Genomic DNA, 47,374 nt, shown 5'->3' with positions numbered 1-47,374 from the left:
GGGCCCTGCACAATTCCTGTGGGAGCGGGCGTGCCCGCGAAGGGCTGCAAGGCAGCCCCATTCAATTTCAAGCCTTGTTCAAGGCTTGGGCGGCCGCCAATACGGCATCCACATGCCCGGGCACCTTCACGCCACGCCATTCCTGGCGCAGCACCCCGTCCTTGTCGATCAGGAAGGTGCTGCGGTCAACGCCCATGTACTCCTTGCCATACAGCTTCTTCAGCTTGATCACGTCGAACAGCTGGCACAGCGCCTCGTCCTTGTCGCTGATCAGCTCGAACGGGAAGCCTTGCTTGGCCTTGAAGTTCTCGTGCGACTTGATGCCATCACGCGACACACCGAATACCACGGTGTTGGCCGCGGCGAAGGCGTCATGCTGGTCGCGGAAGCCCTGGCCCTCGGTGGTGCAGCCTGGGGTGCTGTCCTTGGGGTAGAAGTACACCACCACCTGCTGGCCCTTGAGTTCGGCAAGGCTGACGGTTTGCCCGCTGGTGGCCTGGGCCTGGAAGTCGGCGACAGGTTGGTCGAGTGCTACAGCCATGATCGGTTTCCTTACATTGGGTTCTGGGGACGCCATGGCTCGATCAGTGCGTCGAGGTTCAGGGCATCGGCAAAGTCCAGGAACTGGTCGCGTAGCCAGCTGATCTGCGTGCCGGCCGGCAGAATCACGGTGAACTGGGCGTTGAGCATGCTGCTACCGGTTTGCGGCGCCAGGTAGGTGTCGCAGGTCATGGCTTCCAGCTCGACGCGGTGGTCAAGGAAGAACTGGCACAGCTCGTTGATGATGTCCGGGCGGTAGGCAGCACTGACGTAGGCTACATACGGAAGGGCCTGCGGGCGCACTTCCTGGTCCGCGCTGCGGACCACGTCGAGGGTCAGGCCGTGCTTCTTGCCCAAGCCTGGCAGGGTGGATTCGAGACGTGCCAGGGCGTCCCAGCTGCCGCCCACCTGCAGCACCAGGGCGCTGGTCTCGCCGTGGCGGCTCAGGCGCGAGGTGACCACCGCGCAGCGGTTTTCGAAGGCAGCGCGGCTGAGGACGTTGGCCAGCTCCATGGGGTTCGGGCCCAGGGCACTGATGACAAGGAATTGTTCGCGGACGGTGGGGGTGGACATGCAGCATTCCTAAAGCGATGAGCGGTCGGCACAGGACGGGCAAATGCCTCCTGTCGGCAGGGCCCGGGGCTCGCATGCGAGGTCTTGGACGCTGGCGGGGAGCAAGGTCGACGGCCCGGCGGGCCGCGCTGCACCGATCAAAGGGCCAAGGGTAGCGAAATAAGCCGCCGAGGGGAATGCTCCACCCGCCTGCTTCGCTTGTGCAAGGTCGATGCCCCCAGTACCATTACCGCTCTCTTTTTCCGGCAGGAGCAGTTACATGATTGCGGGCAGTATGGTGGCATTGGTCACACCCATGGATGCACAAGGGCGTGTTGACTGGGGCAGCCTCGACAAACTTGTAGACTTCCACCTGGAAAACGGCACCCATGCGATCGTCGCTGTCGGCACCACCGGTGAGTCGGCCACGCTGGATGTCGAAGAACACATCCTGGTCATCAAGCACGTGGTCGAGCGCGTCAAACGCAGCGCCAAACCGATTCCGGTCATCGCCGGCACCGGTGCCAACTCCACCGCCGAAGCCGTGCACCTGACCCAGAACGCCAAGAATGCTGGCGCCGACGCCTGCCTGCTGGTTGTGCCGTACTACAACAAGCCAACGCAAGAAGGCCTGTACCAGCACTTCAAGCACATTGCCGAAGCCGTCGACATCCCGCAGATCCTCTACAACGTTCCCGGCCGTACCTCCTGCGACATGCAGGCCGAGACCGTGATCCGCCTGTCGACCGTGCCGAACATCATCGGCATCAAGGAAGCCACGGGCGACCTGGCCCGCGCCAAGGCCATTCTCGATGGTGTCAGCAAGGACTTCATCGTCATGTCCGGCGACGACCCGACTGCCGTCGAGCTGATCCTGATGGGCGGCAAGGGCAACATCTCCGTCACCGCCAACGTCGCTCCGCGCGAAATGGCGGACCTGTGCGAGGCCGCCCTTGAGGGCAATGCCGAGAAGGCCCGCGCAATCAACGAAAAACTCATGCCGCTGCACAAGGACCTGTTCTGCGAGTCCAACCCGATCCCGGTGAAATGGGCGCTCGTCGAAATGGGCCTGATGCAAAAAGGTATTCGCCTGCCACTGACCTGGCTGAGCGAAGGCTGCCACGAAAAAGTCCGTACTGCCTTGCGCCAGTCCGGCGTACTGGTTTAAGAGGAAGTACACCGCATGAAGCGACTGGCTGGTCTTTCCGCCCTTGCCCTGATTATCTCCACCACCAGTGGGTGTGGCTGGCTGTGGGGCGAGGATGGCTATTTCCGCGACCGCGGCAGTGACTACCTGCAGGCGCACCCGACCGCGCCGATGCAGCTGCCGCCGGACGCCAGCAACGTCAAACGCCTTGACCCGCTGCTGCCGATTCCGCGTAACGTCGCTGACGATACCGTCAAGGGTGAGTTTGAAGTGCCTCGCCCGCAACCGTTGACGGGCGGTGCCGCCCAGGTCACCGACTACAGCCTGCAGCGCAGCGGCAGCAGCCGTTGGGTGCTGGCCCAGCATTCGCCAGCCGAAGTGTGGCCGGTAGCCCGGCAGTTCTTCGAGGATAACGGCTTCCGCATTGCTGAAGAGCGCCCGCAGACGGGTGAGTTCAACACCACCTGGCAGCGTTTCGACGAACTGTCGGCATCGCTTGGCCAGCGTCTGGCCAGCACTGCCAGCAGCGGCGACAGCGAGGTGCGTGTACGTGTGCGCATGGAGCCTGGCGTGCAGCGCAACACCTCCGAAGTGTATGTGGTCAGCGTCGAGCGCCCGGCCGGCAGCACTGCCGAGCCTGCGTTCCCGTCCAGCTCCAGCAATACCGGCACCGATGCCCTGCTGGTCGACGAAATGCTTGCCAGCATGAACCGCAGCGCCGAGAAGGGCGGTTCGGTATCGCTGCTGGCCGCGCGCGATTTCGACGCCCCAAGCCGCGTCAGCCTGAGCGAAGACGGCAGCGGCAACCCGGTGCTGTACCTGGGCTCCGACCTGGACCGCGCCTGGTCTGGCGTGGGCCGTGCGCTGGAGCAGGGTGGCGAATGGCGTGTTGAGGACATCAACCGCAGCCTGGGCCTGTACTACATCAACCTGTCCGAAAAGCCTGACGACAAGCAGAACCAGCCTGGCTTCTTCAGCCGCCTGTTCGGCAGCGAGCCGACCAAGGAAGAGCGTGAAGCCCGTGCCGAGCGTTACCAGGTTCGCCTGAGCAAGGTGGGTGAGAGCGTGCAGGTCACGGTAGAGAAAAACATCAACACCGTGGCTCCGGCCGATGTCGCCCGCCGTGTGCTGAGCGCCATTCAGGACCACCTGGGCTAAGTGCGCTTCGCGGTACTCGGAAGCGGCAGCCAAGGGAACGGCACGCTGATCGCCAGTGGTGACACGTTCATCCTGGTCGATTGCGGCTTTTCCCTGCGTGAAACCGAGCGGCGCCTGGCGCTGCTCGGGGTTTCTGCCGCTCAGCTCAGTGCAGTGCTGGTCACCCACGAACATGCCGACCACGTGCATGGGGTCGGCTTGCTGTCACGGCGCTACAATGTACCGGTCTACCTCAGCCAAGGGACCTTGCGCGGCATGCGCAAGCCGGTGGAGGTGGCCGGTTTTCTCGCGTGTGGCCAAAGCCTGCGCATCGGCAGCCTGGAAGTAACTGCGGCGCGGGTCGAGCACGACGCCTACGAGCCGTTGCAGTACGTGGTCAGCGACGGCAAGCGGCGCTTTGGCATGCTGACCGACCTGGGCTCTTACGACGCGCTGTTGCTGGAGCGTTACCAGGGCCTGGATGCACTGCTGATCGAGGCCAACCACTGCCGCGACCTGCTGGCACGTGGTCACTACCCGGCTTTTCTGAAGCAGCGGGTGGGTGGCATGCAAGGGCATTTGAACAACCACCAGGCTGCGCGCCTGGTGCACGAGTTGGGCTGGAACAACCTGCAACACCTGGTGCTGGCCCACCTCAGCAGCAAGAACAACCTGCCACACTTGGCCCGCCAGTGCTTTGTCGACACCCTTGGGTGTGACCCGGACTGGCTCCAGGTGGCGAATCAGGAACACGGGCTCGACTGGCGCGAAATCGCCTAGCCCAACACCTCAAGCAAGCGGAGCCCAATCATGGAAAAACGCGAAGAACTTTACCGCGGCAAGGCCAAATCGGTTTACAAGACCGACGACGCCGACCGCTTGATCCTGCTGTTCCGTAACGACACTTCGGCGTTCGACGGCAAGCGTATCGAACAACTCGACCGCAAAGGCATGGTGAACAACAAGTTCAACGCCTTCATCATGCAGAAACTGGAAGAAGCCGGCGTGCCGACCCAGTTCGACAAGCTGCTGGGCGACAACGAGTGCCTGGTGAAGAAGCTGGACATGATTCCGGTCGAGTGCGTGGTGCGCAACTACGCTGCTGGCAGCCTGGTCAAGCGCCTGGGCGTGGAGGAGGGCATCAAGCTGGAGCCGTCCACCTTCGAGCTGTTCCTGAAGAACGACGAGAAGGGCGACCCCTTCATCAACGAATCCCACGTTGTCGCGTTCGGCTGGGGCACCGCCGAGCAACTGGTAGAAATGAAGAAGCTGTCGTTGAAGGTCAACGAAGTGCTGAGCAAGCTGTTCGATGACGCCGGCCTGCTGCTGGTCGACTTCAAGCTGGAGTTCGGCGTATTCCACGGCCAGATCGTGCTGGGCGACGAGTTCAGCCCGGACGGCTGCCGCCTGTGGGACAAGGAAACCCGCAAGAAGATGGACAAGGACCGCTTCCGTCAGGGCCTGGGCGACGTGATCGAAGCCTACGAAGAAGTTGCCAAGCGCCTGGGCGTGCCGCTGTAAGCGGCACGTTCACGCAAGCGCCTGATACCACGCGGTTTTTTTGAAAAAAAGATTTGCGTTTTAAAAGAACGCTGGTATGATGCGCGGCATTGGAGAGATGCCGGAGTGGTCGAACGGGACGGATTCGAAATCCGTTGTACTGGCAACAGTACCTAGGGTTCAAATCCCTATCTCTCCGCCATACAAGATCAAGCCCTTGGAAGCGAAAGCTTTCGGGGGCTTTTTCGTTGCGCCTTACTTTCTCATCATCCCCAACTCAGCATCATCCAGCAGCGCCTTGGCCATCGCGCTCAGGTAATGCGAGGCCCAGATCAGTTTCTGGTCGCCGTCCATCAGTTCGGACGCCTGTTCGCGGGCGTCCTGGCAGGGGATGCCGGGTTCGATGCGGAACAGCGGGTGGGTGTTGTTTTCGCCTTGGTAGAAGCAGGTCTTGCCGACTGTGGTGGGTTCTGTTGTGTTGTCGGTGGGCATTGTTTTGTTTCCCTGGATTCTGGGTTGCCTGGGCTGGCCTCTTCGCGGGCACGCCCGCTCCCACAGGTACTGTGCAGTGCGTGACGGCTGTGGTGACTGTGGGAGCGGGCGTGCCCGCGAAGAGGCCTGACCTGCTAATGCAAGGTGTGAGGCTCTGTGGGTAAATGCGGCCGCATCTGCAACTGCATCAACGCCGACTCGACCAGCCCCTGTACCGCTTCCATTTCATGGATCACGGCCTGCATCACGATCGAGCTGTGGGCGGTGGGTTTGAGTTGCACGGATTGGCGGGCCACGGACAGGGCGCAGAGTACGTACTCTGAGGACTGGACCAGGGTGTCTTGCAGGAACTGGGTGGTATCGAGGGGTGGATCAGGGACCATCTTGCGCATAAACATCTCCAGGATCATTGGAGCTGCCGCAAGCTTGCTGTCAAACAAGAGGGTGGCAGCTGTACATGGGTTGACAGACCGAGGATCCCGGAGTAACTCGGCGCACACGAAGGTGCCCCACGTACAGCCGCCATAAACAGTGCACGTGTGCGGGAAATCGTCGGCCTGTCAAAGCCGGCCGTTGATTTTGCAACGACGAGCCGAGACTAGAGCGCGACCGAATCCGTCGCAACCGTTTGAGCGGGTTGGCAGTATGTTTGGGAAACGCCCTACAAGGAAGGGGATAATTCTGAGTAGAAGTTGTAGGACGGATTTCTACTAATCAATCAGACAGGCTTCCTGCAACATTTTGTCTTGAACTGACAATGGCACCTTGGGCTACAATGCGGCGCTCTGATACGCCACTCACGCCCAGGCCACACGCCGTAATGATTACGCGCGCTGGGCGATGAACTCTTCCTGACATGGATTCGTTGGATGCTTTGCGCCGTACTGGTCTCCCCCTGCGCCCCTCGCTGGACGGCTGAATTGTCGTCTGCGGCCAGTGCTGCACACTTTCTGAAAACCCCGCACAAACTCGAATGCTGCCGCCAACCATTGGCTGCGGTACGCGGCTGTGCGCCCCACCGAAAATGGAGTGCTCCACTTGCGTAAGAAATTCGTCGCGTCCCTTCTGGCGGTCGCCATCGCCTCTACCACGGCCTGTGCACAGCTCGGGATCAGCAAAGAGCAAGCGGGCACCGTGATCGGTGGCCTGGCCGGTGTGGCCATCGGCTCGACCATGGGCAGTGGCAACGGCAAGATCGCCGCCGCGCTGATCGCAGGTGGCATTGGCGCCTACGTGGGCAACCGCATCGGCCACATGCTCGATGAAAAGGACCAGCAAGCCCTGGCGCTGCGTACGCAGGAAGTGCTGAGCCAGCAGCAAACCACTGCCAGTGCCCAGCCAGTGACCTGGAAGTCCGACCACTCCGGCGCCACCGCGCAGATCGTGCCGGGCAAGGAATACACCAAGACCAAGCAGGTCGAGGTCAAGCGCGCGCCGAAGATCCAGGCGGTGCCGTCGATGAAGCTGATCAACGAGCCGTATGTGACCATCAGCGACAACCTCAACGTGCGTGCCGCGCCTAACCAGGCTGGTGAGAAGGTCGGCAGCCTGAAGAACCACACCGAATTTACCGCCGTGGGCTCCACCGGTGACTGGATTCTGGTCGGCCGCAAGGGTGTGACCGTGGGCTATGTGCACAAGAACTACGTCGAGCCCAAGGCGCAAGCGGTTGCCAAGCGTGTAACGCCAGCCGTCAACCTGGACGAGCTGGACGTTGCCGCCAGCAAGGAAACCCAAGGCTTCGACCTGGACTCGGTGCAGTCGCTGCCAACCCAGACAGTTGCCGCCGAAGCGGCCTGCCGCCCGGTCACCGTCAGCCTGAAATCGCAAAGCGGCCAGACCGAACAAGAGCAGAACACCTTCTGCAAACAAGCCAACGGCACCTGGGAACTGATCTGAGGAACTCCATGAAAAAGCACGCGCTCGCGCTGGCTGTGATCGGCGCTTGTGGTCTGGTACCGCAGGCGTTCGCCCACGAGCTGGCCTTTTCCAAGAAAGACAACATCAAGGTCGAAGTGCCCGGGGATGCCACCACCTGGTGCAAACCCCAGGTAGACCTGACTATCACCCGCCCGGCCTGGGATAAGCAGGAACTGCTGTCAGGCCTGCTGACCAAGCTGCCGTTCGTGTTCGCCAAGGACTGCTCGACTGCCAAGGTGAGCTGGAAGGCGGTCGATGCCAAGGGCAACCTGTACGCCAGCGGCTCGGGCAATGCCAGCAACCTGGGGCTGGTAACTCTGGCTGCTGCGCCTGCCACTGCCGCCCCGGCGCCGGCTGCAGCAGTTGCCCCCGCTCCGGCACCTGCGCAGCCAGAAGCACCGGCTGCTGCTGCACCGACACCGGCACCTGCTCCGGCCCCAGCCCCAGCCCCTGCTGCTGCTGCGGCCCCGGCAGTGGTCGAAGCCGCACCTGCGCAGGCAAAACCCGCTCCGGCCCCCGCGCCCGCGCCAGCCGTAGCCGCAGAGCCAGCCCCAACCCCCGAAGCCCCGGCCGCAGCCCCTGTTGTGCCGCCCGCTCCGGCACCTGCCACAGCAGTCGCCGCAGCCCCCACTTCGGACTTCGGTCGCTCGGTGGTCCTGGAAAACCGCAACCTGATGCAGGTAACGGACGGCACCGGCTGCAAATGGGTGCTCAGTACCTCGATCATCGGCGATGGCGACACCCTGTCGTTCGGCACCACCCCGGCCATGCCGTGCCCGGCGTCCGGCTTTGGTGAAGGCAGCTTCGACAAAATCAGCTGGAAGGCTGTGGGTACCTACCGGGGTGATAACTGGACCCGCGTCTATGCTCACCCGAGTGGTTTGATCTTCAACAAGCACCTTGAGCCTGCGGTAAAGGACAAGGCGGTTTCTTATCTCACGCCGCAAGCTGACCAGGCCGCGTTCCTGGTCGGCGAGATCCCAGGGCGGCAGATGAAGGTGTACCTGACGTTCACCCGCTCCAGCTACGGCGTGCTCCGCCCGTTCGGCAGCGACCCTTACTACGTCGCGGTTACCCCGGACGAGTCGTTTGCCCTGGACGCGACCAAGTACAAGGAAGCTGCGCTGGAAATCTTCGACCTGATCAAGACCACCTCGCCGACCACCACCGATGTAGCCAACCTGTTCATCGTCAAAGACCTGTCGGCGATCTCGAACAACATCTGGGGCAACGACGCGCAGAAAATCACCCGCAACCGCATCGGCATCAACCGCCAAGGCCTGTTCTTCGATGTGCGCGACGGTGCCAACTGGGCGGTACAGCGCGAGCAGCAGCGTGTGCGTGAGCAGCGTCAGCGTCAACAGGAGCTGGCCCGCGTGCACACCCGTGTGCTGGAGCGTTACCAGCAGTTGCAGGACGGCATGAGCGACTTCAAGGGGCGCGAAACCGAGGCGTTGGCGCAGATGGCTGGTATCAAGGTGCGCTTTGCTTCGCCACTGGAGCAGCAAAACCCTGCGACCTCGGCCAGCGTAGTGCCGATGATGGTGCACGTTACCGGCAAGAAAGGTGACTTCTACAGCATCGACTTCCCGAGCAACGGCCGCCTGGTTGCGGACGAGGAATACAGCGAAGGCTGGTACGTGACCCAGGTGGCCAACGCCACGCCGTACTACCCGCTGGACGACGGCCGCGCCGTGCCTACTTACCGTGCCTACAGCGCCGGTGAGCCGGAGGCCTGCAAACAGGACCACTGTGCCGACCGCGTGTCGTTCGGCGCCGTGCTGGCCAAGGAATTCCCCAACGCCGGTATCGATTTCAGCTGGACCCCCGAGGTCTCCCAACAGTACGTGAACGACTGGAACAACGCTTCCGCCATGGTCCAGTGAGGCAAACACCATGATCAAACAGATGAACAAGAAGCAGCTGCTGATTGGCGGTGTGGCCGCAGCGGTGCTGGTGCTCGGTGGTGGCTATGCGATGGTCGCCAGCTCGGGCAAGAAGGCCGCGCTGGCCTACTACGACGACTTCAAGGCGCGTTATTTCCTCGAGGATGTGCTGTCTGAGGGGGACATTTCCTACTCGGCGTTTTCCGGCAACCTGACGGTAGCCGACCCGGAGATCCGCGTGGCGGCGGCGCAGACCAATGGCGCCCAGCAGTTCATGCGCGGCCTGTCGGGCTTGATGGAGTCCGTACAGGGTGGTTCGGCTGAGGAAGGCCTGGCGGGCTGGGCCAAGTACCAGCTCAATGTCAGCCGCAATGTGGCCGGGGTGTACCTGAAGGCTGATGCGCTGAAGCTGGCCCATGACGGAGACAGCAAGGATGGCAGCATTCACATCCAGTTGCTGGGCATGCAGATGGGCAACCCTTACGTTGCCAGCAAGGGGGCCGAAGTCGTGCTGGTGGCGGATGTCAGCGACGAAGTCCAGCCACGTGCCGAGCTGGCCGCCAATGGTCGGGCCGCCCCGTCGAACTTCACCTGGGGCGCCAACATGGCGGTGCGCCAGCCAGTAACCGGCGCGTTTCTGGTCAGCAGCACCGGTGACTTTGGTACCACGGTCGACCTGGACTTCACCATCAAGCGCTCCAGCGATGGCGAAGGCTCGATGGCGTTCGTGGTCACCCACCGCAACGACGGCTCCAAGGTGGGGGAGATCGTGCGCAAGGCCGACTTCCAGTCGCTGCCGGAACTGGACGATGTCGAAACCCAGCTCAAGAGTGCCCTGAGCGCGATGCTGATTGGTGCGTACAGCCCGTACACCGGCCAGGCGGTGTTGGCTGAAGCGGTGAGCGGCTTTGCCCGCAAGGCCAAGGTCGAGAACTACTCGGTGAGCTACAGTGGTTTCAAATCGCTGAAAGAGGCTTTCAGCGATTACCAGCAGCAAGTCCCCAAGGCGAAGTTCGCGGCCTTCTGTCAGGAGGTTGGGCTGTCGTCGTGGAGCAGTGACTTTGGCGCCAAGGCCAAGAACCACAGCGACTCGGAGTGCGCCATCGGGCAGAAGCTGGTCGAAGACGGCACGTTCGAAGAGCAGTACACCTTCAAGGAAGGCAAGAGCCTGTTTGCAGCGTTGTTCGTGAGCAAGGCGTATCAGCTGGAAACCAATTGATTGGGTAATGGCTGAGTGAACAAGCCCCCGGGAACCCTGAGTTGCCGGGGGCTTTTTTTGCTGTCAGGTGTGCCCGGACACTGTCGGGCTTGGGATCAGCGCATCGCCGCCAGTTTGATGCCGAATCCCACCAGGCAAGCCCCCGCCAGCCGCTCGAACATATTGGCAATTCGCGGGTTGGCGCGCATGCGCTCGGCCAGTTGATGGGTCAGCACCACGGCAATCAGCCCATACAGGAAGGTCACCACCGCCACTGTCGCCGCCATGAAACCGAACGTCACCAGCCCTTGGTGCTTCACCGGGTCGACGAACAGCGGGAAAAACGCCATGTAGAACATGATCGCCTTGGGGTTGAGCAGGGTGATCATCATGGTCTGGCGCAGGTACTGGCCGTTGTCCATGCGGCAGGTGTGGGCTGCACCACCGGGTTTGCTCAGCAGCATGCGCAGGCCCAAATAGGCCAGGTATGCAGCCCCCGCCCACTGCACCATATGAAAGGCGGCAGGGTAGGTGGCCAGCAGGGTGGCGACGCCGGCTACCGCCAGCCACAGCAGCACCTGGTCACCCACGATAACGCCACAGGTCGCGGCCAGGCCTGCCTTGATACCGCCCTTGCCGGTGGCGGTGATCAGGGCGAAATTGCCCGGGCCGGGGATAGCCAGAAGAATAAGGAAGGCGATGACGAATGCGCCGTAGTCGGTGACGCCAAGCATGGTGAGTTCCTGTTGGGCATTGCGAAGGCAGTGCTCTGAACTATCGTCGCCAACGGCGCGCTTTTCAACCTGTTGTTGCACAGTTGCAAAGAACCTGTGCCAAGTGCGGCTTGGATCCAATGCCTGGAGTCTGTATGATTCCGCGGCCATCAGACGATGGTCGAAGATGATTCATTTAAAGGACTGAGTAATGAAAAAGCTGTTCAAGGCGACCGTTGCCGTTGCCGTCGTTTCGGGTGTTGCCCTGCTGTCGGGTTGCACTGGCCAAGTTTACAACCAACCGAAAAACTGCACCTACGACTACCTGTTCCACCCTTCGGTTTCCATCTCCAAGATCATCGGTGGCTGCGGCCCGATCGATAAACTGCCTCAGCAGCAGTAATCTTGGCGGTACCCTGATCGCGACGCTTGCGGCGTGATCCAAGCCCCCGGTCTTGTACATGGCCGGGGGTTTTTGTTTGTGGCCCAGTCACCAGCGTAGTGACACTGTTCCCAGCAGCGACCGCTCCTCACCCCAGTAGCAGCGCCCGGCGTTGTTGCAGCCTGCCACATACGCCTTGTCGAACAGGTTGCGAGCATTGACCTCGACCGACCAGTTTTCATCGATGTCATACCCAACCTTGGCATCCACCAACGTCACATCGCCGGTATCCAGCTTGCCGTACAGGCTCGTCGGGGTGTAAGCGAATGTGCTGTCGAAATGGCGCACGCCGCCGCCGATCTGCAGGCCCTTGAACAGCCCGTCCCGGAAGCGGTAAGTGCTCCATACCGACGCCTGGTTGCGCGGCACGCCGGTCATCTGGTGGTCTTCATACAGCGACCCCGCCACGTCTTTGGTAATGCGCGAATCGGTGTAGGTGTAGGCAGCGGTGAGATTGAGGTTTTCGCTCAGGTCGCTGTTCATTTCCAGCTCCACGCCTTTGGCTCGGCTGGCACCGATCTGGCGGTAGTCACCCACGGCGGAATCGAACAGTACATCGTCCTTTTTGCGCAGGTCGTACACCGACGCGGTGAGGGCGGTATTCCAGCCTTTTGGCTCGTACTTGATACCCACTTCGTACTGCTCGCTGGTGGTCGGGTCCAGCGGGCCGTTCCGGCTCTCGGTCTGCTGGGTCGGGGCAAAGGCGGTGGAGTAGCTGACGTACGGCGACAAGCCGTTTTCGAACTGGTACATCACCCCGGTCTGCCAGGTGAACTTGCTGTCCCAGCTGTCCATGTCGGCTTGCGCGTTAAGGGTGCCGGCCTTGTTGCGGAACTGGCTGTTGACCCGGTCCAGGCGCCCGCCCAGCAGCAGTACCCAGTTGTCGACCTTGGTTTGCAACTGGCTGTAGAGACCGTACATGGTCTGTTCGAGCAAGGCGTTCTGCACGTGCGAGGGCGTGCTCGGCTTGCCGTTCCAGACCGGATCGAACACGTTGATGGTGCCGCCGTTGCCGGCGTCCCAATCCTGGTTGAACGAGGTTCGGTCCAGGCTCGCACCGATCAGGAAGGTGTGGTCAAACGCGCCGCTGGTGAAATGGCCTTCGAACTGGTTGTCCAGCGAGTAGGCGATGGACTTGTTGTAGCGGTCGTAGGCGGTGTTGCTCAGGGCAGTGCCGAAGCCGCCATTGTTCAGGTTGCCTGGCCACATTTCCTGGCGGTCGATGCGCGACTGCATGTAGCGCGAGTTCTGGCGGAACTGCCAGGTGTCGTTGAAACGGTGGCTGAACTCGTAGCCCAGGCTCCAGGTTTCCCGTTCGAAGTTGTCCCAGTCCGGGTTGCCGGGCAACTGGTCCTTGTCGATCTTGCCGTTGGGGTTGTGCAGCAGGGTGCCGGCAGCGGGGAAACCCAGTTCCATCAGGGTACGGTCGCGCTGATAGGTGGCCAGGACGGTCAGGCTGTTGAAGTCGTCGAAGTTCAAGGTCAGCGATGGCGCGATGTAAAGTCGGTCATCGGGCTGGTGGTCGACCTGGGTGTCAGACTTGCGCCCCATCATGACCAAGCGACCAAGCACATTGCCTTCATCGGTCAGCGGGCCGGAAACGTCGACGCCCAGCTGGCGGCGGTTGTGCGAGCCGTAGCTCAGCTGCACTTCGCCACGGGCTTCGGCGGTGGGCCGCTTGCTGACCAGGTTGACTACGCCGCCGGGGGCGTTTTCGCCATACAGGATCGAGGTCGGGCCGCGGAACACTTCCACCCGCTCCAGGCCGTAGGGTTCGCTGCTGGTGTCGTAGCGGTTGCCCTGCACCCGCAAGCCATCGCGCAGCAGGCCGTAGCCGTAGTCGGTGGCGTTGAAGCCACGGATGAAGAACAGGTCCCCGGCCTGGCCATCACCACCGGCAAACGGTGGCGAGAAAATGCCTGGCACATAGCCCAGCACTTCGGTGAGGGTTTGCGATTGCTGGTCGTCCATGCGCTGGCGGGTGACCACCGACACCGAGCGTGGGGTGTCGGCCAGGGCGCTGCTGGTCTTGCTGGCCGTGTTGCTGGCCACGGCGTGGTAGCCGCTGTCGCTTTGGCCGTTGCTGGCGAGCAGGGTGGCGGCGTTGATCGAGGTGGCGTCCAGTTGCAGGGCGGTGCCATCGGCAAGCGGTTGCAACACATAACCCGCGCTGCCTTGGGGCACGGCTTGCAGGCCGCTGCCCTGTAGCAGCCGGGCCAGGCCTTGGGCGACGCTGAAGCGGCCTTGCAGCCCCTGGCTGGTCTTGCCGGCGGCCAGTTCGTTGCTGCCGGCCAGGTAGATACCGGCCTGGCTGCTGAACTGGTTGAGGGCGCTTGCAAGTGAGCCGGGGGCAATGTTGAAGCTGGTTTCGGTGCTGGCCGCCTGTTCGGCTTGGGCCAGGCTGGCTGGCAACAGCAGTGGGGCGGCGGCACACAGCGAGAGGGGCGCGGCAAGTGCCAGGCGAAGCGCGGGGTGGAAGGGCGTCGGCATGCTGGTCTCTGGGATCGAAGGGGTGAGTTGGGAGGGCTATGCCGGGTTAACCGAACGAGATTGGAAAAAGGGAACCGGGTTGGAAGATTTTTTTTGCCGGCGCTGACGAAGTTGCCAACACCGGCTCAGCTGCATCCAAATACCGCGTCACGTGTCCGCGAAGAACCCAGGGCGATCTACCGGTATCACACTGGTTCGACCGTCACCCACCAGGGCGTCAGCCGCTGCACCCGCACTGGCAATGCCGCTTGCAGCAATGCCAGTGCGCGGTCGGTATCGTTGAGCGGGAAGGCGCCCATCACCGACAGCGTGGCGACATCCGGGTGCCAACCCAGGTGCCCATGGCGATAGCGGCCCAAGGTCTGCAGCAGGTGCGCCAATGGCATGTCTTCGGCGTTGAGGCGGTTATGAATCCACGACTCGCCTGCACTTTGGGCTGGGCGGGTGTTGCTGATGCCCCGGGCACCGAAATCCACCTGCTGGCCCGCCTGTACGATGCAGCGCTCGCCGCTCTGCGCGGTACACACCTCCACGGCACCGGCGTACACATCGAGCCGGGTAGTTTCGCCCTGCTGGCAGACAGCAAAGCGTGTACCCAGTGCCTGCATACGCCCTTGCGCGGTGTCGACGAAAAACGGCCGGCGCGGGTCGTGGGCGGTGTCTACCAGCAGTTCGCCGAAGCGCAGTTTCAGTACCCTGCTGAATGCCGAGAAGTCCATGTCCACCGCACTTTGCGCCCCCAGCCACAATTGGCTGCCATCGGCCAGGCGGGTTTCGCGGATTTCACCGATGCCAGTGGCCAGGTCGGCACCCCAGCCAGACAACGGCGCGCCATGCCAGGCCCGCCAACCCAGCAAGCAACCGGCGCCCAACACCAGCAGCGACTTGAGCCCGCTGCGCCGGCTGAAGCGTCGTGCGTCATGCTCGCGCAGCGCTCGGCCGGCCGCCGCGCCCTCGGCCTGCAACGGGGCGAAGCGCTGGCCCACGCGCTGCACATAATGCCAGGCGGCCTGATGGTCGCCGTGCTGCTCAAGCCAGTGCTGCCATTGCTGGCGCAGGTGCGGGGCGACGTTTTCGTCCTGCAGCTGCACGTACCAGTGTGCGGCCTGCTGCAGGCTGGCATGGCTAAGCTTGTGTGCGGGCGGGGTCATGACGTTACTCCACCAGCACGCCATCGAGTTCGGCTTCGAGAATGGCGCAGTGCAGGAACGCCTGGGCCAGGTACTTCTTGATCATGCGTTCGCTCACACCCATATGCACGGCGATATCGCGGTAGGCCAAGCCGTCGATCTGTGCCAGCAGGAACGCCTGACGCACGTTGCCCGGCAAGCGCAACAACATGGCATCCACCTCGTGCAGGGTCTCGACAATGATCGCGCGCTGTTCGGGGGAGGGCTGCACGGCCTCGGGCTGCAAGGCCAGTTGCTGTAACCAGGCCTGCTCCAGCTTCTGCCGCCGCCAGTGGTCCACGCACAAGCCGCGAGCAATGGTGGCCAGGTACGAGCGCTCGCCACGCTCGCTGTCCAGCTGGAGGGGGCGTTTGAGAATACGCACGAAGGTGTCCTGGACCAAGTCGGCGGCATCGCAGCGGCAGCCCAGCCGGCGGTACAAAAAACCGAGCAACCAGCGCGAATGGCTGTGGTACAGGGTATGGAGCGGGCGATTCAACTCGGGTATCGAAACCACGGCGGCATCCGGCGCGAGCGCATACTGGTGCGAATGAGAAATGATCGCAATAGTAGGGCTGTACGACCAATACTGCAATCGGCAGGGCCGTTTTACCTTTGCCCATGGGACAACCTGCCGCCTTGACGCCAGGGCCTGCAATTTGTTTGTGCTGGCATTTCAGATACAATCGGAAAAACGATTCAGCCTCGTCGGTCAATTCGACGAAAGGCCGAGTCGTTTTCTGGTTCTCTGGCTGCTGAACAATGATCAACAAAAAGCCTGCGCTGAAGAACACGCTTTACCGGGGCCAGCCACAGGCCCTCACTCTGTTCTCCTGACTGGAATTGATCAATGTTCAAGAAAGCTGGCAAGACCTTGCTGGGTCTGGCGGTCGCTGCAAGCGTCATGCAAGCGCACGCCGCTGAAACCAAGAAAGTAGACGTGCTGCTGGTCGGCGGCGGCATCATGAGCTCGACCCTGGCCGTGTGGCTGCACGAGCTGGAGCCAAGCTGGTCGATGGAAATGGTCGAGCGCCTGGACGGCGTCGCCGAAGAAAGCTCCAACGGCTGGAACAACGCCGGTACCGGCCACTCGGCGCTGGCCGAGCTGAACTACACCCCGGAAGACAAGGACGGCAACGTCAACATCTCCAAGGCCATCGAAATCAACGAAGCCTTCCAGATTTCCCGCCAGTTCTGGTCGTGGCAGGTACGCCAGGGCGTGCTGAAGAACCCGCACTCGTTCATCAACACCACCCCGCACATGAGCTTCGTGTGGGGCGACGACAACATCAAGTTCCTCAAGAAGCGTTACGACGCACTGCAGGCCAGCCCGCTGTTCCGTCCGATGCAGTACTCCGAGGACCACGCGCAGATCGCCAAGTGGGTCCCGCTGATGATGGAAGGCCGCGACCCGAATCAGAAGCTGGCCGTGACCTGGACGCCGATCGGCACCGACGTCAACTTTGGCGAGATCACCCGCCAGTTCGTTGGCCACCTGCAGACCCAGAAAGGCTTCGACCTGAAGCTGTCCAGCGAAGTGCAGGACATCACCCGCAACAAGGACGGCTCCTGGCACGTCGAGTACAAGAACCTGAAGGACGGTACCGAGTCGGCCACCGACGCCAAGTTCCTGTTCATCGGTGCAGGCGGCGGCGCGCTGAAGCTGCTGCAGAAGTCGGGTATTCCGGAAGCCAAGGAATACGCAGGCTTCCCGGTGGGTGGCTCGTTCCTGGTGACCGAGAACCCGACCGTGGCCATGCAGCACATGGCCAAGGCCTACGGCATTGCTTCGACCGGTGCGCCACCCATGTCGGTCCCGCACCTGGACACCCGTGTGCTGGACGGCAAGCGCGTCATCCTGTTTGGCCCGTTCGCTACCTTCTCGACCAAGTTCCTGAAGAACGGCTCGTACCTGGACCTGCTGAGCAGCACCACCACCCACAACGTGTGGCCGATGACCAAGGTGGGTATCGACCAGTATCCGCTGGTCGAGTACCTCGCTGGCCAGCTGATGCTGTCTGACGATGACCGCTTCGAAGCCCTGCGCACCTACTTCCCGAATGCCAAGAAGGAAGACTGGCGCCTGTGGCAGGCCGGCCAGCGTGTGCAGATCATCAAGCGTGATGCCGACAAGGGCGGCGTGCTGAAGCTGGGTACCGAAGTGGTGGCTTCCGAAGACCGCACCATCGCGGGTCTGCTGGGTGCCTCGCCAGGTGCTTCGACCGCTGCGCCGATCATGCTGAACGTGCTGGAAACCGTGTTCAAGGACAAGGTCGCTACCCCGGAGTGGCAGGCCAAGATCAAGGAAATCGTACCGAGCTACGGCACCAAGCTGAACGACTCGGCAGCGGCCACCCAGAAAGAGTGGAACTACACCGCTGAAGTGCTGCAACTGGGTAAACCGCCGGTGATCGACGCCAGCGTTGAATTCGGTGGCGCGGCAAGCAAGCCGGTTGAGAGCAAGCCTGAGAACGACATGGCGCTGTAACCGGCCATTGTTGTGAAAGAAAGCCACGGGGGAGACCTCGTGGCTTTTTTGTTGCCAAGCACAGCGCAACCCTCAGGCTTATCGCCATCCCTGGTAGGAGCGGGTTCACCCGCGAAGAGGCCTGCACAGGTATCACTGCTGGCGCAGGATGCACTCCAGCAGCCCGGGAAACCGCTCGCCCAGCATCTCGCTACGCAGCGAATTCATATGGGTAGTCCCCACATTGCGGGTTTGCACCAGCCCTGCATCGCGCAACACACGGAAGTGGTGGGACATGCTCGACTTCGGCCGACCTCCATCCAGCTCGCCACAGCTGGCCTCGGCCACGCCGGCCAGGTGGCGGACGATTTCCAGGCGCACGGGGTCGCTGAGCGCATAGAGCAGGCGTTCAAGAATGAGGTCGTCGGGGTTGGGATGTTTATAGGCTCGCATGGTTGACATGATAACGGGGGTTTCATTAATTGCCATAGTTCGATTATGATCGAACAACAGTATTCAAATGAACCCGGAGTTTCCCATGTCCGCACTGTTCGAACCCTACACCCTCAAAGACGTCACCCTGCGTAACCGGATTGCCATTCCGCCGATGTGCCAGTACATGGCCGAAGACGGCATGATCAACGACTGGCACCACGTTCACCTGGCCGGCTTGGCCCGTGGTGGTGCCGGCTTGCTGGTGGTCGAGGCCACTGCTGTGGCGCCGGAAGGGCGTATCACCCCCGGTTGCGCCGGTATCTGGAGCGATGCCCACGCTCAGGCGTTCGTACCGGTGGTGCAGGCCATCAAGGCTGCCGGCTCCGTGCCGGGTATCCAGATCGCCCACGCCGGGCGCAAGGCCAGCGCCAACCGCCCGTGGGAGGGTGATGACCACATTGCCGCCGACGACGCGCGCGGCTGGGAGACCATTGCCCCGTCTGCCATTGCCTTTGGCGCGCACCTGCCGAAAGTGCCACGCGAAATGACGCTGGACGATATCGCCCGGGTCAAGCAGGACTTCGTCGATGCCGCCCGCCGTGCGCGTGATGCCGGCTTCGAGTGGATAGAACTGCACTTTGCCCATGGCTACCTGGGCCAGAGCTTCTTCTCCGAGCACTCCAACAAGCGCACCGATGCCTACGGTGGCAGCTTCGAAAATCGCAGCCGCTTCCTGCTGGAAACACTGGCTGCCGTGCGCGAAGTGTGGCCGGAGAACCTGCCGCTGACCGCGCGCTTTGGTGTGCTGGAATACGATGGCCGCGATGAGCAGACCCTGGAAGAGTCGATCGAACTGGCCCGTCGCTTCAAGGCCGGTGGGCTCGACCTGCTGAGCGTGAGTGTCGGCTTCACCATTCCCGACACCCACATCCCCTGGGGGCCAGCGTTCATGGGGCCGATTGCCGAGCGCGTGCGCCGCGAAGCGAAGCTGCCCGTGACGTCGGCGTGGGGCTTTGGTACGCCGCAGTTGGCGGAGGCCGCATTGCAGGCCAACCAGCTGGATCTGGTTTCGGTAGGGCGCGCGCACCTGGCCGACCCGCACTGGGCTTACTTTGCGGCCAAGGAGCTGGGGGTGGAAAAAGCGTCCTGGACCTTGCCAGCGCCTTATGCGCACTGGCTCGAGCGTTACCGCTGAGGCTTGGAGGGGCTGCTTTGCAGCCCATTCGCGGGCAAGCCCGCACCCACAGAGACACCGCAGGTTTCAGATACTGCACCCTCTCTGTGGGAGTGGGCTTGCCCGCGAATGGGCCGGTAGAGGCTAAAACCGGTCCAGTCGGTATGCGCCCATCTCAGGCCCACCAGCCTGCTCAGCCAACCGCCCCACCCATTCCGCCGTCACCGCCGCCTGGGTCAACCCCAGGTGCTGATGCCCAAACGCCAACAGCACCCGCCCATCGCACACCCTGTCGATCACGGGCAATGAGTCCGGTAACGAAGGCCTGAAACCCATCCACGGCGTTGCCCCTTCGGCGCTCAAGTCGTGCCGGAACAAGCCCTTGCTCAACCGGTGCAACTGCCATGCCCGCTGCATGCTCGGCGGTGCCTGCAGCCCGGCAAACTCCACTGTGCCCGCCAGGCGCAAGCCTTCGGCCATGGGCGTCATGATGAATTTGCGCTCAAGCGAGGTGACTGCAAACGGCAGGCGCTGGTGCTCACCCGGCAACATCAGGTGGTAGCCGCGTTCGGTATCCAGCGGCACCCGCGTGCCTGTCAGCGCGGCAGTCAGTTTTGCAGAATGGGCGCCACAGCTGACAAGCACCTGGCGGGCATTGAGCATGCCTTGGTCGCTGGCAAGGCTCACGCCGGCACTGTGCAACTGCCCGCCATCGACCTGCGCCTGGACAAAGCGCACCCCACTGGCCTTGGCCGCTTCGAACAATTCGCACACCACCCGATAAGGGTCGATGAAGTGCCCGGTGCACGGGAAGAACAGGCCGCCTAACAGTGACGGGCTGAGTTGCGGCGCCGCTTCGCGCACGGTTTCGGCCGTCCAGAAATCCACCGGCACCGCCTGCTGTTGCATGCGTGTGCGCAACGCCTCCAACGCCTGGCGTGACTCAGGCTTCTCGAACACCAGCAACGAACCATCCTCTTGAAACAACTCGCTGCGCCCGATCGAGCCCAACAGCCGTTGCCAGGCGCCCAGGCTGCCTTCGTTCAGCGTGCGGATGCCCGCCACGCTGCGCTGGAACGGCGCCGGGCGCAGGTTGAGCAGCAGCCGGGTGAACCACGGCATGGCCTTGGGCAGGTATTTCCAGTCCAGGCGCAGCGGGCCCATCGGGTCGAGCAGCATGCGAGGCAGGCGCTTGAGGATCGACAGGTCGGCAATCGGGAACACTTGCTCGGTTGCCAGGTGCCCGGCATTGCCGAAGGACGCGCCAAGGCCGGGTGCCTGGCGGTCGACCAGGGTTACCCGACGGCCCTGGCGGGCCAGTTGCAAGGCACAGGCGACGCCGACGATGCCTGCGCCGACCACGGCAATATCGGTTTCAGCGGTTTCGAGCATGCTCAGCCTTCCCGTTTGCCGTCTAGCAGGCGCCGCAGCTGCAGCGGGTTGCCGTGTTTCAATGCCTGCGGCAGCAGCGCATCGGGGAAGTCCTGATAGCAAACCGGGCGCAGGAAACGCAGGATCGCCGCGGTGCCCACCGAGGTGGTGCGGGCATCGGAAGTGGCCGGGAACGGCCCGCCGTGGACCATGGCATCGCACACCTCGACGCCGGTCGGCCAGCCATTGACCAGAATGCGCCCGGCCTTGCGCTCAAGGGTGGGGAGCAGGGCGCGAGCGCTGTCGATGTCGGCCTCGTCCAGTTGCAGGGTGGCGGTCAGCTGACCTTCCAGGTGTTCGGCTACCTGGCGGACCTGCTCATCGTCGGTGCAGGCAACGACCAGCGACGCTGCACCGAACACTTCAGCCTGCAACGCCGGGTCGGCGAGAAACGCGTCGGCCTGGGTCACGAACAACTGTGCCTGGCACTGGTTGGGGCCCTGATCGGTTTGGCCACTGGCGATGGTTTGGGCACAGGAGTTGTCTGCCAGGGCTGCGATACCGGCCTGGTAGGCACTGAAAATGCCGGGGGTGAGCATGGTTTGGGCGGGGGCCTGCTGCACGTAACCGGCGGCTGCAGTGATGAACCGCTGCAGTGCCGGCCCCTGCCGGGCGATTACCAGGCCAGGGTTGGTGCAGAACTGGCCGGCGCCCAGGGTCAGCGAGGCGACGAAACCTTGTGCCAGTGCTTCGGCACGGGTTTGCAGAGCGGCGTCGAACAGGAACACCGGGTTGATCGAACTCATTTCGGCATACACCGGGATGGGCTCCGGGCGCGCCTGGGCGGCTTGGCACAGCGCCATGCCACCGCTGCGCGAGCCGGTGAAACCAACGGCCTTGATACGCGGGTCGCTGACCAGGGCAATGCCCACTTCGCGGCCCGAGCCATAAAGCAGCGAGAACACACCGTTCGGTAACGCGCACTGCTTCACTGCTTGCGCCACCGCCTGGCCGACCAGCTCACTGGTGCCGGGGTGGGCACTGTGGGCCTTGACCACCACGGGGCAGCCAGCGGCCAATGCCGACGCGGTGTCACCACCGGCTACCGAGAAGGCCAGCGGGAAATTGCTGGCGCCGAACACGGCGACTGGCCCCAGGGCCACCTGGCGCTGGCGCAGATCAGCGCGGGGGAGGGGCTGGCGCTGAGGCAGGGCGCTGTCGACCCGCACGTCCAGCCATTCGCCGGCGCGCACTACACGGGCAAAGGTGCGTAGCTGGGTGCAGGTACGACCACGCTCGCCCTGAATGCGTGCCTTGGGCAGACCGGTTTCGGCCACGGCACGGTCGATCAGGGCATCGCCGAGGGCCTCGATCTGTGTGGCGATGGCTTCAAGGAAGTCTGCTCGTTGTTCGAGCGAGGTTTCGCGGTAAGCGTCGAATGCCGCCCAGGCCAGCGCGCAGGCCTGGGCCACGTGTTCGCCGGTGCCGCCGAGGTAGGCCGGCTCCAACGTCTGACCGGTGGTTGGGTCGATGGCACGGATGGCGTCGCGGCTGCCGGTTACCGGCCTCTGGCCGATCAGCAGGTTGCCTGTGAGGGGCATGTAGCCTCCTTGGAAATCGAATGCAGATGCATGGGGGGGATTACGACCCCTGTAGGAGCGGGTTCACCCGCGAACACCGGCGAAGCCGGTGCCATGCACCGGGTCGCCTGATTCGCGGGCACGCCCGCTCCCACAGGGAGAGCAGTGGCTGCTCAGGCGATGTTTTGCTCGGCCGACCAGCTGGCGTACCAGCTGCGGAACAGCGCGTACTGCTGTTCGGCATAGTTGCGCTGGGCGTCGGTCAGTACGTCGGTCTCGTTGAAGTGCAGGCTGTACTCGGTGTCGCCGTTGAGCACCATCAAGTGCTTGTAATACAACACCAGGTCGCAGCCCTCGTCGAACGACGACAGCACCGCCAGCGCCGCTTCCAGCTCGCGCGCCAGGCGCCGGGCCCGGGCGTCGCCTTTGGCGGCCTGTTTGCTCAGGCTCACCAGTTGCAGCACTTCGCGCGGCAGCGCATTGCCGATGCCGGTGATGGCGCCGGTGGCGTTGCAGTTGACGAAGCCATGCACCACCTGGGTGTCGACACCAACCATCAGGGTGACATCGTCATCCTTGGAGGTGATGTGCTCGGCGGCATAGCGCAGGTCGGCGCCACCGCCGAACTCCTTGAAACCGATCAGGTTGGGGAACGCGCTACGCAGTTCGAAGAACAGGTCGGCGCGGGTGGCAAAACCGTAGTAGGGGCTGTTGTAGATCACCGCCGGCAGCTTCGGCGCGGCAGCCAGGATGGCCGAGAAGTGATGCTTCTGGGCGATCAGCGAGGCGCCGCGGCTGAGCACGCGAGGGATGACCATCAGGCCGGCGGCACCGACCTTGGCGGCGTGGGCAGCATGCGACACTGCCTCACGGGTGTTGACCGCGCCCGTGCCGACGATGGTCGGGATACCGGCCGCCACCAGGCGCGCCACGCCTTCCTGGCGCTCGGCCTCGGTCAGCAGCGGCCAGTCACCCATCGAGCCGCAGTACACCACCGCGCTCATGCCGGCTTCGATCAGTTCGCGGCCCTTGCGCACCAAGGCGTCGAAGTCCGGCTTGCGCTCGGCGGTGCATGGGGTCATCAGGGCGGGCATGGTGCCGGTGAAAATGTTGTTGGTCATTGTTATTACTCCTGGCGAAATTGGGTTTGGTCAAAAGGCCGGGGGCTCAGATGCCCCAGGCGAACGGGTCCTGTTCGTCGATCAGCAGGGTGCTGTCGGCGGTCATGTGGGCGCGGCCGGTGATGAACGGTCGAATACGCTCGCCGTCACGCTCGTAACGGCCGTGAAACTGGCTGCCGGTGATGCTGGCCTGCACCCAGGTCTGGCCTTCGGCAAGCGTGCCGTCGGCGGCCAGGCAGGCCAGCTTGGCGCTGGTGCCGGTGCCGCATGGGGAGCGGTCGTAGGCCTTGCCGGGACACATCACGAAGTTGCGGCTGTCGGCGTTGGCGTCGTCGGCGAACAGCTCGACATGGTCGATGGGCGCGCCGTTTTCGCCGGTGATGCCTTGGGCTGCGAGCGCCTTGAGCATGGCCCAGGTGTACTCGGTCAACACCTCGCGGTTATCCAGCTCGATGCGCTGGCCGTGTTCGGCAACGAGGAAGAACCAGTTGCCGCCCCAGGCGATGTCGCCGTGCACCACGCCATGGCCGGGCACGTCCACCGCAACCTGTTGGCGGTAGCGGTAGGAGGGCACGTTGCCGATGGTGATGGCGCCGTCGTCATGCAGGGTGGCGCTGACCTGGCCGACCGGGGTGTCGATCTTGTGCACACCCGGTGCGATCAGGCCCAGGTACTGCAACGAGGCGACCAGGCCGATGGTGCCGTGGCCGCACATGTTCAGGTAACCGGCGTTGTTGAAGAAGATCACCCCGCAGGTGGCGTCGGCCGACACTGGCGGGCAGTACAGTGCGCCAACCAGCACATCGTTGCCGCGTGGCTCCAGCAGGCAGGCGCGGCGCCACCGGTCGTGCAGTTCGCGCAGTTCGTCACGCTGTTCGGCCATGCTTCGGCCCCGCAGTTGCGGAAAACCCTTCATCACCAAGCGGGTGGGTTCGCCACCCGTGTGGGAGTCGATGACGTGAATCTGTTTCATGGGCTTGTCCCTTGCGTAAAAGATCAGGAAGCGACGGCGACAGGGCGGCCGTTAATGGTTTCAGCGCAGGCTTCGCTTTCGTCGTCGCCTTCCAGGCGCACCAGGTGGGCAGGCACGCCAGTGGCCGCGCCCCAGTAGTAGATGCCTAGCGCGCAGGCAGCCACGGCCACGGTGTCGAGCGGGTGGCCGATTAACCCCAGGCCACCGAAGCTGCCCAGCCACGACAGCAGGATGGTCAGCGCATAGAACCCGATCAGCCACGCCGACGAGCGAACTTGCTGGGCCAGTGAAAGGTGCTGGGTGGGTACGAAACGGCTGCACAGCAGGTACAGCACGAACATCACGATCTGCAGGGCCAGCAGCCACGACACGGTGTTCCAGCCCGACCAGTACACGATCAGCGCAGCGATGATGAACGACAGTGGGCCGAGCACGGCCATGCCCTTGACCCGGAACGGGCGCGGCATGTGTGGTGCATTGCGGCGCAGGGCGGCGACGCTCACCGGGGCCACGGCGTAGCTCAGCACCAGGGCGGCGGATACCACGTTGATCAGCGCTTCCCACGATGGGAACGGCAGGGTCCAGAACACCGACAGGCCAAATGTCAGCCACAGGGCCGGGCGCGGGATGCCGGACTCTGCATCGATGCGGGTGAAGTACTTGAAGAAGGTGCCGGTCTGCGTCCAGCCATAGATCACGCGCGGGGTGGCGTTCATGTAGATGTTGCCGCAGCCGCTTGGCGAGATCACTGCGTCGGCCACCACCAGGTAGGCCAGCCAGCCCACACCCAGCGCCAGGGCGATGTCGCGGTAGGGCAGGGCCAGTTCCTTGGTCACGCTGGCCCAGCCGTTGGCCAACATTTCGGTCGGCACGCTGCCGAGGAAGGCCAGTTGCAGCAAAGCGTAGATCGCGGTGGACAGCAACACCGAAAGAATCAGCGCAATCGGGATGGTGCGCTGCGGGTTCTTGACCTCGCTGGCCACCGAAATGATCGGCGTCAGGCCCAGGTAGGCGAAGATGATGCCGCCGGCGGATACGGCCATTTCCACCCCGGACAGGCCGAACGGGGCAAAGCCCTGGACCTCGAAGTTTTCTGGCTTGAAGAAGGTGAACAGCACGCCGATCACCAGCAGCGGCACGATGAACTTGAACACGCTGACCAGGTTGTTGGCCTTGGCGAAGGTTTTCACGCTGCGGTAGTTGAGGAAGAAGAACAGCCCCAGCAGGGCGAACTGCACCAGCCAGCCGAGCACGGTTGGGTCGCTGGAGCCGGCCTTGGTCAGCCCGGGGAACCAGGCGGCGGCGTATTGGCGTGAGGCGACCACTTCGATGGCGATCAGGCTGGAAAAGGCGATCAGGGTGATGAAACCCATCAGGTAGCCGAGCAGTGGGCCGTGCGAGTACACCGGGTAGCGCACCACGCCACCGGCACGTGGCAGGGCGGCGCCCAGTTCGCAGTAGACGATACCCAGCAGCAGTACGGCGAAGCCGCCAAGGAACCAGGAGAGGATGCCGGCCGGGCCGGCGATGGCCGAGACGTGGCTGGCGGCGAACAGCCAGCCGGAGCCGAAGATGGCCCCTAGGCCGATGAAGGTGAGGTCCAGCAGTGATAACTGTTTTTTGAATTTGCCTGACATGGGTTCGCCTTTTTGTTGGTTATTGGATAGGCAGGTCTGATGTCACGAGATGCGGCTTTTTGGGCCGCGCTCTTGTAGGACTTGGGCGGCTTGCGTGGGACATAGAGTGAACCGGTCGGGGCGGCGGTTCTTGATGGTTTTCTGCAAGGGGGATGACGAAATCGGCACAGTTGCAAAAAAACGGTGGTAAGGCGCAAAGCGGGGGGATAGGCTCAAAGCCATACCGGATAAGGGTTTGAGAGATGCAGTGCTAGTGCCGGCCCTTTTGCGGGTGAACCCGCGCCACGGGTACCGCACAGGATTCAAAACCTGTGGGGGCCCTGTAGGAGCGGGTTCACCCGCGAAGAGGCCGGCCCAGCCAGCAGAGAACCGACAGATGACCGACACCCCCCTGGCAACCCTCTACCATTCTCTCGACCAGCACCGCCCCGCCACCCTCGAGGCCCTGCTCGCCGGCGTATCGCTGTTGCTGCCGATGCTCGACGCCATCCCCAACGCCGCGATCTTCATCAAGGATTCTGCCGCCCGCTATGCGTTGGCCAACAACACACTGGTCCAGCGCTGTGGCCTCAAGCACCTGCAACCGCTGCTGGGCAAGACCAGCGCCGAGGTGTTTCCGGCACAGTTTGGCCCCGGCTATACCGAGCAGGATCGACGTGTTCTCAAGGAAGGCCTGGTGCTGGAGGACCAGTTGGAGCTGCACCTCTACGGCAGCCGTGAGCCCGGCTGGTGCCTGACCCACAAGCGCCCGCTGTACAACCCTGCCGGCGAAATCATCGGCCTGGTCGGCATCTCGGTCGACTTGCAGTCAGCCGCCGACAGCCACCCCGCCTATCAACGCCTGGCCGCAGTGGACGAGCACATTCGCCAGCATTTTCACCAGCCGATCAGCATGGGCGAGCTGACCCGCATCGCCGGTATTTCTGTGGCCCAGCTGGAGCGCTATTGCAAGCGGGTGTTCCACCTCACGCCCCGGCAGATGATCCACAAGGCGCGCCTGGAGCATGCCCATCGCCTGCTGCATTCGGAGCTGCCGATCACTGAAGTGGCGATGCGCTGCGGCTATACCGACCATAGCGCCTTCAGCCGCCAGTTCAAGCAACTGACCGGCTTTACGCCGCGCCAGTATCGCCAGGCTACGGCGCTGTAGGCGAAGACGCCGCGGGTGTGGTGATGTTTGCCTGCCAGCGTTTGTAGAGCTTTTGCGCGCGCTCCATACGCGACAGTTTGAGCACGACCAGCACCAGGCCGACGAACATTATCGCGGCCAAACCTGTCAGAAGCCCACGCTGACCCTTCAGGCCTTTTTCAACTTGCGCTGCGTAGTCGGGGTCCATGAAGAACGAGCAGATGGTGTCAAGCTTTTCTTCGGGCAGGTAGCGGGTAAAGGGTGCCAGGCTATTAGAAGACCGGCACTTGTCCAGTGTCAGCTTTTCATCCGGAAACCACATTTCAAACTTGATGTCCTGCTGCGACAGGTAGAAAGCCGGTGATTCTGGGTCATTTTTCAGCCATACCATCATGTATTCCGACTGGTTTGCCATCGACAGGGGAAACATCAGCGCACCCAATACGGCCAAGAGGGCGAATAACATCTTGAAGCGATTCTGGGAGAGCCGTGCGGTAGCGAACCTCGGGGCGCTGAAATCGCTCCAGTCGATGTAGGCGCGGCTACGGCTCAGATCACCGGGCGTAAAGCCATTGTCGACGATCCAGCGGTGGGCCAGGCTGGCTTCATGCAGGTTCTTGGCGGGGATATTGAATTCATAGCGAAAATACTCGATTTCCCGCAGTTCCTTGCGCAGTTTGTTCAACTGCGAGTGGGTGTGGAACTCGGTGGTGCCGCCAAAGATGCGCCAGATAAGGTCGCGAAGAAAGTACAGCGAACCGGCACGTCTGTAGATGAACCACAGCAGCAGCAACAGCAGTATTGGCCCGCCGATGCCGGCCAATGGGACGAACGTTTCTACGCTCCAGAATGTTGAGGCCAGATTGTTGGCAGTGGTCATGTCAGCTCCATTAACGATGTAAGCGGGCTTTTTACTTGTGCTGTAGCCCGTCGGTTCCGATAAGGCGACGATGATAAAAGCGCTTAAGATGACCTGTCGTTAGAGAAAGTTCTGAGTCTGCTGTAGGAGATTTCGTGATTATCAGTGCCGCACTCAAGAATGGGCGAACAGCCCCCGCGCCTCGGCAAAGCATTGCTCGGCAATCGCCGAGCGCGGCTCGCTGCGGCGCAGCAGCAGCCCGACCGGGCTGTGGATGGCGGCGTCTGCCACCGGTACGATGCGCAGGTGCTCGCTGAGGTCTTCCAGGCCGCAGTCCAGTGGCATGATCGCGCAGCATAGGCCGGTGTTGATGGCCTGGATAAGCTGGAAGCTCGAGTCGCTCTCAAGCACCGCATTGGGCTCCAGACCACGGCTGCGGAAGCTCAGGTCCAGCGACTGGCGGTAGTGCATGCCTTTGCTCAGCAGCCCCAGCGGAATATCGCCAAGCTCGTCCCAGCGCAGCCGGTCGCTGGCGAACTGGAAGTGCCGTGTATCGTGCAGCAGGCCCATGGTGGTGGTGCCCAGCTCGATCACTTCGAAGAAGCTGGTGTTGACCTGGTCCAGGTAGCAGATACCCAGGTCGAGCTGGTTGCGGCTGAGGCCGTCGATGACCTGTTCCGAGCTCAGTGAGCTGAGCTGAAAGTGCAGTTCGGGGTATTTTTCGCGCAGGGGCAGCAGCAGGTGCATGGGGTTGAAACTGGCCAGCGGCACCGTGCCCAGGCGCAGGCTGCCGACCACCTGGCCACGGCAACTGGCAGCCTCGGCCTGCAGGCCGTCGTGGGCGGCGAGCAGGGTACGGGCCCAGGCCAGGATGCGCTCGCCGGCCTCGGTGAAACCTTCGAAGCGCTGGCCCCGCTTCACCAGCACCAGGTCCAGTTCGTCTTCCAGGTTGCGCAGGCGCATGGACAGCGTCGGCTGGGTGATATGGCACAGCGCCGCCGCCTGGCCGAAGTGGCGGGTCTGGTCGAGGGCGATGAGGAACTTGAGCTGCTTGATGTCCATGGAAGTGCCTGGCGTCTGGTTATGCAGACCTTAACCCACGTCTGCGATAGATGTCATTGATCGGCCGGTACGTCATATCGATTGGACGCCTCTGGGGGTATGCCTCTAGCGTGGTGAAAATGCCCTTCAAGGAGCTTCACCGTGCGCGTCCAACTTGATGCGGTCTTCGTACCGCTGAACATCGCCGTGCTGACTGTCAGCGACACCCGTACCTACGACAACGATACTTCCGGCGAGCTGCTGGCCAACCGCTCGGTCGAGGTCGGTCACCGGCTGGTGGCGCGAGCGCTGCTCAAGGACGACCTGTACAAGATCCGCGCTCAGGTGGCCAGCTGGATTGCCGATGAACAGGTGCAGGTGGTGCTGATCACCGGCGGTACCGGCTTTACCGGGCGCGACAGCACACCCGAAGCGGTCGAGTGCCTGCTGGACAAGCGTATCGATGGGTTTGGTGAGTTGTTCCGGGCATTGTCGATTCTCGATATTGGCAGCTCGACCGTGCAGAGCCGGGCGTTGGCCGGTTTGTCCAACCGCACGTTGGTGTGCTGCCTGCCGGGCTCGACCGGGGCCTGCCGCACCGCCTGGGAAGGTATTCTGGCCGAGCAGCTGGATGCACGGCACCGGCCATGCAACTTCGTCAAACACCTGTTGCCGATCGAGGCCTGCACAAGCCGGGGCTAAGGGTTACCGGGGGGCGGGCCCTGTGCTGTCCCTTGTAGGCGCGGGTTTACCCGCGAAGAGGCCAGAACAGGCAACCACCCACGGTCAGCTCAACACATACCCCACCGGCAACAAGGCGGGAGGCAGCTGCCGTTCCCCCAGCCCGGCCAGCACATCGCGCTCCACAGTCCGCACCATGGCATCGGTCGGCAGGTCGTTTTCATCACGCCCGAACGGGTCTTCCAGCTCGTTGCCGATCGCATCCAGCCCGAAGAACGTGTACCCCACGATGGTGGTGAACAGCGGCGCCAGCCAGCCCAGCGGCTCGGCCAGGGCAAACGGCAGCAGCAGGCAGAAAATGTAGATGGTACGGTGCAGCAGCAGCGTGTAGGGAAACGGCAAGGGTGTGCCCTTGATCCGCTCGCAGGTGGCCTGCACTTCGGTCAGGCCCGCCAGGCGCTGCTCCAGCAGGTTGTAGCGCCATTCGCTGATCTGTTGCTGTGCGGCCAACCGTGAACAGTGTTCGCCGATTTCACGCAGGATGCCGTCGCACACATTGTGCGGGCTGATCGCATCGGCCCGGGCCAGCCACGGCCTGGCAGCTGCCCGTTCGTCCTCGTTACGCAGCCGGGCGTTGAGTGCATGAGCGAAACCACACAGGTTGCGCAGCAGTTCGGTGCGCAGTGTTTCGTCAGTAATCGCCACGCTTTCCCGCACGAACGAGCGGGTTTCGATAATCAGTTTGCCCCAGGCCTTGCGCCCCTCCCACCACCGGTCATAGCACGCGTTGTTGCGAAAGCTCATGAAGATCGACAGCGACAGGCCCAGCAAGGTGAACGGCGTGGCGCTGACCGGGTAGAAATACGCCGGATAATGCCGCTCGACCAGCACGATCAGCGCGGCCAGCAGTGTCACCATCAGGCAACGCAGGGCAATGCGTTTGACGATCGACCCCTTGAGGGTGAACAACACGCGCAACACATCGGTAGAGGGTGGGACGATCATGGAAGTCCAGAGACGGCTGCTCAGCCGCCGGTCATATTCATGAAGCGCAGGATCTGCACATCGCCACCGACTTCGAAATGATGGCGATAGGGCTTGAGGTGCAGCGAATCGCGAATGGCCTTTTCCAGGCGTTCGGGGTTGCCAGGGTGGGCACGCAGCACGTGCTTGAGGTCTACCGAGTGTTCGTTGCCCAGGCACAGCAGCAGGCGGCCTTCGACGGTAAGGCGCACGCGGTTGCAGGTGGCGCAGAAGTTGTGGCTGTGCGGGGAAATGAAGCCGACCCGGGTGTTCGCGGCTTCGGCCAGGCGCCAGTAGCGGGCCGGCCCCATGGACGACTCGGTCGATTCGACCAGCGTGAACTGCTCGGCCAGGCGTGCCCGTACTTCATCGCTGGAGCAGAACGATTCGCCACGTTCATGCTCGCTTATTACCCCCAGCGGCATTTCCTCGATGAAGGTGATGTCCAGCTCGCGTTCGATGGCAAAGCGCACCAGATCGACCAGTTCATGGTCGTTGCGGCCTTTGAGTACCACGCAGTTGAGCTTGGTGCGTTTGAAACCGGCCTGGCGTGCGGCGTCGATGCCGGCGATTACCTGGGCTAGGTCGCCGGTGCGGGTCAGCTGCTTGAAACGGTCGGCATCCAGGCTATCCAGGCTGATGTTCAGGCGTGTCACCCCGGCGTCGAACAGCGGCTGAGCCAGGCGCCCGAGTTGCGAGCCGTTGCTGGTCAGGCACAGCTCGCGCAGGCCGGGCAGGGCGGCGATGCGCCCGCACAGGTCGACGATGCCCTGGCGTACCAGTGGCTCGCCACCCGTCAGGCGGATCTTTCGGGTGCCCAGCGCGACGAAGCGTTCGGCCACCTGGAACAGTTCTTCGAGGCTGAGGATTTGCTGGCGCGGCAGAAACTGCATGTCTTCGGCCATGCAGTACACGCAACGGAAGTCACAGCGGTCGGTGACCGACATCCGCAGGTAGTCGATTTTCCGGTTGAAGCCGTCGATCAGGGCCCGGCTGTTCTGTTCCACGTTCGCACTCGAATGGGTTAGGACATGACTCCAAGCTATAACCTGGCCGCAAGGCCGTCAAATTGCTTTGCCTGACCGGTTGATCGATGGCCTCTATCGCTTGGTATGGCATCTGGCCGGTCATGATCGAAACCGCTTATCACGCCGTAAGATCTTTCGATTGGACGCCCCTTCCCACGCTCCATAGGCTGGAAAAAAGCATCGAAGCGTGAGGATTCATCGCATGAGCCAGGACGAACACATCAGGGACTACAAGGGCGCCGCTGCCGGCTGGGGGGCGCTCAAAAGCGTGACCAAGAGCTGGCTGGGCAGCGACAACGCCTTCAAGAACCTGCGGGCCATGCTCAAGACCAACCAGAACGGCGGTTTCGACTGCCCCGGCTGTGCCTGGGGCGAGTCGCCGGAAAGCGACATGGTCAAGTTCTGCGAAAACGGCGCCAAGGCGGTCAACTGGGAAGCCACCGGCCGCTCGGTCGACCCGGCTTTCTTCGCCAAATACAGCGTCAGCGCGCTGAAGGAGCAGACCGACTACTGGCTTGAATACCAGGGCCGTCTCACCCACCCGATGCGCTACGACGCCGCCACCGACCACTATGTCGAAACCACCTGGCAGGAGGCCTTCGAGCTGGTCGCCAGGCACCTGCGTGCGCTGCAGTCGCCGGATGAAGCCGAATTCTACACCTCGGGCCGGGCCAGCAACGAAGCGGCGTTCCTTTACCAGCTGTTCGTGCGTGCCTACGGCACCAACAACTTCCCGGATTGCTCGAACATGTGCCACGAAGCCAGCGGCGCGGGCATGTCGGAAACCCTCGGGGTGGGCAAGGGCACCGTGGTGTTCCACGATCTGGAGCTGGCCGACGCGATATTCGTCATCGGGCAGAACCCCGGCACCAACCACCCGCGCATGCTCGAACCCCTGCGCGAAGCGGTCAAGCGTGGCGCCCAGGTCGTCTGCTTCAACCCGCTGAAAGAGCGTGGCCTTGAGCGCTTCCAGCACCCGCAGCACCCGTTCGAAATGCTCAGCAACGGCTCCGAGCCGACCTCCAGCGCCTACTTCCGCCCGGCCTTGGGTGGGGACATGGCGGCAATGCGCGGTATTGCCAAGTACTTGTTGCAATGGGAGCGCGAGGCGCAGGCCAAGGGCGAGCCGGCGGTGTTCGACCATGCCTTCATCGCCGAGCACACCAGCGGCGTCGACGATTACCTGGCGGCGGTGGACGCCACGTCCTGGGAGCACATCGTCAAACAGTCCGGCTTGACCCTGGCCGAGATCGAGCTGGCGGCCCGCATGTACCGCAAGGCCGAGCGGGTCATCATGTGCTGGGCCATGGGCGTCACCCAGCACCGCCATTCGGTGCCGACCGTGCAGGAAATCGTCAACCTGCAGCTGCTGCGTGGCAACGTCGGCAAGCCCGGCGCAGGCCTGTCGCCGGTGCGTGGCCACAGTAACGTGCAGGGTGACCGTACCATGGGCATTGACGAGAAACCCTCGGCGGCGCTACTCGATGCCATCGAACAACGTTTCCAGTTCAGTGTGCCGCGTACCCATGGGCACAACGCAGTGTTGGCGATCAAGGCTATGGAAGAGGGGCGGGCCAAGGTGTTCATCGGCCTGGGCGGCAACTTTGCCCAAGCCACCCCGGACACCGCGCGCACCCACGCGGCGCTGCAGAACTGCGCGTTGACCGTGCAGATTTCCACCAAGCTCAACCGCTCGCACCTGGTCACCGGCCGCGATGCGCTGATCCTGCCGTGCCTGGGCCGTACCGAAATCGACCTGCAGGCCGAAGGGCCGCAAGGCGTGACCGTGGAGGACACCTTCAGCATGGTGCACATCTCCCACGGCCAGTTGCGCCCGCGCTCGCCGCATATGCGCTCGGAACCGTGGATCATTGCCGGCATGGCCAAGGCCACGCTGGGCAACCAGCCGATCGACTGGGAGCACGCGGTGGCCGATTACAACCGCATTCGCGACATGATCGCTGACGTGATTCCGGGCTTTACCGGTTTCAATGAACGCTTGAACAGCCCCGGCGGGTTCCACCTTGGCAACAATGCCGCCGATCGCAACTTCCGCACGGCCACGGGCAAAGCCCGCTTCATGCCCCACGCGCTGCCCGAGGAACTGGTCAACGCCAAGGTACTGGCCCGTGGTGACAAGCCCGACCTGATTTTGCAGACCCTGCGTTCGCACGACCAGTACAACACCACCCTGTATGGCCTGGACGACCGTTACCGTGGGGTGTTCGGCCTGCGTGAAGTGGTGTTCGTCAATGAGGCGGACATCCGTCGCCTGGGCTTCGAACCGGGTGAGCAGGTAGACCTTGTGTCGTTGTGGGAGGATGGCGTGGAGCGGCGGGTGTCCGGGTTCCGCCTGGTGGCGTATGACGTGCCCGAGGGGCAGGCGGCGGCGTATTACCCGGAAACCAACCCGTTGGTACCGCTGGAAAGTTATGGTGAGGGGACCTATACCCCGACCTCGAAATTCGTGGCGATCAAGGTCGTGAAAGCCAAGGCGGGGAACCGCATTGCGGCGGTGCTGGCCTCGGATTGATGGGGTGCCTGTGCTGGCCTCTTCGCGGGTGAACCCGCTCCTACGGGACCCCACAGCGCTTGAGGTTGAGGTGATCCTGTGAGGTTGCCCGCGAAGAATCCAGCACCGGTCAGGCGCGATGCACCGGGTAAGCCGTGGTGTACTTCATCTGCTCCATGGCAAAACTGGAGGTGATGTTCGATAGGCCATCGGTACGGGTAATCAGCTTTTTGTAGAACCGGTCATACGCTGCAATATCACCCACCACCACCCGCAGCATGTAGTCCCAGTCCCCGGACATGCGGTAGCACTCCATCACTTCCTCGAACCCGGTCACCGTCGCAGCAAACTGCTCCAGCCATGCGCTGTCATGGCGCTGGGTCTTGAGCTGGACGAACACGGTAAGCCCCAACCCCAACCGTTCGGGGTCCAGCAGGGCGACGCGGCCGAGGATGTAGCCGTCTTCCTCCAGGCGCTTGACCCGCTTCCAGCACGGTGTGGTGGACAGGTTGACGGCCTCGGCCAGGTCCTTCAGCGAGATTGAGGCATCACGCTGTAGCAGGGTAAGAATGTGCTGGTCGAAACTGTCCATATCGCGCGCTGGCCGTGCAGAAAAATATTTCACAGATTACCCCAAGGCCAGATGATTTGGGTTGTGCGATAGTTGCAGCTTTCATTCTGCCAATGGGCCTGACCATGTCCGACAAGCCGCGCAATTTCGCCACCCGTACCATTCACGCCGGCGAGCAGTTCAGCGTTGCCGATAACGCCATTTTTCCGGCCATCGTCACCGCCAGTTCGTTCACCAAGCGCAGCCTGGACGATAAACCGGAATATTCCTACAGCCGCGTCGGCAACCCCACCCGGCATGCCTACGAAACCTGTGTCGCTGCCTTGGAAGAAGGCGTGGGCGCTGTGGCCTGCGCCTCGGGGGTCAATGCCACCGCAACCGTGCTTGAGCTGCTGCCCAAGGATGCCCACGTGGTGGTGATGAACGGCGTGTACGGTGGCACGTTCCGCATCATGGAAGATTACCGCAGCCGCACCTCGGGGCTGACCACCACCTATGTCGATCTCAACGACCTTGAAGCCGTAGCGGCTGCGATCAAGCCGGAAACCCAGCTGATCTGGATCGAGTCGCCGACCAACCCGTTGCTGCACCTGGTCGACATCAAGGCGGTGTGCGACCTGGCCAAGGCCAAGGGCATCCTCACCTGCATCGACAACACCTTCTGCTCGCCGTGGAACCAGCGCCCGATCACCCTGGGTGTGGACCTGGTGATGCACTCGGCCAGCAAGTACATTGGCGGCCACTCCGACCTCACCGGCGGTGTGGTGGTGGCGGCCAACGATGCGTTGCTGGCACGCCTGCGCCGTATCAGCATGGCGATTGGTGCGGTGCAGGGGCCGTTCGACTGCTACCTGGCCCTGCGCGGTCTGAAGACCCTGGATGTGCGCATGGAGCGCCAGTGTGCCAATGCCCTGCAGGTGGCGCGCTTCCTGGAAGGTCATGCGCAGGTCGAGCAGGTGTATTACCCAGGGCTGGAAAGCCACCCTCAGCATGAGCTGTGCAAACGCCAGATGCGCAGTGGCGGGGCGGTGGTGGCGATGAAAGTGAAAGGCGACCGCGCCGCGCTCAATCGCCTGGTAGAGGCGCTGCAGATTTTTGTGCTGGCCGACTCGCTGGGCGGGGTGGAGAGCATGATCAACCACTCCTGGAGCATGTCGCACTGCTCGCTGAGCCCAGAGCAGAAAGGGGTGATGGGGATCAGCGAGAACCTGCTGCGGTTGTCGGTAGGTATCGAGGATTACCGTGACCTGGTCGAGGACCTGGATGGGGCGTTGAAAGCGCTGGTTGCTGTGTAGGGCTGCAGGCCTCTTCGCGGGCTCGCCCGCGCCTGCAGGTGGTAGGAGCGGGTTTACCCGCGAATACGGTAGCGGCGAGAACGGTGAACGGCCAGGGACATTGGCCAGCAGGTCCGGCCCTTTCGCGGGTGAACCCGCTCCTACGACGGTCTGCGCATCGGTGTAGGAGCGGGCTTGCCCGCGAAGAGGCCGGTGGATTCAATAAATGCCTGTCAGGATTTGGGCGGATGAATGATCCGTTCGATCTTGTCCTTGATCAGCAACCTTTCCTTGCGCAGGCGGTTGACGGCCTCGTCGTTGGTGCCGTTGCCTTCGGCGGCTACCACCTCCTTGTCCTTGGCGTTGTACTCCTTGTGCAGTTTGTGCAGGTCCTGATCCTTCTCTATGAGTGCCTGGAATGCATCAGCGGTAACGTGCAGGTCAGCGAGCAGATCGTGCGGAACTGGCATTTCTTCACCTCTGTCAGGGTTGTCGGTAAGGTCCTGACCATTGAGGATAGCTGTCTTTGCGCAGGCTTGTGACGGCGGTTCAGGCTGAATGGCAGCTGAATGGTTTTGAGATAATTGGTAAAAGACGCACCCTCACGAAATTGTTACCGACTTTTTCACAAAAAATTGATGACGTGCTTTCTAGAGTTCGCCCAACTTTCCCACAGTGCCATTTGGCCTGGGGGTGATAATCACTCTTGACTGCGAACGCTAATGCTCAACTTCAAATCCCTGCGGACTGAATGGGTCACGCTGCTGGCCAGTCTTTACCTGCTGATCGGCTTCAACATGTTCCTCTGGGAGCATCTGCAAGCGGCGGTTCCTGCCGGCCTGTCGGGGTTGTGGCTGAGTCTGGCGTTTGCTGTGCTGATGCTGTTCGCCTTCAATCTCATACTCACGTTACTTGCCTTCCGGTATGTATTGAAGCCGGTACTTATCGTGTTGTTCATCAGTGGCGCGGGCGTGGCTTACTTCATGAACCAGTACGGCGTACTTATTGACGCCGCGATGTTCCGCAATATGGCCGAGACCAATGTTGCGGAAGTGCGCGACTTGATGTCGTTCAAGTTTGCAGCGTATATCCTGCTGCTGGGTGTGCTGCCATCGGTGCTGCTGTGGAAGGCGCAGATCGCCTACCGCCCCTGGCACCGCGAGTTGCTGGGCAAGTTGGTGGTCAGTGGTGCCTGTGTGGTGACCATTGGCTCGGTCGCGTTGGTCAATTATCAAGGGCTGTCGTCGCTGTTCCGCAATCACCATGAATTGCGCCTGATGCTCACCCCCAGCAATATCGTCGGGGCCTCCATTGGTTATGTCGGCGAGCGTGTCGGTACGGCCTCGCGCCCGTTCCAGCATTATGGCGAAGATGCCAAGCGTGATGCGGCCTGGCAAAAACATGAGCGCAAGTCGCTGACCGTGCTGGTGGTCGGGGAAAGTGCCCGGGCAGACCATTTCGGCGTGCTGGGCTATGACCGCGATACCACGCCCAATCTTGCCAAGGAGCAGGGCCTGCTGGCGTTTTCCGACGTGCACTCGTGTGGTACGGAAACGGCGGTTTCGGTGCCTTGCATGTTCTCGGGCATGAAGCGCAGGGACTACGATGCCCGCGTAGCGAAGAACCGTGAAGGGCTGTTGGACATTCTCCAGCGTGCCGGTCTGGCCGTGCAGTGGCGTGACAACCAGTCGGGCTGCAAAGGCACCTGCGATCGCGTGCAGTTCATCGACGTCAGCAACCTCAAGGACACGCATCTGTGCGCCGATGGCGAATGCCATGACCAGATCCTGCTGCAAGGCCTGGACGCGTTGATCGACAACCTCGACAAGGACACCGTGCTGGTGCTGCACCAGATGGGCAGCCACGGCCCCGAGTACTTCAAGCGCTACCCCAGTGATGGCGAGCGCTTCACACCGGTGTGCCAGAGCAACGCGTTGAACCAGTGCAGCAAGGAGCAAATCATCAACGGATACGACAACACCCTGGCCTACACCGACAAGGTCCTGGCCTCGCTGATCGATACCTTGCGCAGCAAGCAAGACAAGGTCGACACGGCGATGATCTACCTGTCCGACCACGGCGAGTCGCTGGGCGAGTACAACCTGTTCCTGCACGGCACGCCCTACGCCATCGCTCCCGAGCCGCAGAAGCACGTGCCGCTGCTGACCTGGTTCTCCAACAGCTACAAGGAGGACTTCGGCGTCGATACCGACTGCCTGGCACGGCTCAGCGATGCCCCGCTGTCCCAGGACAACCTGTTCCACTCGATGCTTGGCCTGTTGCAGGTGCATACCGAGCTCTACCAACAGTCGCTGGACATGTTCGCCAGTTGCCGGCCCTGGCTGGCGGCAAAGCGCTGAAAGCCTGTGGGAGCGGGCAAGCCCGGGTCTTACACCGTATTGCCTTCATTCGCGGGTGCGCCGGCTCCCACAGGGTGGACTGCCCCCGAAAAGCGGGACAGTTTCACCCGCAGTGCCCGCGCCGTATATACTGCGCGCCAATGTTAGTGGGAGAGCCTTGTGGCCATCGAAATTCACTGGATCCGTGACGACCAGAGCCTGGCCGAACACTGCCGCGACTGGCACCAGCTGCCCTTCGTCGCCGTCGACACCGAATTCATGCGGGTCGACACCTTCTACCCGAAAGCCGGGCTGATTCAGATCGGCGACGGCCAACGCGCCTTTCTGATCGACCCGCTGCTGATCGGCAACTGGCAACCCTTGGCCGACCTGCTGGAAGACAGCGGTGTGGTCAAGGTGCTGCACGCCTGCAGCGAAGACCTTGAAGTGCTGCTGCGCCTGACCGGCAAGCTGCCTCAGCCGCTGTTCGACACTCAGCTGGCCGCCGGTTACCTGAACCTGGGCTTCTCCATGGGCTATTCGCGGCTGGTGCAGGAAGTGCTGGGCATCGAATTGCCCAAAGGCGAAACCCGCTCCGACTGGCTGCAACGCCCGCTCTCGGAAACCCAGGTCAGCTACGCTGCCGAAGATGCCGTGCACCTGGCCGAGCTGTTCACCGTGCTGCGCCCGCGGCTGAGTGACGACAAGTATGCCTGGGTGCTGGAAGACGGCGCCGAGCTGGTGGCTGCGTTGCGCCGTGAAGTCGAGCCTGAAAGCCTGTACCGCGACGTCAAGCTGGCCTGGAAGCTGGCGCCTCAACAACTGGCAGTGCTACGTGAGCTGTGCGCCTGGCGCGAGCGCGAAGCGCGCAACCGCGATGTCCCGCGTAATCGTATCCTCAAGGAGCACTCGCTGTGGCCCATGGCCAAAAGCCAGCCGAACAACCTGTCGGCCTTGGCCAAGATCGACGAGATGCACCCGCGCACCATTCGTCAGGACGGTGAGTGCCTCATCCAGCTGATCAAGCGCGCCGCCAGCCTGCCTGCCGAGCAATGGCCAGCGCCCTTGCCCGAGCCGCTGCCGATCGAGGCTGCGGGCCTTCTCAAGCAGCTGCGTGCCATCGGCCAGGCCGAAGGCGAGCGCCTGGGGATTGCGCCCGAGTTGATGCTGCGCAAGAAAGCCCTGGAGGCGCTGCTCAAGAGCGGATACCCCAATGGCCCTTATCAACTGCCCGATTCGCTGCGCGGCTGGCGCCGTGAGCGCATGGGCCAGGCCCTGCTGGACAACCTGGCAGGTGCCGGAGAAACCCGATGAAACGTATTTGCTCGATCTACAAGAGCCCACGCAAGAACGAAATGTACCTGTACGTACTCAAGGCTGACGGCCTGGAGCGCGTGCCTGAAGGCCTGCTGCCGTTCTTCGGCACCCCCGTGCACGCTTTCGATTTGGTGCTCAGCCCTGAGCGCAAGCTGGCCCGCGAGGACATCACCAAGGTGCTGGAGAACCTCGAAAGCCAAGGCTACCACCTGCAGATGCCGCCGCTGGAAGATGAGTACATCGAGCACCTGCCCGAAGAGCTGCTGCGCCGTAACGACCCCGTCTGACCATGCGTGTACTGATCGCTGAGCATGACCATGCTCGATACGCCGGGCTTTTGCGCGCAGCCGCGCCTGAAGTGGACGTTGTGACCAGCGGCGACTCTGCCGAACTGGCCCGCCAGGCACCGCAGTGCCCGGTGTGGCTGGGCCAGCCGGACTTGCTGGCCAGTCTGCTGCGCCAAGGCCACAAGCCGGGCTGGATACAGTCGACATGGGCCGGTATCACGCCGTTGCTGGCCGACGGCCTGCCGCGTGATTACCGCCTGAGCCGCGCAGTTGGCATCTTCGGGCAGGTGATGGCCGAGTACATGCTCACCTATATGCTAGGCCATGAGCGTGAGGTGCTGTCGCGCCTGGTCAGCCAGGTCGAGCGGCGGTGGGATGACCGCCCGGGGCGCAGCCTGGAAGGGCGCAAGGTCCTCATTGTGGGTGTAGGCGACATTGGTCAGCGTGTGGCCGAGTTCCTGCAGCCGTTTGGTGTGGCGCTGTACGGGGTTGCCAGCAGCGCCCGTGAACAGGCCCCGTTCATCGAGGTGGCGGCGCTGGCCGACCTGCCGCGCTTGGTTGGCCAGGTCGACTACGTGCTGAACCTGCTGCCGGATACCCCGGCGACTCATGACCTGTATGACGCAGCGCTGTTCAAGTGCTTCCAGCCCTCGGCCTTGTTCATCAATGCCGGACGTGGTGTGGCGGTGGTTGATGCCGACCTGGTCGAGGCGTTGAAGGAGGGCCATCTGGCCGGTGCGGTGATCGATGTGTGCCGCCAGGAGCCGCTGCCCAAGCAACACCCGTTCTGGACCGCCTGGGGCTTGCTGCTGACCGGGCACAGCTCGGCGCCCACCTCGCCGGCGGCGATGGTGCGCTTGTTTGCGGAGAATGTGCGAGCGTATGCGGCGGGGCAGGGGTTGCGTGGCGAAGTGGATTTCGCCCGGGGCTACTGATTGCTGTGGCCCGTACCGGCCTCTTCGCGGGTAAATCCCTCCAGCACAGGGTGGTGATATCCCCGTAGGAGCGGGCTTGCCCGCGAAGAGGCCAGCGCGGCCAACACAAACCTTACAGGCTGAAATCGCCTTCAGCAGCCAGCTCGCTCAGCGGCTTGCGCGGGCTTGGCACTTCACGCGCCTGCAGGGCTTCATCCAGGCTGGCCTTGTCACCCAGCTTGCCGATCGCCACCATGGCATGCAGTGCGTAACCTTCGGGAATCTTCAGTTCCTGACGTGCCAGGTCCTGATCGAAGCCGGCCATGCCATGGGTATGCCAGCCGCTGATGCTGGCCTGCAGGGCCAGGTGCCCCCAGGCAGAGCCCGTGTCGAAGGTGTGCCACAGGGCCGGTTTTTCTTCCGTAGCGCCCGGGGCCGCGAAGGTAGTCTTCGAAATCACCAGCACCAGCGCCGACGCTTGTTGCGCCCAGCTGCGATTGAAGGGCACCAGCAGGCTCAGGTAACGCTCCCAGTTCGGCGTGTCGCGGCGGGCATAAAGGAAGCGCCAAGGCTGCGAATTGTAGGCCGAAGGTGCCCAGCGGGCGGCCTCGAGGAAGCTCAGCAGGGTTTCTTCACTGATCGGCTCGGCGGTGAAGGCGCGTGGTGACCAGCGGTTGATGAACTGCTCGTTGATGGCGTAATCGGCAATGCGGGGGTTGGCGCTCATGGCGGCTCCTGCAAACGGACGGGAAAAGCGCACGCTACTGCGTGCCGTCGCGACTGACAAGCGGTCTGGCTTTGCCGAAGCCCAGGCTCTAGACTGGCGCCGCCGCGCGCCGTGGCCCCCAAGATGAATGCAGGAACCCTGTGTGATGATCGCTGAAAACGCGCCGTTCTGGCGGCGCAAGACCCTCGAACAACTCAGCCAGCAAGAGTGGGAGTCGCTGTGCGATGGCTGCGGCCTGTGCTGCCTGCAAAAGCTCGAAGACGAAGACGACAACAGCGTCTATTACACGCGCATCGCCTGCAAACTGCTGGACCTGGATACGTGCCAGTGCAGCGACTACCCCAACCGCTTCGCCCACGTGCCAGACTGCATCCAGCTGACCCCGGGCAAGGCCGACCAGTTCAAGTGGCTGCCGAGTACCTGCGGTTACCGTCTGGTCAGTGAGGGCAAGGACTTGCCTGCCTGGCACCACCTGGTCTGTGGCGACCGGCAACAGGTTCATGAACAGCGCATTTCCCAGTCGGGGCGTATGCTCAGTGAACACGATGTGCACGAAGACGACTGGGAAGACCACCTGATCTTTCGCGCCAGCTGACCGGCGTAGCCCGCTGCCTCGGGGAAACAAGGAGTTTCTGTATGCGTTGCCAGCTGTTGTTGCTGTTGGGCCTGATGGCCAGTTCGCCGGCCTGGGCGAAAAAGGTCGACCTCGACTACCAGGTGCGCCTGCTGCCTGCCAGTGGCCAGGCCGAGGTCCGCGTTACATTGGCTGAAGGCAGCGCCGTGCGCAGCCTGGACTTCGACCTGGGCAAGGCTGGGGCCTACAGCGGCTTCCAGGCCGATGGGCAATGGCAGCTGAAGGGGCAGCGTGGTGTATGGCAGCCAGCGGCCGGCAAGACCAGCCTCAGCTACCGTGTGCAGCTGGACCAGAAGCTTGCCAGCGGCGCCTATTCATCACGCATCACCCCGCACTGGGCGCTGTTCCTCGGCGACCAGCTGATACCCCCTGCGCGCCTCGACCAGCAGGATGGTACCGAGCTGGTGGCGCGCCTGGCTTTCGACCTGCCCGAGGGCTGGAAGAGCATCGAAACGTCCTGGCCGCGTATCGGCAAGGGGAAGTTTCGCATCGACAACGTGTCGCGCCTGTTCGATCGCCCGACCGGTTGGATGCTTGCCGGCGACCTGGGCAGCCGCCGCGCTCGCCTGGGCGAGACCGAAGTGACCGTGGCCGCGCCGGTGGGGCAGGGTATGCGGCGCATGGACAGCCTGACCTTGCTTACATTCGTCTGGCCACACCTACAAGCTGTGTTCCCGCGTAACCCGCCCAAGCTGCTGTTGGTCGGGGCGCGTGACGGCATGTGGCGAGGGGCTATGGCTGCGCAGGGCTCGTTGTACCTCAACAGTGCCCGGCCCATGGTCAGCGAAAACGGCAATAGCCCGTTGCTGCGCGAACTGGTGCAACTGTTCGCGCAGATTCACGGGCGTGACGGCAGTGACTGGCTGGTAGAGAGCCTGACCGATTATTACGCCAACGAGTTGCTACGCCGCTCGGGCGGGATGAGTGATGACCGTTACCAGGTCTGGCAGGCACGTCTGAGCAAGCAGGGCGCCAAGGTCAACCGGCTCAAGGGTGAACGCGCAAGCCCGGCCCAGGTGGCCCGCGGTGTGATGCTGTTGCAGGCGCTGGACAAGGAAATCCGCATTCACACCCAGGCCAAACGTTCGTTGGACGATGTGGTGCGGGGGCTGATGCGCCTGCCCAGCGTCAGTGCCGAAGACTTCGTGCAGATCAGCGAGAACGTGCTGGGGCGGCGTTCCGATGTGCTGCAGAGCAAGGTGCTGCACTAGGCATCCCTGCGCCTGACAATCGGCAGGGCGGCATCGTCTGCAAGTCGCATTTCAAGCGTATCAAGTCGTACCTGGAATACACCGCCGAGCAGAAACTCAGCATTGTTCACAGGGCGAAACCGAGGTTGGGGAGCGTGCAGCCAACCATCGTTGGCAGCGTTGATCGCGACAACCCATGGTTTGTCGAGGCAATGTTCGGCCCGGTTTCGGTGCTGTTCTGACGGAGCTCAGCACTCGGTCGCCCTGTGTTGGCAGGTCTGTCCTGCCGCCGCAGTGGCGGCCTTTTTATTTGAACTTGGGCCCCGAGCGGGTATTCAGCCCCTTGGCCAAGCGGTCGTACAGCACCACATTCACCGTCGCTGCCAGGTTCATGCAGCCCTCGGTCGGGATGTAGATAGTCTCTTCACACCATCCCCGCACCTCTTCGCTCAACGAGCCATCCTCTGGCCCGAAGATGTAAATGGCCCGGTCCGGATGGGTGTAATCCGGCAATGGCCGCGCACCTTCCACCAGTTCTACCGCTACTGGCGTGCAGCCCAGCGGGATAATGCGCTGCAGGTCGTCGATGCCGATCAGCGGGATGTCGTAGTGCACGCGCTTGGTGTCAGTGACGAAGTCACGTGCGCGTTCATAGCGTTTGCCCGTGTAGAACACCGAATTGACGCCATAGCAGCCCGCTGCGCGCATCACAGAGCCGACGTTTTCTGCCGACTTGGGGTTGAACAGGCCGATGCAGCTGTATCGTTTGTTTGCCACGTACCGGGGCCCTTCGCGAAAAAAGCGCGATTATACGGGCTGCCCGGTAGCAGCGGGGGGCGAATCGATGGTCAGTCTTTCTTCAGCATGCCCGCCAGCCCGGCAAACGGGTTGTGCGTAGCCTTGGCAATGCTCGGGGTGCTGGTGGAGCCTTCGCTGAAGTACTGCTGGTCGGTGTAGCGCGAGTGTTCGTTGTCGTGGCAGTACAGGCACAGCAGCTCCCAGTTGGAGCCGTCCTGAGGATTGTTGTCGTGATTATGGTCACGGTGATGCACGGTCAGCTCGCTCAGGCGCTTGCCGGCGAACTCGCGGGCGCAGCGGCCGCATACGTGCGGGTACATTCTCAGGGCCTTGTCGCGGTAGCCCATTTCCTTGTCGCGCTTGGCATCAGCCAGGATGCGGTCGAGGCGCGCGGTGGCGGCGGCAGAAGAGGTGGAGCTCATGGTGTTTCCTTTGTTCTGATCAGGCAAGTGACGGTTATGCCATTGAGTCTAGCGCGCTTGCGGGCCAGGCGGACAGGCGAAAGCGTTGATTTAGGCGTAGCCTGTAGCAAGGTTCCCGACAGGAGGTTGCTGATGTTTCACGCGATCCTCGCCGCGCTGTTGATGGCTGGCCTGCCCTTGGCAGAAGCTGCCAGCACGCCACCCAGGCTCACGCCGCCAGTACCCGGCGCGCCCGGTACGCCGACGCCTACGCCATACCCGCAGATTACCCCGAGTACGCCGCCCAAGGCTTATGACAGCCAGCCGGGGGCGCCCTTGTTGCCGCCGATGCCAGTGCCCGGCCCGCCGAAGGATCAGCCATTGCCCGGATTGCGGCAGGACCCGCCTAAGCCGGTTGTGGAGGATGATTGACGGGCGGGAGCTGAGGAAGTCTGAGGCTGCTTTGCAGCCCATCGCGACACAAGGCCGCTCCCACAGGTTGGACTGGATTCCGCGCTGTGGACTGCACTCAAGAAGAAGGACAGATGTCCAACATCTGGGGTGCAGCCCACTGTCCTGTGGGAGCGGCCTTGTGTCGCGAAAGGGGCGCAACGCGCCCCCCGCTCTCTCAAAGGATACCCAGCTCGCCAAACACGAACGCATATTCCAGGGCCACATCCTTCAACCCCTGGTACCGCCCGCTCATCCCGCCATGCCCAGCCCCCATCTCGGTCTTGAGCAGCAGCAGGTTGCTGTCGGTCTTGAGTGTGCGCAACTTCGCCACCCATTTGGCCGCCTCCCAATACTGCACGCGGCTGTCGTTGTAGCCCGCCACCACCAGCATCGCCGGGTAGGCCTGCGCTTTCAGGTTCTCGTACGGCGCATAAGCCTTGATCCGTTCATACACCTCCGGCTCCTCAGGGTTGCCCCATTCATCGTACTCGGTCACGGTCAGCGGCAGCTCCGGGTCGAGCATGGTGTTGAGCACGTCGACGAAGGGCACTTCGGCAATGGCGCAGCGGAACAGCGCCGGGCGCAGGTTGAGCACCGCGCCGATCAGCAGGCCGCCGGCGCTGCCACCACTGATGGCCAGGCGATCGGCGGCCGTCACGCCCTGGCTGATCAGGTGCTCGGCGCAGGCGATGAAATCGCTGAACGTGTTGTGCTTGTACTCCTGCTTGCCGGCACGGTACCAGGCCTCCCCCAGTTCACCACCACCTCGCACATGGGCGATGGCAAAGGCCACGCCGCGCTCCAGCAGGCTCAGGCGCGCATGTGAGAACCAGGGGTCGAGGCTTTCGCCATAGGCACCATAGCCGTACAGGTACAGTGGCACGGTCTTGCCCAGGTCCTGGCGGCGGCGTACCAGGCTGATCGGCACCTGGGTGCCGTCCGCTGCGGTTGCCCACAGGCGCTCACTGACATAGTCATCGGCATCGAATGCACCGAGCACCGGGGTTTGCTTGAGCACCACCTGGGCGCCCGTGGACAACGCCAGCTGGCGCACCTGGGCCGGGCGGTTGAGCGCTTCGTAGCGCAAGCGTATGCGAGTGCTGGCAAATTCCAGGCTGTCCTGCACGTACAGGCTGTAGGCGGCGTCTGGCAGTTCGACGCGGTAGGCCGGCAGGCCCTGTGGGCGTACTTCGATGATCGGCAGGCCGCCTTCGCGCAAGCTCAGGGTGAGGGCACCGGCGTTCAGGCTGAGGCCTTCGAGCATGACCGCGTCGCGGTGCGCCACCAGCACCTGCCACTGTTCGCGGCTTGGCACTGGCGCGACTGGCGCGTGGTACAGGGCGAAGTTGATGCCATCCTGGTTGGTGCGGATGAACCAGCGCCACTGGCCGTCGAGTTGGCCGTGGTCGGGGAAGTATTCGTGGCCTTCGACGCGCGGCGCCAGGCAGGTGAACGGCGCCTGCGGGGTTTCGGCGTCCAGCACCCAGGCCTCGCTGGTGGTCTTGCTGTTCAGCAGCAGCACCAGCTGGCGCTCGGAGCTGGTGCGGTAGCAGTGCAGGAAGAAACGCCCGTCTGGCTCTTCGAACACGGTGTGCGCGGCGTCGGTGCCCAAGGTGTGGCGACGCAGGCGCCATGGGCGGTGGGTGTCGTCCAGCTCAGCGAAGAATAGCGTCTGGCTGTCGTTGGCCCAGGTCAGGCTACCGTCGCAGTCGTCGAAAGGCAGGGTGGTGACACGGCCACTGGTCAGGTCTTTGACGTACAGGGTATAGATTTCGTCGCCGCTGGTGTCGAGGCTATAGGCCAGCAGGCGGTGGTCGGGGCTGATGTTGAACGCGCCCAGGGAGAGGAAACCGCCGTTGGCCAGGACGTTGGGGTCGAGCAGCAGTTGCTCCTGGCTTTCATCGACGGTGTTCGAGTCGTCGGCCGGACGTGGGCAGCGGTAGTGACGCGGGTATTCGTCGCCGGCGGTGGTACGGGTGTAGTACAGGTAGGGGCCCCAGGGCGCCGGCAATGACAGGTCGGTCTCCAGGATGCGGCCCTTGATTTCTTCGAACAGTCGCTCACGCAACGGGGCCTGGTCAGCCAGGCAGGCTTCCTGATAGGCGTTTTCAGCGTGCAGGTAAGCGAGTACCTCGGGGGTATCGCGCTGTTGCAGCCAGGCATACGGGTCGGTGGCCTGGTCGGCATGGGCAATCGGGGGTTGGGGCTTGGTTGGCATTGAAGGTCTCTTGATTGGAGTTGCCTGTGCCGGC

At 62.9% G+C, this 47,374-nt stretch carries 46 protein-coding genes and 1 tRNA gene; 23 read left to right on the top strand and 24 right to left on the bottom strand.

Translation table 11 applies throughout. From position 1 onward, the window contains the following. Positions 1 to 67: 67 nt before the first annotated feature. A complete protein-coding gene (locus ACF8Q6_RS15680; protein WP_003254742.1) occupies positions 68 to 541 on the bottom strand; it encodes a peroxiredoxin in 474 nt (157 codons plus the stop codon). Positions 542 to 552: 11 nt separating this feature from the next. Next, entirely contained in the window at positions 553 to 1,113 is a 561-nt protein-coding gene (locus ACF8Q6_RS15675; RefSeq protein WP_003254741.1) for a glycine cleavage system protein R, read from the bottom strand. A 259-nt stretch (positions 1,114 to 1,372) separates the two neighbouring features. Between ACF8Q6_RS15675 and dapA the strand changes: the two genes are divergently transcribed. The 5 genes from dapA to ACF8Q6_RS15650 all read left to right on the top strand — a co-directional run bounded on the left by dapA (position 1,373) and on the right by ACF8Q6_RS15650 (position 5,078). Then, positions 1,373 to 2,260, top strand: a complete 888-nt coding sequence (gene dapA, locus ACF8Q6_RS15670) for a 4-hydroxy-tetrahydrodipicolinate synthase (RefSeq protein WP_003254739.1) — start codon at positions 1,373 to 1,375, stop codon at positions 2,258 to 2,260. 15 nt (positions 2,261 to 2,275) lie between these two features. Continuing rightward, a complete protein-coding gene (gene bamC / locus ACF8Q6_RS15665) occupies positions 2,276 to 3,397 on the top strand; it encodes an outer membrane protein assembly factor BamC (protein ID WP_003254738.1) in 1,122 nt (373 codons plus the stop codon). Further along, positions 3,398 to 4,156 (top strand): MBL fold metallo-hydrolase, encoded by a 759-nt coding sequence (locus ACF8Q6_RS15660; RefSeq protein ID WP_003254735.1) that lies wholly within the window; start codon positions 3,398 to 3,400, stop codon positions 4,154 to 4,156. It abuts the gene before it with no gap. 30 nt (positions 4,157 to 4,186) lie between these two features. After that, on the top strand, positions 4,187 to 4,897 hold the full coding sequence (purC, locus tag ACF8Q6_RS15655) for a phosphoribosylaminoimidazolesuccinocarboxamide synthase (RefSeq protein ID WP_003254733.1): 711 nt from the start codon (positions 4,187 to 4,189) through the stop codon (positions 4,895 to 4,897). 91 nt (positions 4,898 to 4,988) lie between these two features. Beyond that, positions 4,989 to 5,078, top strand: a tRNA-Ser gene (locus tag ACF8Q6_RS15650). 53 nt (positions 5,079 to 5,131) lie between these two features. On the opposite strand, the gene ACF8Q6_RS15645 is transcribed toward ACF8Q6_RS15650, so the two are convergent. Beyond that, positions 5,132 to 5,368 (bottom strand): DUF3077 domain-containing protein, encoded by a 237-nt coding sequence (locus tag ACF8Q6_RS15645; RefSeq protein WP_392490485.1) that lies wholly within the window; start codon positions 5,366 to 5,368, stop codon positions 5,132 to 5,134. Positions 5,369 to 5,502: 134 nt separating this feature from the next. Further along, positions 5,503 to 5,760 carry a hypothetical protein gene (locus ACF8Q6_RS15640; protein WP_054889139.1) on the bottom strand — a complete coding sequence of 86 codons (258 nt, stop codon included), beginning with the start codon at positions 5,758 to 5,760 and terminating at the stop codon, positions 5,503 to 5,505. Between the two features lie 646 nt (positions 5,761 to 6,406). Here ACF8Q6_RS15640 and ACF8Q6_RS15635 point away from each other — a divergent pair. Genes ACF8Q6_RS15635 through ACF8Q6_RS15625 form a run of 3 tightly spaced genes read left to right on the top strand, consistent with a single transcriptional unit; the run spans position 6,407 to position 10,393 of the window. Beyond that, positions 6,407 to 7,267, top strand: coding sequence for an SH3 domain-containing protein (locus tag ACF8Q6_RS15635; RefSeq protein WP_003254727.1), 861 nt, complete (start codon positions 6,407 to 6,409; stop codon positions 7,265 to 7,267). 8 nt (positions 7,268 to 7,275) lie between these two features. Next, complete coding sequence (locus tag ACF8Q6_RS15630; RefSeq protein ID WP_392494135.1) at positions 7,276 to 9,174, top strand: hypothetical protein; 1,899 nt, start codon at positions 7,276 to 7,278, stop codon at positions 9,172 to 9,174. Between the two features lie 10 nt (positions 9,175 to 9,184). Further along, positions 9,185 to 10,393 (top strand): hypothetical protein, encoded by a 1,209-nt coding sequence (locus ACF8Q6_RS15625; RefSeq protein WP_392494134.1) that lies wholly within the window; start codon positions 9,185 to 9,187, stop codon positions 10,391 to 10,393. A 95-nt stretch (positions 10,394 to 10,488) separates the two neighbouring features. Here ACF8Q6_RS15625 and ACF8Q6_RS15620 read toward each other — a convergent pair whose 3' ends face one another. Next, positions 10,489 to 11,106, bottom strand: coding sequence for a LysE family transporter (locus ACF8Q6_RS15620; protein ID WP_003254721.1), 618 nt, complete (start codon positions 11,104 to 11,106; stop codon positions 10,489 to 10,491). 190 nt (positions 11,107 to 11,296) lie between these two features. On the opposite strand from ACF8Q6_RS15620, the gene ACF8Q6_RS15615 reads away from it, so the two are divergent. After that, positions 11,297 to 11,488: a YhfL family protein gene (locus tag ACF8Q6_RS15615; RefSeq protein WP_003254720.1), complete on the top strand. Its 192-nt coding sequence runs from the start codon at positions 11,297 to 11,299 to the stop codon at positions 11,486 to 11,488. Positions 11,489 to 11,575: 87 nt separating this feature from the next. Here ACF8Q6_RS15615 and ACF8Q6_RS15610 read toward each other — a convergent pair whose 3' ends face one another. The 3 genes from ACF8Q6_RS15610 to ACF8Q6_RS15600 all read right to left on the bottom strand — a co-directional run bounded on the left by ACF8Q6_RS15610 (position 11,576) and on the right by ACF8Q6_RS15600 (position 15,703). After that, positions 11,576 to 14,017: a TonB-dependent siderophore receptor gene (locus tag ACF8Q6_RS15610; protein WP_392494133.1), complete on the bottom strand. Its 2,442-nt coding sequence runs from the start codon at positions 14,015 to 14,017 to the stop codon at positions 11,576 to 11,578. A gap of 185 nt (positions 14,018 to 14,202) precedes the next feature. Next, positions 14,203 to 15,168: a FecR domain-containing protein gene (locus ACF8Q6_RS15605; protein ID WP_110743783.1), complete on the bottom strand. Its 966-nt coding sequence runs from the start codon at positions 15,166 to 15,168 to the stop codon at positions 14,203 to 14,205. Between the two features lie 4 nt (positions 15,169 to 15,172). Beyond that, entirely contained in the window at positions 15,173 to 15,703 is a 531-nt protein-coding gene (locus ACF8Q6_RS15600; protein ID WP_392494132.1) for a sigma-70 family RNA polymerase sigma factor, read from the bottom strand. A 333-nt stretch (positions 15,704 to 16,036) separates the two neighbouring features. On the opposite strand from ACF8Q6_RS15600, the gene mqo reads away from it, so the two are divergent. Continuing rightward, a complete protein-coding gene (gene mqo, locus ACF8Q6_RS15595) occupies positions 16,037 to 17,674 on the top strand; it encodes a malate dehydrogenase (quinone) (protein ID WP_012051487.1) in 1,638 nt (545 codons plus the stop codon). A gap of 132 nt (positions 17,675 to 17,806) precedes the next feature. On the opposite strand, the gene ACF8Q6_RS15590 is transcribed toward mqo, so the two are convergent. Then, positions 17,807 to 18,142 (bottom strand): helix-turn-helix transcriptional regulator, encoded by a 336-nt coding sequence (locus ACF8Q6_RS15590; protein WP_003254716.1) that lies wholly within the window; start codon positions 18,140 to 18,142, stop codon positions 17,807 to 17,809. A gap of 49 nt (positions 18,143 to 18,191) precedes the next feature. Between ACF8Q6_RS15590 and xenA the strand changes: the two genes are divergently transcribed. Continuing rightward, positions 18,192 to 19,283, top strand: a complete 1,092-nt coding sequence (gene xenA / locus ACF8Q6_RS15585) for a xenobiotic reductase XenA (protein ID WP_012051488.1) — start codon at positions 18,192 to 18,194, stop codon at positions 19,281 to 19,283. 123 nt (positions 19,284 to 19,406) lie between these two features. Here the strand turns inward: xenA and ACF8Q6_RS15580 are convergent, their stop codons facing one another. The 5 genes from ACF8Q6_RS15580 to ACF8Q6_RS15560 all read right to left on the bottom strand — a co-directional run bounded on the left by ACF8Q6_RS15580 (position 19,407) and on the right by ACF8Q6_RS15560 (position 25,944). Beyond that, on the bottom strand, positions 19,407 to 20,654 hold the full coding sequence (locus ACF8Q6_RS15580; protein ID WP_392494131.1) for an NAD(P)/FAD-dependent oxidoreductase: 1,248 nt from the start codon (positions 20,652 to 20,654) through the stop codon (positions 19,407 to 19,409). A gap of 2 nt (positions 20,655 to 20,656) precedes the next feature. Continuing rightward, the gene (locus tag ACF8Q6_RS15575; protein ID WP_392494130.1) at positions 20,657 to 22,234 is read right to left on the bottom strand and encodes an aldehyde dehydrogenase (NADP(+)); all 1,578 of its coding nucleotides are present in this window, start codon (positions 22,232 to 22,234) and stop codon (positions 20,657 to 20,659) included. A gap of 152 nt (positions 22,235 to 22,386) precedes the next feature. Further along, positions 22,387 to 23,334: a dihydrodipicolinate synthase family protein gene (locus ACF8Q6_RS15570; protein ID WP_003254709.1), complete on the bottom strand. Its 948-nt coding sequence runs from the start codon at positions 23,332 to 23,334 to the stop codon at positions 22,387 to 22,389. A gap of 46 nt (positions 23,335 to 23,380) precedes the next feature. Beyond that, positions 23,381 to 24,307 carry a 4-hydroxyproline epimerase gene (locus ACF8Q6_RS15565; RefSeq protein WP_324737586.1) on the bottom strand — a complete coding sequence of 309 codons (927 nt, stop codon included), beginning with the start codon at positions 24,305 to 24,307 and terminating at the stop codon, positions 23,381 to 23,383. A gap of 23 nt (positions 24,308 to 24,330) precedes the next feature. After that, positions 24,331 to 25,944 (bottom strand): APC family permease, encoded by a 1,614-nt coding sequence (locus ACF8Q6_RS15560; protein WP_392494129.1) that lies wholly within the window; start codon positions 25,942 to 25,944, stop codon positions 24,331 to 24,333. Between the two features lie 376 nt (positions 25,945 to 26,320). Here ACF8Q6_RS15560 and ACF8Q6_RS15555 point away from each other — a divergent pair, with 376 nt between their 5' ends. After that, positions 26,321 to 27,094 (top strand): helix-turn-helix domain-containing protein, encoded by a 774-nt coding sequence (locus ACF8Q6_RS15555; RefSeq protein WP_392494128.1) that lies wholly within the window; start codon positions 26,321 to 26,323, stop codon positions 27,092 to 27,094. Here the strand turns inward: ACF8Q6_RS15555 and ACF8Q6_RS15550 are convergent. Together ACF8Q6_RS15550 and ACF8Q6_RS15545 are read right to left on the bottom strand one after the other, a co-directional pair. Next, entirely contained in the window at positions 27,081 to 27,953 is an 873-nt protein-coding gene (locus ACF8Q6_RS15550; protein ID WP_392494127.1) for a DUF6216 family protein, read from the bottom strand. The two genes, ACF8Q6_RS15555 and ACF8Q6_RS15550, sit on opposite strands and share 14 nt — an antisense overlap. Positions 27,954 to 28,106: 153 nt before the next feature. Then, entirely contained in the window at positions 28,107 to 28,994 is an 888-nt protein-coding gene (locus ACF8Q6_RS15545) for a LysR family transcriptional regulator (protein WP_392494126.1), read from the bottom strand. Positions 28,995 to 29,135: 141 nt separating this feature from the next. Here ACF8Q6_RS15545 and moaB point away from each other — a divergent pair, with 141 nt between their 5' ends. Next, positions 29,136 to 29,675: a molybdenum cofactor biosynthesis protein B gene (moaB, locus tag ACF8Q6_RS15540; RefSeq protein ID WP_392494125.1), complete on the top strand. Its 540-nt coding sequence runs from the start codon at positions 29,136 to 29,138 to the stop codon at positions 29,673 to 29,675. 84 nt (positions 29,676 to 29,759) lie between these two features. Here moaB and ACF8Q6_RS15535 read toward each other — a convergent pair whose 3' ends face one another. Continuing rightward, positions 29,760 to 30,659 carry a bestrophin family protein gene (locus tag ACF8Q6_RS15535; protein ID WP_392494124.1) on the bottom strand — a complete coding sequence of 300 codons (900 nt, stop codon included), beginning with the start codon at positions 30,657 to 30,659 and terminating at the stop codon, positions 29,760 to 29,762. A 20-nt stretch (positions 30,660 to 30,679) separates the two neighbouring features. Further along, positions 30,680 to 31,684, bottom strand: a complete 1,005-nt coding sequence (gene moaA, locus ACF8Q6_RS15530; RefSeq protein ID WP_003254695.1) for a GTP 3',8-cyclase MoaA — start codon at positions 31,682 to 31,684, stop codon at positions 30,680 to 30,682. A gap of 223 nt (positions 31,685 to 31,907) precedes the next feature. Between moaA and ACF8Q6_RS15525 the strand changes: the two genes are divergently transcribed. Further along, the gene (locus tag ACF8Q6_RS15525) at positions 31,908 to 34,238 is read left to right on the top strand and encodes an FdhF/YdeP family oxidoreductase (protein ID WP_014860695.1); all 2,331 of its coding nucleotides are present in this window, start codon (positions 31,908 to 31,910) and stop codon (positions 34,236 to 34,238) included. Positions 34,239 to 34,347: 109 nt separating this feature from the next. Here the strand turns inward: ACF8Q6_RS15525 and ACF8Q6_RS15520 are convergent, their stop codons facing one another. Continuing rightward, positions 34,348 to 34,809 (bottom strand): Lrp/AsnC family transcriptional regulator, encoded by a 462-nt coding sequence (locus tag ACF8Q6_RS15520; RefSeq protein ID WP_003254691.1) that lies wholly within the window; start codon positions 34,807 to 34,809, stop codon positions 34,348 to 34,350. Positions 34,810 to 34,901: 92 nt separating this feature from the next. On the opposite strand from ACF8Q6_RS15520, the gene ACF8Q6_RS15515 reads away from it, so the two are divergent. Then, positions 34,902 to 36,083: a PLP-dependent aspartate aminotransferase family protein gene (locus ACF8Q6_RS15515; RefSeq protein ID WP_012051500.1), complete on the top strand. Its 1,182-nt coding sequence runs from the start codon at positions 34,902 to 34,904 to the stop codon at positions 36,081 to 36,083. Between the two features lie 212 nt (positions 36,084 to 36,295). On the opposite strand, the gene ACF8Q6_RS15510 is transcribed toward ACF8Q6_RS15515, so the two are convergent. After that, positions 36,296 to 36,532: a YdcH family protein gene (locus tag ACF8Q6_RS15510; RefSeq protein WP_003254689.1), complete on the bottom strand. Its 237-nt coding sequence runs from the start codon at positions 36,530 to 36,532 to the stop codon at positions 36,296 to 36,298. Between the two features lie 252 nt (positions 36,533 to 36,784). On the opposite strand from ACF8Q6_RS15510, the gene ACF8Q6_RS15505 reads away from it, so the two are divergent. The 4 genes from ACF8Q6_RS15505 to ACF8Q6_RS15490 all read left to right on the top strand — a co-directional run bounded on the left by ACF8Q6_RS15505 (position 36,785) and on the right by ACF8Q6_RS15490 (position 40,940). Next, positions 36,785 to 38,422 (top strand): phosphoethanolamine transferase, encoded by a 1,638-nt coding sequence (locus ACF8Q6_RS15505; protein WP_392490916.1) that lies wholly within the window; start codon positions 36,785 to 36,787, stop codon positions 38,420 to 38,422. Positions 38,423 to 38,581: 159 nt separating this feature from the next. Further along, positions 38,582 to 39,715 carry a ribonuclease D gene (rnd, locus tag ACF8Q6_RS15500; RefSeq protein WP_003254685.1) on the top strand — a complete coding sequence of 378 codons (1,134 nt, stop codon included), beginning with the start codon at positions 38,582 to 38,584 and terminating at the stop codon, positions 39,713 to 39,715. Next, a complete protein-coding gene (locus ACF8Q6_RS15495; RefSeq protein WP_003254683.1) occupies positions 39,712 to 40,005 on the top strand; it encodes a YcgL domain-containing protein in 294 nt (97 codons plus the stop codon). The genes rnd and ACF8Q6_RS15495 overlap by 4 nt, the downstream gene beginning before the upstream one ends. A 2-nt stretch (positions 40,006 to 40,007) precedes the next feature. Next, the gene (locus tag ACF8Q6_RS15490) at positions 40,008 to 40,940 is read left to right on the top strand and encodes a D-2-hydroxyacid dehydrogenase (RefSeq protein ID WP_392490917.1); all 933 of its coding nucleotides are present in this window, start codon (positions 40,008 to 40,010) and stop codon (positions 40,938 to 40,940) included. Positions 40,941 to 41,052: 112 nt separating this feature from the next. Here the strand turns inward: ACF8Q6_RS15490 and ACF8Q6_RS15485 are convergent, their stop codons facing one another. Continuing rightward, on the bottom strand, positions 41,053 to 41,646 hold the full coding sequence (locus ACF8Q6_RS15485) for a nitroreductase family protein (RefSeq protein WP_003254681.1): 594 nt from the start codon (positions 41,644 to 41,646) through the stop codon (positions 41,053 to 41,055). 145 nt (positions 41,647 to 41,791) lie between these two features. Here ACF8Q6_RS15485 and ACF8Q6_RS15480 point away from each other — a divergent pair, with 145 nt between their 5' ends. From ACF8Q6_RS15480 to ACF8Q6_RS15470, 3 genes are read left to right on the top strand one after another with little or no spacing between them, the layout of a single operon-like run. Further along, positions 41,792 to 42,241, top strand: a complete 450-nt coding sequence (locus tag ACF8Q6_RS15480; RefSeq protein WP_004575890.1) for a YcgN family cysteine cluster protein — start codon at positions 41,792 to 41,794, stop codon at positions 42,239 to 42,241. A 41-nt stretch (positions 42,242 to 42,282) separates the two neighbouring features. Beyond that, positions 42,283 to 43,491, top strand: coding sequence for a hypothetical protein (locus ACF8Q6_RS15475; RefSeq protein WP_392490918.1), 1,209 nt, complete (start codon positions 42,283 to 42,285; stop codon positions 43,489 to 43,491). 2 nt (positions 43,492 to 43,493) lie between these two features. Beyond that, positions 43,494 to 43,712 carry an aldehyde dehydrogenase family protein gene (locus ACF8Q6_RS15470; RefSeq protein ID WP_392490919.1) on the top strand — a complete coding sequence of 73 codons (219 nt, stop codon included), beginning with the start codon at positions 43,494 to 43,496 and terminating at the stop codon, positions 43,710 to 43,712. Between the two features lie 64 nt (positions 43,713 to 43,776). Here the strand turns inward: ACF8Q6_RS15470 and ACF8Q6_RS15465 are convergent, their stop codons facing one another. Both ACF8Q6_RS15465 and ACF8Q6_RS15460 read right to left on the bottom strand, forming a co-directional pair. Continuing rightward, positions 43,777 to 44,247 (bottom strand): RNA methyltransferase, encoded by a 471-nt coding sequence (locus ACF8Q6_RS15465; RefSeq protein WP_003254677.1) that lies wholly within the window; start codon positions 44,245 to 44,247, stop codon positions 43,777 to 43,779. 71 nt (positions 44,248 to 44,318) lie between these two features. Next, positions 44,319 to 44,690, bottom strand: coding sequence for a YajD family HNH nuclease (locus ACF8Q6_RS15460; RefSeq protein WP_003254676.1), 372 nt, complete (start codon positions 44,688 to 44,690; stop codon positions 44,319 to 44,321). Positions 44,691 to 44,822: 132 nt separating this feature from the next. Between ACF8Q6_RS15460 and ACF8Q6_RS15455 the strand changes: the two genes are divergently transcribed. Further along, on the top strand, positions 44,823 to 45,101 hold the full coding sequence (locus tag ACF8Q6_RS15455) for a hypothetical protein (protein WP_003254675.1): 279 nt from the start codon (positions 44,823 to 44,825) through the stop codon (positions 45,099 to 45,101). 196 nt (positions 45,102 to 45,297) lie between these two features. Here the strand turns inward: ACF8Q6_RS15455 and ACF8Q6_RS15450 are convergent, their stop codons facing one another. Continuing rightward, complete coding sequence (locus ACF8Q6_RS15450) at positions 45,298 to 47,340, bottom strand: S9 family peptidase (RefSeq protein WP_392490543.1); 2,043 nt, start codon at positions 47,338 to 47,340, stop codon at positions 45,298 to 45,300. Positions 47,341 to 47,374 lie beyond the last annotated feature (34 nt).

This window comes from Pseudomonas sp. GLN_2 (assembly GCF_043106005.1).
In the GTDB taxonomy this organism is placed as follows: Bacteria; Pseudomonadota; Gammaproteobacteria; order Pseudomonadales; family Pseudomonadaceae; genus Aquipseudomonas; species Aquipseudomonas alloputida.
Note: the sequence above shows the minus strand (reverse complement) of the source record. Positions and strands in the feature narration are given on the sequence as shown.

What these genes read in the sequence shown, in the direction of transcription:
- ACF8Q6_RS15680 (WP_003254742.1), bottom strand. Translation starts at nt 541, where the DNA reads ATGGCTGTAGCACTCGACCAACCTGTCGCCGACTTCCAGGCCCAGGCC.
- ACF8Q6_RS15675 (WP_003254741.1), bottom strand. Translation starts at nt 1,113, where the DNA reads ATGTCCACCCCCACCGTCCGCGAACAATTCCTTGTCATCAGTGCCCTG.
- dapA (WP_003254739.1), top strand. Translation starts at nt 1,373, where the DNA reads ATGATTGCGGGCAGTATGGTGGCATTGGTCACACCCATGGATGCACAA.
- bamC (WP_003254738.1), top strand. Translation starts at nt 2,276, where the DNA reads ATGAAGCGACTGGCTGGTCTTTCCGCCCTTGCCCTGATTATCTCCACC.
- purC (WP_003254733.1), top strand. Translation starts at nt 4,187, where the DNA reads ATGGAAAAACGCGAAGAACTTTACCGCGGCAAGGCCAAATCGGTTTAC.
- ACF8Q6_RS15645 (WP_392490485.1), bottom strand. Translation starts at nt 5,368, where the DNA reads ATGCCCACCGACAACACAACAGAACCCACCACAGTCGGCAAGACCTGC.
- ACF8Q6_RS15640 (WP_054889139.1), bottom strand. Translation starts at nt 5,760, where the DNA reads ATGCGCAAGATGGTCCCTGATCCACCCCTCGATACCACCCAGTTCCTG.
- ACF8Q6_RS15630 (WP_392494135.1), top strand. Translation starts at nt 7,276, where the DNA reads ATGAAAAAGCACGCGCTCGCGCTGGCTGTGATCGGCGCTTGTGGTCTG.
- ACF8Q6_RS15625 (WP_392494134.1), top strand. Translation starts at nt 9,185, where the DNA reads ATGATCAAACAGATGAACAAGAAGCAGCTGCTGATTGGCGGTGTGGCC.
- ACF8Q6_RS15620 (WP_003254721.1), bottom strand. Translation starts at nt 11,106, where the DNA reads ATGCTTGGCGTCACCGACTACGGCGCATTCGTCATCGCCTTCCTTATT.
- ACF8Q6_RS15615 (WP_003254720.1), top strand. Translation starts at nt 11,297, where the DNA reads ATGAAAAAGCTGTTCAAGGCGACCGTTGCCGTTGCCGTCGTTTCGGGT.
- ACF8Q6_RS15610 (WP_392494133.1), bottom strand. Translation starts at nt 14,017, where the DNA reads ATGCCGACGCCCTTCCACCCCGCGCTTCGCCTGGCACTTGCCGCGCCC.
- ACF8Q6_RS15605 (WP_110743783.1), bottom strand. Translation starts at nt 15,168, where the DNA reads ATGACCCCGCCCGCACACAAGCTTAGCCATGCCAGCCTGCAGCAGGCC.
- mqo (WP_012051487.1), top strand. Translation starts at nt 16,037, where the DNA reads ATGTTCAAGAAAGCTGGCAAGACCTTGCTGGGTCTGGCGGTCGCTGCA.
- ACF8Q6_RS15590 (WP_003254716.1), bottom strand. Translation starts at nt 18,142, where the DNA reads ATGGCAATTAATGAAACCCCCGTTATCATGTCAACCATGCGAGCCTAT.
- xenA (WP_012051488.1), top strand. Translation starts at nt 18,192, where the DNA reads ATGTCCGCACTGTTCGAACCCTACACCCTCAAAGACGTCACCCTGCGT.
- ACF8Q6_RS15580 (WP_392494131.1), bottom strand. Translation starts at nt 20,654, where the DNA reads ATGCTCGAAACCGCTGAAACCGATATTGCCGTGGTCGGCGCAGGCATC.
- ACF8Q6_RS15575 (WP_392494130.1), bottom strand. Translation starts at nt 22,234, where the DNA reads ATGCCCCTCACAGGCAACCTGCTGATCGGCCAGAGGCCGGTAACCGGC.
- ACF8Q6_RS15570 (WP_003254709.1), bottom strand. Translation starts at nt 23,334, where the DNA reads ATGACCAACAACATTTTCACCGGCACCATGCCCGCCCTGATGACCCCA.
- ACF8Q6_RS15565 (WP_324737586.1), bottom strand. Translation starts at nt 24,307, where the DNA reads ATGAAACAGATTCACGTCATCGACTCCCACACGGGTGGCGAACCCACC.
- ACF8Q6_RS15560 (WP_392494129.1), bottom strand. Translation starts at nt 25,944, where the DNA reads ATGTCAGGCAAATTCAAAAAACAGTTATCACTGCTGGACCTCACCTTC.
- ACF8Q6_RS15555 (WP_392494128.1), top strand. Translation starts at nt 26,321, where the DNA reads ATGACCGACACCCCCCTGGCAACCCTCTACCATTCTCTCGACCAGCAC.
- ACF8Q6_RS15550 (WP_392494127.1), bottom strand. Translation starts at nt 27,953, where the DNA reads ATGACCACTGCCAACAATCTGGCCTCAACATTCTGGAGCGTAGAAACG.
- ACF8Q6_RS15545 (WP_392494126.1), bottom strand. Translation starts at nt 28,994, where the DNA reads ATGGACATCAAGCAGCTCAAGTTCCTCATCGCCCTCGACCAGACCCGC.
- ACF8Q6_RS15535 (WP_392494124.1), bottom strand. Translation starts at nt 30,659, where the DNA reads ATGATCGTCCCACCCTCTACCGATGTGTTGCGCGTGTTGTTCACCCTC.
- ACF8Q6_RS15525 (WP_014860695.1), top strand. Translation starts at nt 31,908, where the DNA reads ATGAGCCAGGACGAACACATCAGGGACTACAAGGGCGCCGCTGCCGGC.
- ACF8Q6_RS15520 (WP_003254691.1), bottom strand. Translation starts at nt 34,809, where the DNA reads ATGGACAGTTTCGACCAGCACATTCTTACCCTGCTACAGCGTGATGCC.
- ACF8Q6_RS15515 (WP_012051500.1), top strand. Translation starts at nt 34,902, where the DNA reads ATGGGCCTGACCATGTCCGACAAGCCGCGCAATTTCGCCACCCGTACC.
- ACF8Q6_RS15510 (WP_003254689.1), bottom strand. Translation starts at nt 36,532, where the DNA reads ATGCCAGTTCCGCACGATCTGCTCGCTGACCTGCACGTTACCGCTGAT.
- ACF8Q6_RS15505 (WP_392490916.1), top strand. Translation starts at nt 36,785, where the DNA reads ATGCTCAACTTCAAATCCCTGCGGACTGAATGGGTCACGCTGCTGGCC.
- ACF8Q6_RS15495 (WP_003254683.1), top strand. Translation starts at nt 39,712, where the DNA reads ATGAAACGTATTTGCTCGATCTACAAGAGCCCACGCAAGAACGAAATG.
- ACF8Q6_RS15490 (WP_392490917.1), top strand. Translation starts at nt 40,008, where the DNA reads ATGCGTGTACTGATCGCTGAGCATGACCATGCTCGATACGCCGGGCTT.
- ACF8Q6_RS15485 (WP_003254681.1), bottom strand. Translation starts at nt 41,646, where the DNA reads ATGAGCGCCAACCCCCGCATTGCCGATTACGCCATCAACGAGCAGTTC.
- ACF8Q6_RS15480 (WP_004575890.1), top strand. Translation starts at nt 41,792, where the DNA reads ATGATCGCTGAAAACGCGCCGTTCTGGCGGCGCAAGACCCTCGAACAA.
- ACF8Q6_RS15475 (WP_392490918.1), top strand. Translation starts at nt 42,283, where the DNA reads ATGCGTTGCCAGCTGTTGTTGCTGTTGGGCCTGATGGCCAGTTCGCCG.
- ACF8Q6_RS15460 (WP_003254676.1), bottom strand. Translation starts at nt 44,690, where the DNA reads ATGAGCTCCACCTCTTCTGCCGCCGCCACCGCGCGCCTCGACCGCATC.
- ACF8Q6_RS15455 (WP_003254675.1), top strand. Translation starts at nt 44,823, where the DNA reads ATGTTTCACGCGATCCTCGCCGCGCTGTTGATGGCTGGCCTGCCCTTG.
- ACF8Q6_RS15450 (WP_392490543.1), bottom strand. Translation starts at nt 47,340, where the DNA reads ATGCCAACCAAGCCCCAACCCCCGATTGCCCATGCCGACCAGGCCACC.